Source organism: Mycobacterium sp. (assembly GCF_046330795.1).
Taxonomy (GTDB): Bacteria; Actinomycetota; Actinomycetes; order Mycobacteriales; family Mycobacteriaceae; genus Mycobacterium.
Genome location: NZ_JAXLSA010000003.1, coordinates 57,672 through 114,298 on the forward strand (window position 1 = coordinate 57,672; position 56,627 = coordinate 114,298).

Consider the following 56,627-nt stretch of genomic DNA (forward strand, 5'->3'; position numbering starts at 1 on the left):
GCAAGGATCTGCCCTTTTTCATCGACGGCGGCAAAGAAAAGAATGGTATCCGAGCCGGATCTGAGGGCGTCCATGTCGAGTGCGCATTCCACGCCATGTTTGCGGTAGCTGCGAACGGCCCCGTCCAGGTAGTCGGACCACAGCGCGGGCTCGTCGACGGGCCGGGCGACCACGACGGTGCATTCGGCGTCGTCGTCCCACCAACTCGCGCTGGTGCGCGTGTCGAGGACGTGGTCGGTCGAATCGACTAGTTGAAGGTTCACGGCAATCCATTCAGTAGATCGGCACGTCCGGGGTACCCACTCGTACCCCGGAAATGTTTGCGCACCCGGCAGCGAGCTGATGTGGCTGTTCAATTATCCCCTGTAGCTCAGCCGATCCAGAGACATTCATGCTGTTCAGGGCGCGTGGCAAAGGTCCGCGCTGCTAGACGGCTGCGGTGGTGCGCGCCGACTATCGAACTCTGATCTGCGGGGACTGTCGCAGGCAGGGGTTATCGGCGTCGACGAAAATACTCGCATGTCTTACCTGTGTTTGCGGAATTCGCAGGTGGAGGGGGGTATGGCTAACTCGCCCCGGCGGACGCGCCGCTGCGGGGCCAGCGGCGGGCGAACGACCGGTGGGCGGGCGATTGCGCCGGTACCAACCGAGCTCGTCGACATGTGGCAGATCGTGACGACGATTGCGCGGGTTCCATCTCCCGCGAATGTGAGTATTCCTGACAAATATTTGCTGTAGCTGTCGTAACTGGGTTATTCACAGGCTTTTCAGGAATTCCACAACCCGTCGGCCTTGTGCAATTCTGGCGAACTCGTCCGGCTTCTGCCGCGGGTATGACCGCAGGGCCGCGGGCGCGGCCGGACTACAGTGCATCGAGGCTCGACCCCGCTGCCTCGTCGACGCCGGGAGCTGAAGTGCGCACCGTTACCCACCATGGCCGCCGGGCCCTCGCGCTCGGCGTTGCTGTGGTCGCCGCGTGGGTGTCCGTCGCGTGCGGGAAGCCCGCAGCACCCGCCGCGCCCTATGGGGCCGCAGCGGCCGATGTCGGTGACGCCGTTGACATCCTGGGCTGGCACGTCTCGGTGACCGGCCTGCGATTCGAGGCGGAGCATCTCCTCGTCGATGTCGATGCAACACCCGCGGACCAGCCCGGACCGCGCGCCGCGCCCGCCGATCTGCGGTTCGGTCTCTACGGTTCACTGGCCCATCCGATCGAGGCGTACGGCATGGACAGTTGCGCGCAACCGGCCGGTCCGGTCCCGACTCCGCTGGCCGTGCAGTCCGCGGACGGCGGTCCGGCCCGGATCGCCGGAACCGTCTGTCTGGGGCCGATTTCCGATCAGGCGCAGGTGCGCGGCGTCTACCTGTATTCGCCGCGGGACCGGATCCGCAACAGTACGGTCGCCTACCCGGCGGCCTTCCCGGTCGGGCTGCCGCCGACCAGTCCCGCTGATACCGGCCTGACCGTCAGCACCCAGAGTGTGGAGGCCTGGCGCGCCGACGGGACCGAGCTGACGCCGGCCGCCCTGGGCGACCCGCGAGCCTTCACCGGTAAGGGCTTCATGTTGCTCGGCCTGCGCGCCGGTGCGGTCGCCGACGAGTACCGCGATCGGTCCGCCGCCCGCGGGGGACCGATGATGCTGTTGGCCGCGCCCACCCTGCCACCGCCGGGGCTCAGCCCGGCGTGTTCGGCCTACGGCGGCTCCGTTCTCGTCCTGCCCGACGCTTCCCTGCAGGCCGTGCAGGTCGATGCCTCGTTGTGCACGCAGGGCGAGATCAACGCCGCCCTGCTGTATGCGACCGTCTCCGTGGCCGGCACCCACGCGGCGGTCTGGACCAGGACCGACCGGCCGTGACAGGGCCGGATCCCGACCGGCCGGGCCCGACGGAATGGACCGGTGGTGACGCCCTCAACGGCGTCGGACCCTGGCGCGACGAGCACCCCGGGGTAGTGCCGGCCGATCCTCGTTTCGATCCGGGCCTGATCGCCGACGGTGACCGCCGCAACGTGGTGGACGCCTACCGGTACTGGAGCCGGGAAGCGATCGTCGCCGACATCGACGCCCGGCGGCACCGGCTGCACATCGCGATCGAGAATTTCGGCAACGACGCGAACATCGGCGGGGTGGTGCGCACCGCGAACGCGTTCGCGGTCGACACCGTGCACATCGTCGGGCGCCGGCGCTGGAATCGCCGCGGCGCCATGGTGACCGACAGGTATCAGCGGCTGCGCCATCACGACACCAGCGCCGAGCTCATGGAGTTTGCCGCGGCGGCCGGGCTCACCGTCGTCGCCGTCGACAACGTGCCCGGTTCGGTGCGGTTGGAGCAGACCGCGCTGCCGCGGGACTGCCTGCTGGTGTTCGGCCAGGAGGGCCCGGGGATCAGCGCCGAGGCGCGCCAGGGTGCGGCCCTGACGGTGTCCATCGCGCAGTTCGGATCGACCCGGAGCATCAACGCCTCGGTTGCCGCCGGGATCGCCATGCATGCGTGGATCAGGCAATGGGGTGACCTCACCCGCGCCTGGTAAGGCAGGATGCCTAGGCATGGATCAGGTATGGGCCAATCGTGCGGAGTCGGCCGAGGCCGCGATCGCGGCACGGCATCTCAAGAAGCTGTGGGGGCTGCCGGGAACGCAACTCGGGGTGGTCGCGTGGCCGGCCACATCCCACGACCGGCGCTTCAAGACATGGCACTACTGGTGGCAGGCACACCTGCTCGACTGCCTGGTGGACGCGCAGGTCCGTGATCCGAAACCGGAACGGGTGGAATCGATCACCCGGCAGATCCGCGCACACTGGTTGCGCAACAACATGACCTGGACCAACAACTACTACGACGACATGGCGTGGCTGGCACTGGCGATCGAACGGGCCGGCCGGCTGGTCGGCGTCGAGAAGCCGTCGCCGCTGCGCAAGCTGTCGGAGCAATTCATCAACGCCTGGGTTCCGGAGGACGGCGGCGGAATCCCTTGGCGCAAGACCGATCAGTTCTTCAACGCGCCGGCCAACGGGCCGGCCGGCATCTTCCTGGCCCGCTACGGCGACCGGATCCGGCGGGCGCAGCAGATGGGCGACTGGATCGACGCGACCCTGCTCGACCCCGATACGCACCTGATCTTCGACGGCATCAAGGCCGGGTCACTCGTCCGCGCTCAGTACACGTACTGCCAGGGGGTGGTCGTCGGCCTCGAGACCGAGTTGGCGGTGCGGACCGGCGAGGAGAGGCACGGGGAACGGGTCCGCCGGCTGATCGCCGCGATCGATCGGGAGATGGCGCCGGCGGGCGTCCTGGCCGGCGCCGGTGGCGGCGACGGGGGACTATTCGCCGGGATCACCGCGCGTTATCTGGCGCTGGCCGCAACGTCACTGCCCGGCGACGACGACGAATCCGCGCAGGCCCGCCGGACCGCGACCGACATCGTCGTGGCGTCGGCTCGGGCGGCGTGGGACAACCGGCAGACCGTGGACGGGCTGCCGCTGTTCGGTGCGTTCTGGGACGTCGCCGCCGAACTGCCCGACGGTGCGGGTGCGGCCCGGCCTCCGGCCGCCGACGTCGAGGCCCTCGGCGCCGTCGGACCCGAATCGGAGTCCGATCAGGCGCCCGAGCCTGCGGAGCAGCCGCAACTCGTGCCCGCGGGCGGGATCAGTGAGCGCGATCTATCGGTTCAGCTCGCCGGCTGGATGCTCATGGAAGCAGCGCACTCGGTCACGGCGGGATCAGTCCAGGTCGACGGTGACCGCGGCGCCGGTAGCGGCGACGACGTCGTCGACTGAGACGCCGGGCGCCAGTTCGCGCAGGATCAGCGAGCCGGCTGAGCCCTTGTGGGGCACGTCGATGACGCACAGGTCGGTGATGATGCGGTCGACGACGCCCTGACCGGTCAGCGGCAGGGTGCAGGTCTGGACGATCTTCGGATTGCCGGCCCGGTCGGTGTGTTCCATCAGGACGATCACCCGCGCCGCGCCGTGCACCAGGTCCATCGCGCCGCCCATGCCCTTGACCATCTTGCCGGGCACCATCCAGTTGGCCAGGTCGCCGTGACTGGAGACCTCCATCCCGCCGAGCACCGCGGTGTCGATGTGGCCGCCGCGGATCATCCCGAACGACAACGACGAATCGAAGTACGCCGCACCGGGATTCACGGTCACGGTCTCCTTGCCCGCGTTGATCAGGTCGGGGTCGACCGCGTCGTCGGTGGGGTAGGGGCCGGTGCCCAGGATGCCGTTCTCGGAGTGCAGGGTGACGTGCACGTCGTCGCCGAGATACCCGGGAATCAGGGTTGGCAGCCCGATACCCAGGTTGACGTACTGGCCGTCGGTCATCTCCTGGGCCGCCCGGGCGGCCATCTCGTTGCGGGACCAACTCATTTGTTCGCCTCGTTCCCGTCGCTGATGGTCCGTTTCTCGATCTTCTTGTCCTGCGGTCCGGTGTGCACGATGCGTTGCACGAACACACCGGCGAGATGCACTGCGGCCGGGTCGATTTCGCCGGGTTCCACGAGTTCCTCGACCTGCACGATGGTGATCCGGCCGGCCATTGCGGCCAACGGGTTGAAATTCATCGCGGTCTTGTTGAACACCAGGTTGCCCGCGGTGTCGCCCCGTTTGGCGTGAACCAGGGCGAAGTCGGCGTTGATGCCCTCTTCGAGGACGTAGCGCTTTCCGTTGAAGACGCGAATCTCCTTGGGCGGTGAGGCAATTGCCACCGATCCGTCGGGTGCGTACCGCCACGGCAGGCCGCCGTCGGACACCGGGGTGCCCACGCCGGCGGGTGTGTAGAACGCCGGGATGCCCGCGCCGCCGGCGCGCAGGCGCTCGGCCAGGGTGCCCTGCGGGGTCAGTTCGACCTCGAGTTCCCCGGCCAGATACTGGCGGGCGAACTCCTTGTTCTCGCCGACGTACGACGCGGTCACCCGGCGGATGCGGCCCTGCCCGAGCAGCACTCCCAGGCCGATCCCGTCGACCCCGCAGTTGTTGGAGAACACCTCGAGGTCGGTGGCACTCGTGGCGGCGATGGCGTCGATCAACTGGTCGGGGATGCCGCACAGGCCGAAGCCGCCGACGGCGACGGTGGCTCCGTCGGCGATGTCGGCGACCGCCGCGGCGGCGGATTCGTAGACCTTCGATGTCATGGTTGTCCCTTGTTCCGCTTTCTCGCGTCCATTCCGCAAACGCTCGGATCAAATCAACAATGAATGCTCCACGCTGGCAAGTATTCGGTGGACGGCTCGACGAAACTGTTCGTCTGATGACCGTGCTTTCAGATTGTGTTCACTGAGTGAACGACTAGGATCGGAGTTCATGCCAACCGATGCTCCACCGGTGAATGTGGTCGGCAGGGTGGGCGCGGTGTTGCGGGCGGTCGCCGCGGTGGAACCCGCGGGGGCGTCGACCACCGAGCTCGGCCTGCGGGCCGGGCTGGCGCGCCCGACGGCACATCGTCTGCTGGTGTCACTGGCCGACGAGGGACTCGTCAGCCGTGACACCCGGACCGGCCGGTGGTCGTTGGGGCCCGAACTGTACCTGCTCGGCGTGGGCGCCGCGGAACGGTATGACGTCACCGACCGCGCGCGTGAGGTGGTCGCGCGGTTGGCCCGCGAGACGGGGGAGAGCGCGTTCCTGTCCGTGCGCCGCGGTGACGAAACCGTCTGCGTCCTCAGCGAAGAAGGCAGCTTTCCGGTGCGCTCGCACGTTCTGCACGTGGGGATCCGGTTCCCCCTCGGAGTTGCGAGCGCGGGGCTGGCCATTCTGAGTCACCTGCCGGCGGCGGACGTCGACGAATACTTCGGCCGCGTCCGGCCGGATTCGGAGTGGGGGCCCGCGCACAGCGAGGACGCGATCCGGACGCGGATCGCGCTCACCCGAAAGGCCGGGTACGCGGTGAACCCCGCATTGATCGTCGAGGGCAGCTGGGGCATGGGGGCTGCGGTGTTCGATCATGACGGGCGGCCCGGCTGGGCGTTGAGCCTGACGGGGGTCGAGACCCGATTCAAGGCCGAGCGCCGCCACGAACTGGGCAGGATGCTGCTGGAGCAGGCGCATGTGCTGTCCGGCAGGTTGCAGGCCTGATATCCGCCCGTCGAGTCGACGGATGCTGCTGCGGAACGCGGCGGAGGAGGAGCGAGACAATCGGGACATAGTCTTGTCACGTGCGAGACGTGCTGAGCGACCTCTTAGCGGTGTGGCGGGCCGGGGGTATCGCCGGCGTGGGCACCGTGGTCCGCACCTCCGCCTCGGCCCCGCGACTGGCGGGTGCGGTGATGGTGGTCGCGCCCGACGGCACGGTCAGCGGCTCGGTGTCGGGCGGCTGTGTCGAGGGCGCGCTCTACGAATTGGCCGTCGAGGTGGCCGCCACCGGCAGACCGGTGCTGCAGCGCTACGGGATCAGCGACGACGACGCCTTCGAGGTCGGCCTGACCTGCGGCGGCGTCCTGGACATCTTTGTCGAGCCGGTTTCCCCGGCCACCTTCGGTGAGTTGGCGGCCGTCGCCGCCGACATCGAGGAGCACCGGCCGGTGGCCGTCGCCACCGTCATCGCGCACCCCGAGCCGGCCTGGATCGGGCGACGCCTCGTCGTACGCCCGCACGGGGCCGCCGGAACGCTGGGCTCGGCCCGGGCCGACGCCGCCGTCGCCGACGATGCGCGCGGGCTGCTGGCGGCGGGTCGCAGCGCGGTCCTGACCTACGGCCCGGACGGTCAGCGTCGCGGCGAGGGTATGGAGGTGTTCGTCGCCGCGCACGCACCACGCCCGCGGATGCTGGTATTCGGCGCCATCGACTTCGCCGCCGCCGTCGCGCGGCAGGGCGCCTTCCTGGGCTACCGGGTGACGGTCTGCGACGCCCGTCCGGTGTTCGCGACCGCCGCCCGCTTCCCCGGCGTCGACGAGGTGGTGGTCGACTGGCCGCACCGGTACCTGGCCGGGCAGGTGGCTGCCGGCACGATCGATGCGCAGACCGTCATCTGCGTGTTGACCCATGACCCCAAGTTCGACATCCCCGTGCTCGAAATCGCTTTGCGTTTACCGGAACTCGCCTACGTGGGGGCCATGGGTTCGCGGCGCACCCACGCCGACCGGCTCGACCGGTTGCGGGCGGCCGGACTGACCGAGGCCGAAGTGGACCGGCTGCACAGCCCGATCGGCCTGGATCTCGGTGGCCGCACTCCCGAGGAGACGGCGGTGTCGGTGGCCGCCGAGATCATCGCGGCGCGCTGGGGTGGGGGTGGGCGCCCGCTGGCGCAGACAGATGGCCCGATTCACGCGGAGTAATCGTCGGTCCGATGGCGGTCACTGCCGGGAATGCTGGAGGTAGTGCACGATCGCGTTGGTCAGACCGCGCCGCGCCTTGTCCAGGTCGTAGTAGCCGCCGAGTTGGCGTTCCGAGGTGATGCCCCGCATGGCGCCGGGGATGAAGGCGGCCACCTCGCTGATGCGTTCGGGGTCCACGTCGACGTCGGCAAATGCCTTCTGGCAGATCTCGATCCAGCTGGCACCCCACGACGAGAGCTCGGCGGCGGTCTTGGGATAGAGCCGGTCCAGTTCGGCCATGTCGCGGGGCAGCGACATTCTCAGGGTCTCGATCGCGCGCGAGTCCGGCGCGGTCAGCCCGTCGTAGAGGATGTCGATGATGGTGGCCACCCGCTCGTGCAGGGGCGCGGTCGGGTCGGCCAGCGCGGGCAGGTCGGACCGACGTTCGGCGGTGCGTCGCAGGACCGCCGCCCACAGACCGTCGATGTCGCCGAACTGGTACTTGACGGCGCCCCAGGTGACGCCGATGTCCTTGGCAATCCGGTTGGCGGAGGCGGCATTTGGCCCACCCTCGGCCAGTGAGCGCAGCGCGGCATCCAGCATGGCCTCGCGCGTGGCGTGACCGCGCTTGTTGGGGCGGCGTCCGGCCTTCGTCGCTTCGGTCACCCCGTGATGGTAGCCGCCGGCTGTTGACTTTCATAGAACCATCTGTGATTCTTGGCGGCATGGCCAAGCCGCCACTGTCGATGAAGCCCACGGGGTGGTTCCAGATCGCCTGGTCCGACGAGATCGGCGTCGGCGACGTCCACACCATGAAGTACTTCGGTCAGGAGATGATCGCCTGGCGCGCCGAATCCGGGCAGCTGACGGTGATGAACGCCTACTGCGAACACCTCGGCGCGCACCTGGGCTTCGGTGGCACCGTCATGGGCGAGGTGTTGCAGTGCCCGTTCCACGGTTGGCAGTGGAGCCAGGAGGGACGCAACGTGTGCATCCCGTACGAGGATCGGCCCAACCGTGGACGCCGCATCAAGACCTACCCCGTCGCCGAACGCAATGCGTCCGTCTACATCTGGCACGACGAACTCGGCCGCGAACCGTATTTCGAGGCGCCCGACGTCTTCGCCGGCTTCGATGACGGCAGCAGCGCCGATGACTACTACCCACAGCAACGGCTCTACCAGCCCGGCCTGGAGATGCACCCGCAGTACGTGCTCGAGAACGGCGTCGACGTCGAGCACTTCAAGTACGTCCACGGCGTCCCGATCAACCCGATCTTCACCCGGCACGACTTCGACGCGCCGGTGTCCTACGTGGATTTCACCATCACCTTCGAGGGCGATGACGGCCAGCGGATCGAGGACGTCAACAGCGGGGTGGAAGCCATCAACGGCGGGCTGGGCATCGCGGTGACCAAGAGCTGGGGCATGGTCGACAACCGCACCATCTCCTGCATCACCCCGGTCGACGAGTTCACCTCCGACGTTCGCTTCAACGTCTACATCGGCCGCAATCCCGCCAAGGATTCGGAGCGGGCCCGGATCAGGGCCGAGGAATTCGGCACCGAGGTGATCCGCCAGTTCAGCCAGGACATCCACATCTGGTCGCACCAGCGTTACTCCGACCCGCCGGCCCTGTCGAACTCGGAGTACCAGGGCTTCACCGCAATTCGCAACTGGGCCAAGCAGTTCTATCCCGACGGTATCGGTGGCAGCGCCGCCGATGTGTATGCAGCACAGAAAGGCTGAAACCTGATGACCGCACCGATTCGCGTCTTCCAGGTCGCCACCGGCAATGTCGGCTCCGAGATGGTCAGGCGTTATCAGGAGCGCGACGACCTGGAACTCATTGGGGTGCATTGCTATTCGCCGGAGAAGGTCGGCCGCGACGTCGGTGAGCTGGTGGGCATCGGCCCGATCGGCGTGACCGCCACCGGCAGCATCGACGAAGTCATCGCGGCCGCACCCGATGTGCTGACCTTTCACGGCGTCTTTCCCGACGAGGATCTCTACGTGCCGATCCTCGAGGCCGGCATCAACATCGTCACCACCGCCGACTGGATCACCGGCTGGCACCGCGACACCAACCACCCTCACCCGTCGGGCAAGCCGGTGACCCAGTTGCTCGCCGAGGCCTGCGAGAAGGGCGGCTCGACGTTCTACGGCACCGGGATGAACCCGGGCCTGAATCAGATACTGGGCGTGGTGTGCTCGGCCGATGTCGCCGAGATCGAGAACGTCACCACGATCGAGTCCGTCGATGTGTCGTGCCATCACTCCAAGGACACCTGGATCGAGGTCGGATACGGCCTGCCCGTGGACGATCCGTCGATCCCGGCCAAACTCAAGAAGTACACCGAGGTGTTCGCCGACAGCGTCCGGATGATGGCCGACTGCTTCGGGCTGGAACTGGACGAGGTCAGGTTCAGTTACGAGCTCGGTGCGTGCACCAAGGACGTCGACCTCGGGTGGTACACCCTGCCCAAGGGTTCCCTGGGCGGGAACTACATCAAGTACCAGGGCATGGTCGACGGGGTCTCGCGGGTCGAGACCCACCTGGAATGGCAGATGACCCCGCACACCGAGCCGAACTGGGACATCAAGGGCTGCTACATCACCCAGATCAAGGGCGATCCGTGTGTCTACAACAAACACATGATCTTCCCGAAACCCGGTGTGGACCTGTCGGAGCCGGACAACTTCGCATCGATCGGCATGACGGTGACGGGTCTGCCGGCGCTCAACGCGATCAAGGCGGTGGTGGCGGCAGCGCCCGGGCTGATCACCAGTGCGGACCTTCCGCTGCGTGGCTTCGCCGGACGGTTCAAGCTCGACTGACCGTCGGCGAGCGTGCGCGAAATCCCGCGCCGCGCGGCGTGTCGGCGGACCGACACGCACGCTCGCGAGCAAGGTTGAGCCGTGGCGCGCCGGCACGGCTGGGGCGGGTCCCCGCCCGCAACCGATGAGGACGCGGTCGCGCGCATCGTCGACGCGGCCGTCGCGCTGATCGACGAGACCCAGGCCGAGATCAGCATCGCCGACGTCGCCCGGTCGCTCGGCGTCATCCGCCAGACCGTCTACCGGTACTTCCCGAACACCGAAGCGCTGATGGAGGCCGCGGCCGTCGCGTCCGTCGGTGCGTTCCTGGACCGCATCGAAACGCACCTCGCGGGGATCACCGATCCTGCCGCGGCCGTCACCGAGGGGCTGGCCCATGTCCTTGAGACGTTGCCGCCGCACATCGGTCTGTTGCTCTCCCCGTTGCGGCCCAACAGGTTTTCCGTAGCCGTCACCTCCGGGCAGGCCCGGACAATCGGCCGCTCGATGCTGGACAGGTTCGACGTCGACTGGGGTGCAGCCGGGTACGGCGACGCCGAACTCGACGATCTGACCGAGTACGTCCTACGCACGCTCCAGTCGTTCATCGTCGACCCGGGCGATCCGCCGTCCCGCGGCGCCGAACTCAGGCGTTACCTGAGCCGTTGGGTGGGGGCTGCCGTCAGCGGTAGTCGACCTCGAACGTCTTGAGCCCGTTGAGCCACGGCGAGCGGACCCGGGTCGGATCCGAGATCTTGGCGATATCGGGAATCACGTCGGCGATGGCGTCGAACATCAACGCGATCTCCATCCGCGCCAGATTCGCCCCGATGCAATGATGCGTGCCGTTTCCACCGAACCCCAAGTGCGGGTTCGGATTTCGTAGAATGTTGAACTTGTTCGGTTCATCGAACACGTCCTCGTCGTAGTTGCCGGAGGCGTAGAACAGGCCGGCGCGCTGGCCCTTGCGGATCGTCGCGCCGCCGATCTCGACGTCGTTGCGGGCGGTGCGCTGGAAGCAGGTCACCGGCGTCGCCCAGCGCACCATCTCGTCGGCCGCGTTCTTGGGCCGTTCGCGCTTGAACAGGTCCCACTGCCCGGGATGGTCCAGGAAGGCGTTCATGCCGTGGGCGATCGCATTGCGGGTGGTCTCGTTACCAGCGACCCCGAGCAGCATGACGAAGAATCCGAACTCCTCCTCGGTCATCCAGTCACCATCGAAGTCGGCCTGCACCAGCATGGTGACGATGTCGTCCTTGGGGTTCTTCCGCCGGTCTTCGGCCATGCTGTAGGCGTAGCCGAGCAGTTGCACGCTGGCCAGCGCCGGATCCATGGTCTGGGCCTCGGGATCGGTGTAGTTGATACACGAGTTGGCCCAGTCGAAGAAGTCCTGCCGGTCGGGTTCGGGCACGCCGATCAGATCGGCGATCGCGAGCACCGGCAGCTTGGCCGCGACGTCGTCGATGAAGTTGCCGCTGCCCTTCGTGCGCGCTTCCTCGACGATCGAATACGCCGCGCCGCGCAGCTTGTCCTCGAGTCCGGCGACCCCGCGCGGGGTGAACAGCTTGGAGACGATGCGCCGCAGGCGGGTGTGCTCCGGCGGATCATGGTTGATCAGAAGGGGTTTGGTGGATTCGACGACCGCCGGTTCCATCCCGTCGAAGAAGCTGACCACGACGCCGTTCTCGTTGGCCGACCAGTTGTCGTTGTCGCGGGAAATGGTCTTGATGTCGGCATGCCGGCTGATCACCCAGAAGCCGCCGTCGGTGAAGCCGCCGGTGCCGGGCTCCTGGGCGTTCCACCAGACCGGTGCGGTGCGGCGCAGCTCCGCGAACTCGGCCAGCGGTAGGCCGCGCTGCATCATGTCGGGGTCGACGAAGTCGAACGGGCGGTCGAGCGTACTGGTCATCGCGGCCATCTCCGGCGGTGTGATCGGGGTCTCGTTTCAGACCATACACTATACCGCTTTGGCGTATGTTCAGGATGCTTGACCGTCGTCCGCTCATGCGATGAGCTGTGCCCATGGCCGAACTCGCAGACGTCCCGCCCCCCGACGTCCGGAAGAAATATCGATGGTTGATCGCGGCGGGCTTCACCACCGCCGCGGCCGTGTTCACCGCGGGCCGGTTCATCCTGGGCAGCAAGGTCGACCGGGACCGCGGCTGAGTCGACGATCTCGCCGCGGGCGCGGCGGTGGAGGACCGAAGCGAATCGGCGTCGCTCGCTACCATCGCGTTCGTGACCGAACGCGCGCGCATCGACTTCCCGTCCCGTATCGGCGTCTGGTGGGCGGGTGACACCTGGGCCATGCCCGACGCGCAGCAGGTTGCCCGCGATGTCGAGGCGATGGGCTACGGCTCGCTCTTCCTGCCCGAGGTGGTCGGCAAGGAGGCGCTGACGCAGTCGGGGGCATATCTGTCGGCCACCGAACGCTTGGTGATCGGCACCGGGATCGCCAACATCCACGTGCGGATCCCGTCGGCCGCCGAGGCCGGCGCGCGCACGCTGACGGCGTTGTACCCGGGCCGGTTCGTGCTCGGCCTCGGTGTCAGCCACGCGCCGCTGGTCCAGTACGGCATGGGCGGCGTTTACGAGAAGCCGCTGGCGACCATGCGGTCGTATCTGGAAAAGATGGCCGCGGTGCCGCCGCAGATCGAGCCGGGCGTCGGGCGGCCGCCGCGACTGCTCGCGGCGTTGGGGCCCAAGATGATCCAGCTGTCCGGCGAGCTGACCGACGGCGCGCACCCCTACCTCGTCACGCCCGAGCACACGAAGGTGACCCGCGAACTGCTCGGCCCGGACAAGTGGGTGGTCTCCGAGGTGCCCGTGGCCATCGGTGGCGACGACTCCGATCAACTGCGCCGCGTGCACGCCCACCTCGAGGTGTACAGCGGGTTGCCGAACTACCGGAACTCGTGGCTGCGCCAGGGCTTCGACGATTCCGATCTGGTGCGCGGCGGATCCGACCGGCTGGCCCGCGCGCTGGCCGGAATGGGCACCGTCGAGTCGGCGGCCGCCGCGGTGCAGGCCCATCTGGATGCCGGTGCCGACCACGTCGTCATCCAGGCGTTGGGGGACACCCCGACCGACGATCCGCGGCCGGCGCTGCGGGAGCTGGCGACCGAACTCGGGCTGTCCGGATAGGCCGAACCCGAACCGCTCGCCGAACCCGACGTGTCGATCGTCGTCGGGCCTCTTGCTCGCGGCAGTACATCGCCCGCCGAACCTGACGAAATGGCGGGAGTTACTCGGTGTTCTCCTGCGAAACGTCCGTTTCGGCGTTCTCGGCGCGGCGGCGTTTGCGCCACTCCAAGAACATCGGCAGCACCGAGAGCACGGCGATGAGGATGAAGATCGGCTCGATGAGCTTCTGGATGATGGCGAACTGCCCCAGGAAATATCCCAGCAGGACCAGCAGCGTGCTCCACACCACGGCGCCGATCACATTGAACAACGTGAACACGCCGTAGGTCATCTTCGCCGCACCGGCGGTGATGGGCGCCAGGGTGCGCACGATCGGGACGAACCGCGCCAGCACGATCGCGAACGGGCCGCGCTGCTCGAAGAATGCGTGCGCCTCGTCGAGGTATTTCTGCTTGAGGAATCGGGCGTCGGGCTTGAACATCTCCACGCCGATGAACCGGCCGATGAAGTAGCCGACCTGGCCACCGAGGATGGCGGCGATCGGGATGAACACCAGCAATTGCCAGAGCTGGAAGTTGGCGTTGTCGTGCGCGGCCGCCGCGGTGCCGGCCGCCAGCATGCCGGCCACGAACAGCAGTGTGTCGCCGGGCAGCACCGGGAACAGCACGCCGGATTCGATGAATACGACCACCAGCAGGCCGACCAGGGCCCAGGGGCCGAAGTATCCGATGAGTTTCACCGGGTCCAGGAAGTCCGGCATGAGCGCGAGGGTGTTCACAAGCCTCGAGGGTACCGGCGGTGGGGGCGCGCCCGGGTTGGCGCCGTTTATCCCTGCTGGGAGCGGGTGTACCTGCTAGCGTGCCGCGTATCAGACCGAGGGAGTTCCTGGATGGCGCGCGTTCGAAACTTCAGCACGATGACGGCGGCCGCGGTGGCCCTGGTGACGGTCGGGATCGTCGCCTCGGGATGTTCACCGACCAAGGAAGCGGCCAGCACCGCGACGGCCACCACCGAGGCGTCGGCGGAGAAGGCGCCCGCGACCACCACGCACGCGGCGGCGTCCACCGATCTGAAGTCGCTGGTGCCCACGCCCGCGAACACCGCCGTCACCAACGGGCCCGACGCCATTCCGAATGACGGTGTGCACCTTCACTTTCAGGTCAACGGCGCACCGGCCGCGGTGATGGACGCGTTCAAGGCCGACCTGAAGAGCAAGGGGTGGGACGTGACCACCATCGTCACCTCCGGCGGCGGCGCCGGCGGTGGTGGTGGAGCGACGTACACCGGTACCAACGGCGACGCCTACGGTGTCTTCGACGGCGGTGGCTACGACACCAAGACGTTCGTGGACGTGTGCACCTGGCCCACGAAGCCGGCCGACCCGAACTGCACCCGCGGCGACCGGTAGTTCGCGCACCGGCGCCATGTCGGATCTGAATCGCCGGACGGTGCTCATGGGCGCCGGCGTCCTGGCCGGTATCGCCGGATCCGCGCTGCGCTCACCCCCGTCGGCCCACAGTGACCCCGTGCCCGGACCGGACGTCGACCTGGCCCTGCTGCGGCGGACCTTCGTGCTGGCCGACGACGCCCGCCGGGCCGGCGGCGCGCCCTACGGTGCCCTGGTGGCCGACGCGGCCGGGAACGTGGTGGCCGAACACGGCAACACCGGCGGTGATCCCACGCAGCACGCCGAGCTGGTGGCGTCGGCCGCCGCCTGGCGGACCCTGGACTACGCGGGCATGAACCAGGCCACCCTCTACGCCAGCACCGAGCCGTGCTCGATGTGCGCCGGCGCGGCGTACTGGACCGGCATCGGCCGGGTGGTCTACGGGATGTCGAATCATCGGCTGTTCGAGTTCACCGGGGACCAGCCGGGACGCACGTCGTTCGCGCTGCTGTGCCGCGACATCCTGACGCACGGCAGCCGTCCGGTCTCCGTGGTGGGGCCGCTGCTCGAGGACGAGGCCGCCCGGAGCCACGCCGGATTCTGGCACTGAGGCCCAATCGCGCCCTACCGGTGTCGCCGTCAGACGGTTCCTGAGATACTGCCCGGGAAGCAGTCTGCCTCGTTGGAACGCCGAAGGAGAAAGTCACATGCCCATCGCAACGCCCGAGGTCTACGCCGAGATGCTGGGCCGGGCAAAGGAGCACTCCTTCGCATTCCCCGCCATCAACTGCGTGGGCTCGGAATCCGTCAACGCCGCCATCAAGGGCTTTGCCGACGCCGGCAGCGACGGCATCATCCAGTTCTCCACCGGCGGTGCGGAATTCGCGTCCGGACTCGGCGTCAAGGACATGGTGACGGGCGCGGTGGCATTGGCCGAGTTCGCGCACGTGGTCGCCGCCAAGTACCCGATCACCGTCGCGCTGCACACCGACCACTGCCCCAAGGACAAGCTGGACACCTATGTGCGCCCGCTGCTGGCCATCTCCGCCGAGCGCGTCGCCAAGGGTCTGCCGCCCCTGTTCCAATCGCACATGTGGGACGGCTCGGCGGTCCCGATCGACGAGAACCTGTCCATCGCGCAGGAACTGCTGAAGGCCGCGTCCGCCGCCAAGATCATCCTCGAGGTCGAGATCGGCGTCGTGGGCGGCGAGGAGGACGGCGTCGAGGCCGAGATCAACGACAAGCTGTACACCAGCGCCGAGGACTTCGAGAAGACCATCGAGGCGCTCGGTGCCGGCGAGCACGGCAAGTATCTGCTGGCCGCCACGTTCGGCAACGTGCACGGCGTGTACAAGCCGGGCAATGTGAAGCTCAAGCCCGAGGTGCTGGCCGAGGGCCAGCGGGTGGCCGCCGCCAAGCTGGGTCTGGCCGCCGACGCGAAGCCGTTCGACTTCGTCTTCCACGGCGGGTCGGGCTCGTTGAAGTCCGAGATCGAGGACTCCCTGAAGTACGGCGTGGTGAAGATGAACGTCGACACCGACACCCAGTACGCGTTCACCCGCCCGCTGGCCGCGCACATGTTCACCAACTACGACGGGGTGCTCAAGATCGACGGCGAGGTCGGCAACAAGAAGGTCTACGACCCGCGCAGCTATCTGAAGAAGGCCGAGGCCTCGATGAGCGAGCGCGTCGTGGAGGCGTGCAACGACCTGCACAGCACCGGCCGGAGTGTGTCGGCGGGCTAGTGGGGCCGTCCCGCGTGGGGAATAACGGCGCGCCGGATCCGGCTTGGAGTGTCAGACTGCACGGAACATACAGATGGGACTGGTAATGGCTGAAAATCTCTGGCGTAAGCGGATCGTCGTCACGGTCGGCGGTGCGGCGCTGATCGGTATGGGCGTCATCACCGCGGGCTGCGGTGAGACCAACAAAGAGGCTCCGACCACCACGACGACCACCACGACCACCACCACGACGACCACCGCCCCGGCGACGACGTCGGCGCCGGCCCCGGCTCCGACGGAGAAGGGCGGTCCGGTCCAGGACGATCCGTTCTCACCGACGCCACCGACCCACACGCAGAACAGGCATCACGGCGACCACTGACGAAACTCGGCCCTAGCGGGTCGATCGCGATGAGGGCGCACCGGTGGTCGGCCATGGTGACCGGGGTCGTGGTGCTGGTTTCGTCGTGCGGCTGGTCGCCTCGGCCGGAGCCGGACCGCGCGGTGATCACCGGTGCGTACGCATCGTTGCTCGCCGATTCGGAGGATCTCGGCTCGTCCGACGCCGCCGATACCAGCGTGACGGTCGGACTGCGCGATGCGGCGCGGCCCGCGGTGTTGTTCGACTGGGCGACCGCTCGCCGGCTGTCCGTTCGCTGGCGCCCGGGCGAGAGCTGGGCGATCGTCGAAGGCCGGGCCGACGACGTCGCGCGTGCATTTGACGTACCGATCCACGATTACCGCGGCCGCAAGGGCCAGGTGTTCTACGCCTCGGGCCGCCAACCCGCGGTGCCGCAGGCGTTGTCCGGCGGGGTCGTCGACGTCGGGCGGATCCTCGGTTACACCCCGCACCACATGGCGCGGCCGAGCATCTTCCCGCTGGACGTACCGATGCAGGGCCTGGCCCCCGACCAACTGCTGACCGTCTACAACGCGAAACCCCTTGTCGAACAGGGATATACGGGCAAGGGTGCAACCATCGTGTTCTTCGAGTTCGACGGCTTCGCGCAGAGTGATCTCGATGATTTCGCCGACTCCTCGGACCTCCCGCCGTTCACCCCGGTCCTGGTCGGCGGCGATCCGGGGCCGCCGCACGGCGAAACGGTGATGGATCTCGAGGTGGCCCACGCGATTGCGCCCGATGCCCGCCTGGTGGTGGTCAACGCGCGGCCGACGGTCGAGGGCAGCGGCGCGTACGAGAAGGTCGGCGAGATGTTCCGGGCGGCCGACCGCGACCATCCGGGGGCGGTGTGGAGTCTGTCGATCGGGTGGTCCTGCGACGCATTCCCGACGGCGACGGACCTCGCGCCGATCCGCAGTGCCCTGACGCTCGCACAGTCCCATGGGACAACGGCGTTCGACGCCTCCGGCGACAACGGTGGTCTGGAATGCAAGGGCGGGGACAACTGGTCGGCACCGCCGGGCCCCGGCGACATCGGCCTGGACGCGGTGGCCTCGATCCCCGAGATGACGTCGGTCGGCGGCACCACGCTGTCCACCGACGCCGACGGCCGGTGGTTGGCCGAACAGGCCTGGAGCGACGGACCGCTGTCACAGGGCAGCAGCGGCGGGGTCTCGCGGCTGTACGACCGGCCGGATCATCAGCGCAACGTGTCGACGGACCGCGACGGCACGCACCGCCTGGCGCCCGACGTCGCCGCGGTCGCCGATCCGTTCACCGGGGTGCGGATCGTGTACAACGGCCGCCCGCACATCGGGGCGGGAACCTCGCAGGCGGCCCCGATCTGGGCGGCGCTGACCGTTCTGATGAACCAATATCTGGCCGCTCACGGCGGGCGTCCGCTGGGCGACCTCAACCCGTTGCTCTACCGCGTTGCCGCGGGATCGGCGCTGCCCGGATTCCGCGACATGAGCGTCGGCGGCAACGCCGTCGACCACGCCGCACCCGGCTATGACACGGTGACCGGACTGGGCAGCCCCAACGCCGACAACCTCGCCCGCGTGCTGCTGGACGCGCAGCGGGAGGCGATTCCCCGATGACCGGGAACGGCGACCCGGTTCCCGAGCCGACGTGCACGGCCTGCGGAACGAGCGGCCCGCCCGGCTCCTACTGCACCTCGTGCGGTTCCCGGTTCGGGTACCGGGGCCGGCGCGGCCACCCGGTCGCTCCCGGCGAGCGCGTGTTCCTGCCGTCGGTGGTCACCTCGCTGTTCCCGCGACTGACACCCCATGCGCGCGGCCCCTTCCGGATCGCACTGGTTGCGGTACTCGGCGCGCTCGTGGCGTTCGCCGTGCTGCGGTGGCAGGCCCCGGTGGTGGTGGTCGCGACGTTCGGGTTCGCTCTGCTGTTCACCATGTACCTCGCGGAATCCGATGTGTTCCATGACTTTCCGCGGCAGATACTCGCGAGCACCGCGATCCTGGGCGTTGTGATCGGCGCGGTGTGGGGTGCGTTCAGCGGCAAGATGGTGGCGCGCGGTTACGACGTGCCACTGGGATCCGGACCGGACAGCGCCAACATCTTCGCGCAGGGCATGGCACTGACCGCCGCCGGCGCGCTGGTGATGCTGCTGCCCACGGTCGTCGTCGCTGCGGTCTGGGCCAGGGGCGCCGGGCAACGGGAGTCGTTGGACGGCTATGTGATCGGCGCATCGGGTGCCACCTTCTTCACGGTGGCCTCGACCGTCGTGCGGTTGACACCGCAGCTGGCGGCGGGCCCGACAACCGTGCGGCGTTCCACCATGGACCTGCTGGTGGGGGCGGGCATCCACGGTTTCGCCGTGCCGTTGACGGCGGCCGCGCTCGGCGGACTGTTCGGCCTGGCGCTGTGGTTCCGCCGCGCATCGGGCGGCGGCGTGGAGGTGCGGGCCGTCGCGGCCGCAGTGCTGGTGATCGTCGTACTGTCCGGGGTGCAGCGGGTACTGGAGATCCTGCCGGTCCGCGAATGGATCCACCTGGTCATGCACCTCGGGATCGCGGTGATCACGTTGTCGGTCAACCGATTCGGGGTCCGTTGGGCCCTGCTGAAGGAAGCGCTGGATCCCACCGAGCACGCGGCCTGCCCGGACTGCGGGCCCGCCGAACCGGGCGCCCGGTTCTGTGCCGATTGCGGTGTGGCGCTGCACGCGTTCTCGCGGACGGCGCGCAGCGCCGGCGGGACCGGTCGCAGCGTGCCGGCAACCCGCCGCCGGCTGGCACTGGCCGTCGGCGCGGGCGTGGGTGTGCTTGCCGTCGTGGCGTTCGCTGTCTCGACGATGATGACGGCCCGGCCGGCCCGCTACGTCTGCCCGCCCGACTGCGGCGCACCGCCGATCGGGACGCCGGTCGAGACCAACCCCCAATTCACCTCCACCGACGGCGATTTCACGGTCTCCTACCCCGGCCGGGGCACGGCGTACCGCTCCACCTTCACCGGCAGCGGAGTGGTGCTCGACTTCACCGGGGGTGACACCGGCACGCTGGAACTGCACGGCGAACCGGCCGGGGGGCGGAGCCCCCAGCAGGTGATCACCGACCTACTCCGGCGCAGATACCCCGACGCCGCGGTCGCCTACGAGATCCCGAACGCCTCCGTCGGTTATCAACCGGGCTACGGCGTGGCGGCCGACGACTATCCGCAGGACGGCAGCGGCACCTACATGCGGTTGCGGATCCTGGTGCTGGCCGCGGTGAAGAACGACTACGCGCTGGTGGCCTCGGCCGTTGGCCCCTATCACGAATTCAGCCCCAGCTTCGGCAACGGTCACCCGTCGGGTGCGAATCTGCAGCTCGCCCTGGACATGGCGAAGTACGTGAACAGCTTTGTGTGGCGCGGTGATTCGCCGCGCTAGCCGGGTGCCTGGCAGATCTTCCACTGGTCGTCGCGGAACTCGAGGTCGAAGCTGCGGGTGGACCGGGTCTGCGGATCGAACGCCATGTACGACGTCACGTTCGCCTCGGCGTGGTCGCCGTTGACGACGACATCGTCGATGCCGGCGACCACGGGGTACTGCCGGGCGGCGATCACCCGGGCGTGGGTGTCGGCCCACTGCCGGTCGTCGTAGGTGTTGTAGCCGTCGGCGGTCGAGCCGCAGGTGATACCCCGCAGCGCGGCCAGATCCCCGTTCTGGATGGCGGCGTCGAACGCGTTGATGGTGGCGCGGACGCGATCCTCGTGGGACGCCTTGGGGTCGTGCGCGCGACCGAGCAGCAGAGTGCCCAGGATGGCCACGGCCGCCAGCGCGGCGATCACGAGCAGAACGGCCAGCACCCAGCCCCACTTGCCGGACCGGATCGGCATCTTCGGCCTGCGGCGCGGCGGAATCTCCCGGGGGACGGCGGTACGGGGATGGGCTCCGGTGCCGGCGGCAACGCCGGCCGCGCCCATGTCGATGATCTCGGTGGCCGGATCTGGGGCTCGCCCGATCACCTGCGTGGAGCCCGCGTCCATGCCCGACGGCGCGGTGAACCGGCGTTCGCCCGGCGTGATCACCGGCTGCGCGGACTCGGAGTCGGTGGCGGGGGTGCTGATGACCTCGGTCTCGAAGTCGGCGGCGTACTGCTCGGCGGCCAGGGTGTCGGGTTCGGCACCGAGGGGTTGGGGATCCGGGCCGGGCCCATCAGGGTTCGACATCGGTGTTGGCTTCCTCCCGTTTGCGCCGTTCCGCTCTCTCGCTGGCATCCACCGTCGAGCGTAGAGGCACAATGGTCGTCATGACACGGATGGGTGATCTGCTGGGACCGGATCCGGTGCGGCTGCCGGCCGACGAACAGGCCGAGGCGCAGTTGCTGGCGGGGGAGAAGGCCGCGGTCGTCGCCGCCGCGCATCCGACGGCCTCGGTGGCCTGGGCGACGCTCGCCGAGCATGCCCTCGAGGACGACAAGGTCATCACGGCCTACGCCTACGCGCGGACCGGCTATCACCGCGGCCTGGACCAGTTGCGGCGCAACGGGTGGAAGGGATTCGGGCCCGTGCCGTTCGCGCACGAACCCAACCAGGGCTTCCTGCGGTGTGTCGCAGCGCTGGCGCGGGCCGCCGACGCGATCGGCGAGACCGACGAGTACCAGCGGTGCCTCGACCTGCTCGACGACTGCGATCCGAGCGCTCGTCGCGAACTCGCCCTGGGATAGTTACCAGTCGGTGCGCTGCTCGCAGTCCCCGGCCTCGGGCGGCTCGACCTGCACGGTCGCGTGCTCGAGCCCGCGGGCGGCCAGCACGGCCCGCGCCTCGTCGAGCACGCGGGCCGAGTCGGCGCAGCTCGTCAGGTGTGCGGTGGCCATGTCCTTGCCCGGCACCAGGGTCCACACGTGCAGATCGTGGACGCCCGTCACGCCCTCGACCTGTTCGAGCGCGGTCCGGAGTTCCTCGACGTCGATATGGCTCGGCGACGACTCGGACAGGATCCGCAGCGCCTGCCGCGCCAGTGAGATGGCCCGTGGCAGCACCCACAGCGCCACCAGCACCGCCACCACTACGTCGGCGTACGGCCATCGCGTGGTGACCGTGACGATGCCGGCGATCAGAACGCCGATGCTGCCGACGGTGTCGGCGACGACCTCCATGTAGGCGCCCTTGACCGCCAGGCTCTTCTCGGAGTCGGCGCGCAGCAGCAGCACGACCGCCAGGTTGGCCAGCAGACCGGTCAGTGCGACGACGATCATCGGGACACCCGGGATCTCCGGTGCGTCACCGAGCCGTTCGTACGCCTCGAAGAGGATGAACGCCGCAACGCCCATCAGCAGCGCGGCGTTGGCCACCGCGGTGAACACCTCGGCGCGGTGCCACCCGTAGGTGCGTGCGGCCGACGCCGGACCGTGCCGGGCCAGCAGCACCGCGGACAGCCCCATGAACATGGCCACCAGGTCGGTCAGCATGTGTCCCGCGTCGGCCAGCAGCGCGATGGAGTTGATCCACAGTGCGGTGCCCAGTTCGGCGGCGAAGAATGCGGTCAGGATCGCCGCGGCGATCAACATGCGACTGACGCGGGTCTCGCCGCCGTGGTGGTGATCGTGTCCCGCGCCCATGGATCGAGAATCTATGCGTATCTCTGCATACGGGGCAAGGGGTCCGCGGTCCCCGGGATCTGTTCAGCGGCTGCTGCGACATCCACTCGCACAACGTGTCCGTGGTTGCTGAACAGATCGAAAGGGGCGCCGTCAGCGGTGCCAGAACAGGGTCAGCCCGTACCCGATCGCGGCCAGCTGGTCGATGCCGCCCAGCAACGCGTAGACCTTGAACACGAACGTGAAGAACCACTGGTTCAGCGGCGGCGCGATCAGGATGAACAGCAGGATGAAGAAGCCGTACTGCTTGACCGGCGCCAGTGAGCGCTGCAGGCCGGGGCTCAGGTGCGGTTCCAGCGCGTTGTAGCCGTCCAGCGGCGGGATCGGCAGGATGTTCAGGACCACGGCCATGACCTGCAGCAGCGCCAGGAACGCCACGCCGGACCAGAACACCGAATGGTCGTGCCGGTAGAACAGCTGGACCGCGCCGAGCAGCACGACGGCCAGCACCAGGTTGACCAGCGGCCCCGCCAGGCTGACCAGGGTGCGCTGCGACTTGGTCATCGCGCCGGTGCGTACCCACACCGCCCCGCCGGGCAGGCCGATTCCGCCCATCGCGATGAACAGCAGCGGCAACACGATGGAGAACACCGGGCTGGTGTACTCGAGCGGGTTCAGCGACAGGTATCCGCGCGTCGCCGCGTCGTGGTCGCCGAATCGCCACGCGGTGAACGCGTGCCCGAACTCGTGCAGACACAGCGAGACCACCCAGCCCGCGATCACCAGGATGAACACCCCGGCATAGGCGATCGGCCCGTTGTCCATCCTGGCTTCGCCGGCCAGCCAGGCCAGGACCCCGCCGGCTGCGGTCACCGCCAGCAACAGCAGGAAGACCGGACTGGGCCGGACCGCCGACCGGCTTCCGAGCGGGCGAACGTTCACGTCCCAGAAGCTACCCGGTGACCGCCAGCCAGCCCTCGGTGTTGCGGTAGAACGTCGAGCGCCGTACCTCGCGGGGCGCCTCGATGCCGTCGCGGATCACCCGTGCTCCCACGGTGCCCAGCTGCACGGCCCGGCCGTTGACCCACCGGCCGCGGCGCAGCCGGCCGGCCGGCACCCTGGCGCGCAGACCGGGCAGGTCCCGGGTCGGTTCGATCCGGACCTCGGCCACGTCGCCATCGAACAGGACGGCGTCGTCCACCACGGCCTCGCCGTGCAGGGTGAGCGCCCCGGCCGCGGGCAACCAGTGCGCCGAACCGACGATCACCTGGCCCGTTTCATCGCGGATCAACGGCAGCCGCCGCGTGGCTCCGGTGCGGGCACGCCGCGCCCCGACCATGTGCAGTGCAGCGACCTCGACGTCGAGCCGGCCGGCGCGCAGCAGCGCCGTCAGCACCGCGGCCAGATCGGCGTCCGCGGTCGGCGAGCCGCCCACGACGATGACCCGGCGCAGCGCCGGCGCGTCCTGGAGCAACTCCGAAAGCTCGACGAGAGGCAGGTCGGCGAGCACCGCGGGGATCGCGTGACCGCCGAACCGCACCACCCGGATGTCGCTCTGCGCATGCGGCGTGTTCAGGAATGGTCCTCGATTCGGATAGGGTGTCTCACCGGCGTGAACACAATTTAGGCGGGAGATTCTGCCATGCCGGCAATCGTCCTGATCGGCGCCCAGTGGGGTGACGAGGGCAAGGGAAAGGCCACCGACCTCCTCGGGGGCCGCGTGCAGTGGGTCGTGCGCTATCAAGGCGGCAACAACGCCGGGCACACGGTCGTCCTGCCGACGGGGGAGAACTTCGCGTTGCACCTCATCCCGTCGGGCATCCTCACCCCGGGCGTCACCAACGTGATCGGCAACGGCGTCGTCGTCGACCCCGGCGTGCTGCTGACCGAGCTCTCGGGCCTCGAAGACCGCGACGTGGACACAACGCGCCTGCTGATCTCCGCCGACGCGCACCTGCTGATGCCGTACCACGTGGCGATCGACAAGGTCACCGAGCGCTATATGGGCAACAAGAAGATCGGCACCACCGGCCGCGGTATCGGTCCGTGCTACCAGGACAAGATCGCGCGCATCGGCATCCGGGTGGCCGATGTGCTCGACGAGCATCTGTTGGCCGAAAAGGTCGGCGCCGCACTGGAATTCAAGAACCAGGTGCTGGTCAAGATCTACAACCGCAAGGCCCTGGACGCCGACGAGGTGGTGGCCGACCTGCTCGACCAGGCCGCCGGGTTCAAGCACCGGATCGCCGACACGCGGCTGCTGCTCAACAACGCGCTCGAGGCCGGTCAGACCGTGCTGCTGGAGGGTTCGCAGGGCACCCTGCTCGACGTCGACCACGGCACGTATCCCTTTGTCACGTCGTCGAATCCGACGGCCGGCGGCGCGGCGGTCGGATCGGGTATCGGCCCCACCCGGATCACCACCGTCCTGGGCATCCTGAAGGCCTACACCACCCGGGTCGGCTCCGGACCGTTCCCCACCGAACTGTTCGACGAGCACGGCGCCTACCTGTCCAAGACCGGCGGCGAGGTCGGGGTGACCACGGGCCGCGCCCGCCGGTGCGGCTGGTTCGACGCCGTCATCGCCCGCTACGCGACCCGGGTCAACGGCATCACCGACTACTTCCTGACCAAGCTGGACGTGCTGTCGTCGCTGGAGACGGTGCCGATCTGCGTGGGCTACACCGTCGCCGGCAAGCGCACCGACGAGATGCCGATGACCCAGAGCGACATCGCCAAGGCCGTGCCGGTCTACGAGGAGATGCCCGGCTGGTGGGAGGACATCTCCGCCGCGCGCGAGTTCGACGAACTGCCGGTGCGCGCGCGGGATTACGTGCTCCGGCTCGAAGAGCTTGCCGGAGCCCATGTTTCGTGCATCGGCGTCGGTCCCGGGCGTGAGCAGACGATCGTGCGGCGCGACATCCTGGCCGCCCGCTGATGTCGGACTACGGGCTGGACCCCCGCCGGGTCGATCCCGACTATGACCGCCACGGCGGATTCCCGGTGTTCGAGGCCGCCGACCCCGGCCCCGGCTTCGGCCGATTCCTGGCGGCCATGCGGCGCCTGCAGGACCTGGCCGTGTCGGTCGATCCCGACCCGGCCACCTGGATCGACGCGGCCGACCGGGTCGAGGCCCTGGTGGACCTGCTGGACCCGTACCAGGCGCCCGAGGGTGTCGGACCCGCGCAACGGGTGCCGACCCTGCCGGGAGCCGGAAGCCTGTTGATGCCACCGTGGTTCGTCGACAAATTCGAACCCGACGGTGTCGAACTGCGCGTGCGGTTCAGCCGATTTCACGTCGGCGGTAACAGCGCGGTGCACGGTGGTGTGCTGCCGCTGCTGTTCGACTCGGTGTTCGGGATGGTCATCCACGCGGCGGGCCGGCCGATCAGCAGGACGGCCTTCCTGCACGTCGACTACCGCCGCGTCACCCCGATCGACACCGATCTGGTCGCCCGTGGTCGGATCCGGGATGCTGAGGGCCGCAAGGCATTCGTCGAGTCCGAGCTGTACGACCCGGCCGGCAATCTGCTGGCCGAGGCCAACGGCCTGATGATCCGGTTGCTGCCGGGGCAACCCTGAGGCCGCGGACACCCGATGGACCAGGGGTTGCGACAGTATGTCCGTAGCTGGTGGCAACAGCCTTTTGATTTCGATTGGACCGCAAGGCATTTTCGCGCCAACGGTGTATTGCGACTCCATCAGGTGGCTATCGGGTTCTTCGCGGGGATCTACGGTCTGACCGCACTTCTCGCGGTGGTCTGCGGCTACACCGACGACGGGGTCGTCGGTGCGCAGGTCGTGGTGGCGGCGGTGTGCGTCAGTTCGATCGTGCTGAGCTTGTTGTGGACCTTCGGTCCCTGGCCGACCGAGGGCCAGTCCATCGCTTTCGCGGTCTATGCCGACGTGGCGGTGGCCGTGGTGATCGCGTGCTTCCATAGTTCGTTCACCGCCATGCCGGGGCTCGCACTGCTGGCGGCGAACGGGATCTATGTGGTTCTGCTGCACGGCCCCCGGGCGTTGTTGTTGCATCTGTTGCTCACCATCGTGGCGTTCGGCTGGGTGACGGTGATGACCCTGCACCAGGCCGAGGCCCCGCTGACGCTCATCGTCATTCGGGTGCTGGTGCTGTTCCCCACCGTGGTAGCCCTGCCGGTACTGGTGCAGTCCTATCTGCTGACGCTGCGGGTGGCCGCCGCCGACGCGTTGGTGGACCCCCTGACGCGGCTGCACAACCGGCGCGGACTCGACGCCGAACTCGTCGAACTCGCCCTGGAGGCGTCGTCGCCGGTCGGTGTGCTCGCGATCGACATCGACAAGTTCAAGGCGATCAACGACGGCCACGGCCACGACACCGGTGACCGCGTCATCGTCGCGGTGGCCAATGCCACGCGCGACACGGTGGCGGCGCTGGACGTGGCGGCGGTGATCGCCCGCACCGGGGGCGAGGAGTTCGTCGTCATCGTCTGCGCCGAGCCGTTCACCGCCAGTCGGTTGGCCGACCTGCTGCACGACGCGGTGGCCCGCATCGACACGGCCGTGGTGCCGACGGTCAGCATCGGGCTGGCGATCTCGGGATGGGCCGACGACGGTATCCGCGGTCTCATCGAGCGCGCCGACGCGGCGATGTACGCGGCGAAGAATTCCGGCGGCGGTCAGACGGTCCTCGCCGCCGGTGTGCCCTGATTCAATATCGGAATGTCCTCACCGCATCGTCTTTCCACCCCGCGGGCTGCCGGCGTGGCCGGTGTGCTGTTCGCGGTGCTGTTCGGCACCAGCCTCATCCTGATCCACGGCGCGCTCCCGGAAGGCGCCGCGCCCGGATCGCAGTGGCTGGATGCGGGCAGTCTGCGGTTGAAGACGGCCTCGATCCTGATGCCGTTCGCCGGGATCTGCTTCCTGTGGTTCATCGGCGTGGTGCGCGACGGGCTGGGCCACTACGAGGACAGATTCTTCGCCACCGTCTTCTTCGGCAGTGGCCTGCTGTTCCTGGCGATGATCTTCAATGCGTCGGCGATCGGGGCGGGTCTGGCCGCCAGCGGCCACCTGATCGACGTGACCGGTGCCACCAACGACGTCGCCGCCTTCGGTCAGATGGCACTGCTGGCGCTGACCAAGACCTATGCGATCCGGATGGCGGCGGTGTTCATGATCTCGCTGGCCACCATCTGGCTCAAGACCGGCCTGATGCAGCGCTGGCTGGTATTCACCACATACGGCTCGGCGATCGGACTGCTGCTGAGCAGTGACCTGTCGATGTGGATCGCGCTGGTGTTCCCGGCGTGGGTGCTGCTCGTCAGCGTGCTGGCACTGGTCCGGTCCGGTGTGATCGACCTGCGCCACGACGATCCGCCGCGCTAACGGCGAGCGTGCCGGCCGTACGTCGCCGCCGCGGGCGCTCGAGGGTCGATGCTGCCGGGCCACCACACCGTCGGCCCGATGATGGTGAACAGCGCCGGGATCACCACGGTGCGCACCAGGAAGGTGTCCAGCAGGATGCCGAGTCCGACGATGATGCCCAGTTGGGTCAACACGATCAACGGCAGCACACCGAGCACGCAGAACACCGCGGCCAGGACGACGCCCGCGCTGGTGATGACGGCGCCGGTCGCCGACACCGCCCGCACGATGCCGGCGCGGGTGCCGTGGACACGGGTCTCCTCCCGGGCGCGCGTCACCAGGAAGATGGTGTAGTCGACGCCGAGCGCGACCAGGAACAGGAACGCGAACAGCGGTGTGCTGTTGTCCAGCGCCGGGAACCCGACCACATGCACGCTGACCCAGCCGCCCAGGCCGAGCGCTGCCAGCGCCGAGAGCACCGTGACGGCCACCAGGATCAGCGGCGCGACGACGGCGCGCAGCAGCACGAACAGCACCGCCAGGACCACCGCGAGGATGGCGGGAATCAGCACCAGGCGATCGCGGACCGCGGCGTCGCGGATGTCCAGGGCCTGCGCGTCGCTGCCCCCGACGACGGCGGTCGGGTCGGCGGCGTGCGCTGAATCACGCAGGGCGGCAACGGTTTCGAAAGCTTCATCGGTGGCCGGTGCGGCGTCGGTGACGACGGTGAGCTGCACCAGGCCGGCGTCGGTGCGACCGGCCTCGGTCACGGACACCACTCCCGGGGTGCCGGCGATCGCCTGCTGCAGGGCCGCGGCCCGCTCGGTGCCGCCGATCACCCGGGTGGGATCGGTCAGGCCACCGGGAAAGTGCGCGGCCACCGCGTCGTAGCCGCTGACGGACTCGGCCCGCACCCGGAACTGCTCGGTCTGCGACAGGCCGGTCGGGGTGGCCAGCAGGCCCGTGGCCAGCACCGCCAGCAGCCCGATGGAGGTGCTGGCCACCCACACCGGCCGGGCGGCCACGGCCGTCGCGATGCGGTGCCATACGCCGGTGGCGACCGGATCCCCGGTAGGGCCGTCGGCCGGTTTCGGGATGAACGGCCAGAACAGCCGGACCCCGCACAACGCGAGCAGCGGCGGCAACACCACCAGGGCGAACACCGCCGCGACGACCAGGCCGGTGGCGGCCTGCAGGCCCAGGCTGCGGGTGCTCGGGGCGGACGCGAAGAGCAGCGTCAGCAGGGCCAGCACGACGGTGGCGTTGCTGGCCAGGATCGCCGGGCCGGCGGTGCGGACGGCCGTGCGGAGGGCGCCCCGATGCCCGTCGGCGCTGACGTCGGGCTCGGCGGCAGGTCGGGCAAGCTCCTCCCGGTATCGCGAGATCAGCAGCAGTGCGTAATTGGTGCCCGCGCCGAACACCAGGACGCTGGTGATGCCGGCGGTCGAACCATCGGCGATCAGGCCGGCGGCCGAGGTCACCCGCTCGCCGGCGACGGCGCCCACCCGGTCGGCGAAGGCGATCACCAGCAGCGGCACCAGCCACAGCACCGGGGAGCGGTAGGTCAGGATCAGCAGGATCGCCACCACCGACGCGGTGACGGCCAGCAGGGTGACGTTGGCCCCGGAGAACGCGTTCGCGATGTCGGCCCCGAACGCGGGGCCGCCGGTGATCTGCGCGGTCAGCCCGGCGGGCAGTCCGTCGGTCGCCCTGGCCCGCAGCGACTGCACGGCATCGTTGAGCGCGAAGCCGGACAACCCGGAATCCAGCGGCGCCGCGGCCAGGGCGGCCTTGCCGTCCTCGGACACCACCAGTGGGGCGGCTCCCACCCGGCCCCGGGCCGCCTCACCGGCCGCCTGATCCTCGGGGGTCAGCACGCCGCCGTCGGCGCGGGTGACGACGAGGATCACCGGGGCCCGGTCGCCACCCGGGAACCCGGCCGCCAACTGCGCTGCCCGCGCCGATTCGGCGGAAGCGGGCAGCGACACCGGCGACTGCGAGGCCGTGTCACTTGCCCCGGCCAGGCCCATCAACGCGCCGGCGGCGGCCACCACCAGCAGCAGCCACACCCAGGAGCGGCGGGAGGTCACGGCGGCGGCGAATCGGTCCCACGTCACGCGAACAAGGTACCCACCACGGGCGCAATCACCCGCGGTTGAAGGCCGCTTCCTCCAGGTCCAACTCGTGGAGCAGGTCCCTGAGCACCTCGTCGTCGATCCGGCCGGCGTCGCGCTCGTCGATCATCGCCCTGCGTTCGGCCGACAACATCGCCAGCCGCAACTTGCGGAACGCGTCGCTGGGGCTGGCGCCCAGTTCGTCGGCCCCGCGGCCCAGTTCCTGCTCCCATGCGCTGTTGCGGCGGCGGTCGTTGGTGTGCCGCAGCACGGCGGCGGCGCGTTCGTAGACGGCGATCGGCAGTCCGGATTCCGTTTGCGCCGTGTGCTTCTTGGACATCACCTCGTCGAGCTTGGTCTCCGCCGCATCCGCCGCGCGGGTGCGGGCGCCCACGATGGCCAGCGCGTCGGCCTGGGTGTCGCTGCCGCCGACCCCGAGCCGGCGGATCAACCACGGCAGGGTCAGGCCGTGCAGCAGCAGCGTGCCCACCACCACGACGAAGGTCAGGAACACCACGTACGGCCGGCCTGGGAACGGCGCACCGGACATCGTGGTCAGGGGCACGCCGAATGCCGCGGCCAACGAGACCACCCCGCGCATGCCCGCCCACGAGACGACGAATGTCTGGGTGGCGGGCGGTCTTCGGGGCGGTGCGTCGCCACGGCCCGGGATACGCAGCAGTGCCGACGACGCGAACATCCAGACGACCCGCACCGCCAGCACCGTGACGAACACCGCGGCCGACGACAGCAGCACCACCCGCGGCGGTACCCCGCTGAGTTCGCGCAGGACCTGCGGCAGCTGCAGTCCGATGAGCAGGAAGGCGAACGACTCCAGCAACAGCTGGACGCTGCGCCACACCGCGTAGTCCTGCAGCCGGGTCGCGTAGCCCGCCTCGGTGGATCGCCGGCCCGAGATCAACGCCGCCACCACCACGGCCAGCACCCCCGACCCGTGCACCTCCTCGGCCAGCAGGTAGATGACGAACGGGGCCACCAGCCCGATGGCGCTCTCGGACAGGTCGTCGTCGAGCCAGGCACGGACGGCGACGATGGCCCACCCGATCGCCGCGCCCACCGCGACGCCGCCGACGACGGCCAGCGCGAACACGCCGGCCGCATGCCCCCAGCTCTGCGCCGCCCCGATCGCCGCGGCCAGCGCCACCTTGTAGGCGGTGAGCGCCGTCGCGTCGTTGAGCAGACTCTCGCCGCCGAGCAGCGTCATCATCCGCCGCGGCAGCCCGAGTCGGCGCCCGATGGCCGTCGCGGACACCGCATCGGGGGGAGCGACGATCGCACCGAGGACCAGTGCCGCGGGCAGGGTCAGGTCCGGCACCACGTGGTAGGCGACCAGGCCGACGGCCAACGTGGTCGCCAGCGGTAACCCGACGGCGAGCAGCCCGATCGGCTTGATGTTCTGGCGCAGTGCGACATAGGAACTCTCCAGACCCGCCGACCACAGCAGGGGCGGCAGGATGACGAACAGCACCAGGTCGGGGTCGAGCGTGAAATGCGGCAGGCCGGGGATGAGCCCGAACGCCAGTCCGGTGAGCACCAGCACCAGCGGCGACGACAGGTTGTAGTGCCGGGCGACGGCGGACACCAGCACCGCGACCACCAGCACCGCCAGCAATTCGGCAGACACGTCGACGTACCTCCTATCCTTGGACACCATGCTGCATCACGGGTCCGCACGGTGAGACGCTCGAGCCGCCGGCGTCGGGACGATCCGATCACGCCCGCCGCGTCCGTGGGTTGTGAACATTTGTCCGCGGCGGCCGATGCTCCCGAGCCGTCGCCGCAGAGCGCCGAGTGTCAGGACTGCGCCGAACAGGGTGAGAACAACTGGGCGCACCTGCGAATGTGCCTGAGCTGCGGCCGCGTCGGCTGCTGTGACTCGAGTCCGCGCCGGCACGCCACCGGGCACTTCGAGGCCACCGGGCATCCGGTGATGCGGTCGGTCGAGCCGGGTGAGCGGTGGCGCTGGTGCTACGTCGACACCGAACTGCAGCCGTGACCGCTGACGACGACGGCGCCACCCCGTGGCCGTTCATCGGCGCGCTGGCGCTGGTCCTCGTGGCGTTGCTGGGCGTGGGTGCGTTGACGCTGGCGCACCGCGACCGGGACACCGAGACCGACCGGGTGGTGCGCGCCGTGCTGGGCCAGAACGACGCCCTGCAACGCCTCGACTATGCCGACTTCCGCGCCAACACCTGCGCGCGGGACGCGGGCAGGGAAGCCGATGTGCTCGACCGGCAACGCAATTCGGTGGCGGCCAAGGGCGCGCGCTACGTCGGCAACGTGACCGACGTGTCGATCAGTGGCGAGACGGCCAGCGCCGTCGTCACGTACTACTTCGAACACAACCGGGATGACAAGACCGACGTTCGGACCGCCATCGTCCGGGAGGACGGCGCATGGCGGGTCTGCACGGCCGGACCCGGCTGATCCCGGCTGGTCCCGGCCGGTGTGGAAAACTCGAAGCCGTGAGCTATGCCGGTGACATCACGCCCGAGCAGGCGTGGACGATGCTCGAGGAGCACTCCGACGCGGTCCTCGTCGACTGCCGCACCGACGCCGAATGGCGTTTTGTCGGCACCGCGGACATCTCCGCACTCGGGCGCGACGTCGTGTACGTCGAATGGAACCGCGGCGACGGTACCCACAACGACGGTTTCGTCGACGATCTCATTGCCGGCGGCGTGACCCCCGGGGATCGCCCGGTCATCTTCCTGTGCCGGTCCGGCAATCGCTCCATCGGGGCCGCCGAGGCGGCGACGGCCGCCGGCATCGCACCGTCCTACAACGTGCTGGACGGGTTCGAGGGCAACCTCGACGACCGCAGGCACCGCGGCGGCACCGGCTGGAAGGCCGTCGGACTCCCGTGGGTGCAGTCATGAGCGAGCCGTCCTCGTCGGTACCGTCCGTTCGTATTCCGGCGCCGCTGCCCGACGGCGTGAGCCCGGCCACCATCGGTGTTCGCGGCGGCCTGCTGCGCTCGGGTTTCGAGGAGACCGCCGAGGCGATGTACCTGACGTCCGGCTACGTCTACGAGTCGGCGGCAGCGGCCGAACAGGCGTTCACCGGCGAGATCGACCGCTACGTCTACTCCCGCTACGGCAATCCGACCATCTCGATGTTCGAGGAACGGTTGCGGCTGATCGAGGGCGCGCCGGCGTGCTTCGCCACCGCCACCGGGATGGCCGCGGTGTTCACCTCACTGGGCGCGCTGCTCGGGGCCGGCGACCGGTTGGTCGCCGCGCGCAGCCTGTTCGGGTCGTGCTTCGTGGTGTGCAACGAGATCCTGCCCCGCTGGGGCGTCGAGACCGTGTTCGTCGACGGCGACGACCTGCAGCAGTGGGAGGAGGCACTGTCGGTCCCGACCCAGGCGGTGTTCTTCGAGACGCCGTCCAACCCGATGCAGACGCTCGTGGACGTCGCGGCGGTCAGCGGACTCGCGCACGCCGCCGGGGCAAAGGTCGTCCTGGACAACGTGTTTGCCACACCGCTGATGCAGCGGGGCATGGAGCTGGGCGCCGACGTCGTGGTGTACTCCGGCACCAAGCACATCGACGGCCAGGGCCGGGTGCTCGGCGGCGCCATCCTGGGAGACCGGGAGTACATCGACGGCCCGGTGCAGACGCTGATGCGACACACCGGTCCGGCCATCAGCGCGTTCAATGCCTGGGTGATGCTCAAAGGCCTAGAGACACTTGCGATTCGGGTTGACTACAGCTCTCGGTCGGCCCTGCGGGTCGCGGAGTTCCTGGAGGCCCATCCGGCGGTGCGGTGGGTGCGTTACCCGTACCTGCCCTCCCATCCGCAGTACGAGCTGGCCCGTCGCCAGATGTCCGGCGGTGGCACCGTCGTCACACTGGAACTGGACGCGCCGGAGGGGCAGGGCAAGCAGCGGGCGTTCGAGTTGCTGGACAAGCTGCGGATCATCGACATCTCCAACAACCTCGGCGACGCCAAGAGCCTGATCACCCACCCGGCGACCACGACGCACCGCGCGATGGGCCCCGAGGGCCGGGCCGCGATCGGTCTGGGCGACGGCGTCGTCCGCATCTCGGTCGGGCTCGAGGGCACCGACGACCTGATCGCCGATCTGGACCAGGCCCTGGTGAATTAACCGCCGGGTTCGGCGAGCGGTGTAGTACCGCGAGCAAGAGACCCGGCGACGGATTAACCGTTGGATCGACGGGTCTTCGCGTTATAGTCGCGGCGTGACCAGCGGTGACGCGCTGAGGGGGCGGGACGACGAACTGGCTGCGCTGCGGCGTGCGCTGGGTGGTGCGGGCAACTATGCCGGGGTGGTGATCGCGGGCCCGGCGGGCGTGGGCAAGACGCGCCTCGCGCGGGAGCTGGTGGGCACGGCCGCGGGCAACGGTACGCGTACCAACTGGATCAGTGGGACCGCATCGGCGCGGCCAATTCCGTTGGGCGCGTTCTCGATAACCCTCGGCGATGCCGCCGCCGAGCCAGCCCCCAGTGTCCGGCGCGTCATCAATGTGCTTGTGGCGCAACAACGTCAGGGCCGGATCGTGATCGGCGTGGACGACGCGCATCTGCTCGACGGCTTCTCGGCGCACGTCGTGCACCAACTGGCCCAGACCCGGGAGGCCCGACTGGTGGTGACGGTTCGCACCGGAGCCGGCGAACCCGACGCCGTCACCGCGTTGTGGAAGGACAAGCTGCTCTATCGGCTGGACCTCGAGCCGTTGTCGGCGGCGGCCACCCGCGAGGTTGTCGAGCAGATCCTGGAGGGCCCGGTCGATGCCCAGAGCGCCCAGCGGTTCTGGCGGTTGACCCGCGGCAACGCTCTGTTCATCCAGCAGCTCGTCAAGGATCAGGTGGCCGCCGGCCGGATCCGCCGCGTCGCCGGGGTGTGGCTGTGGGACGGTGACGTCGCGGTGTCGCAGAGCATGAGCGACCTGGTGGGCAACCGGCTCGACCAGCTGCCGCCCGAACAGGCGTTGATGCTGGACGCCCTGACCCTGTGCGAGCCGCTGGACCTCGACGTGCTGCTCGAACTCGTGTCGCGCGAGGACCTCGAGGCCGCCGAGCGGTTGAACCTGGTGCGCGTCGAGCGCACCGGGCGCCGGCTGCTGGCGCGGTTCGCCCACCCGCTCTTCGGTGAACTGCGCCGCTCGGCGGCCGGGGAGATGTACCGCTCGAAGCTGCGCGGGCAGTTGTCCGGGCTGCTGGCCAAGCACGCCCCGCCCGGTGACGCCGACCCCCAGCGGACCGTGGTGCGGGCGCAGTTGGCGCTCGATTCGGACCTGCCGCCGGACCCCCAGCTGTTCCTCGACGCCGGTGAGCACGCGATGCGGATGCTCGACGTGGATCTGGCCGAACGCTTCGCCGAGGCCGCCGCCTCTGCCGACCCGGCCGCGGCCGCCCAGCTGCAGGCGCACTGCATCCTGGCCACGCGCGGTGGCGAGGAGGCCGACCAGTTCCTGGCCAACCTGCGGCCCGCCGACGACGCCGAGCGCCGGGTCTGGGCGCTGATGCGGGCGGTCAACATGATCTGGGTGCTCGCCCGCCCGGCCGAGGCGGCGGCGATCCTCGCGCAGCTGGCCGATCAGGGCGGGGCGGACGACGAGACCGACGCCGAGCGCGCGGCTCGGCTGGCCGTCGAGGCATGTGTGGACGCCGTCAACGCGCGCTGCGCCATTGCGGAGGAAAAGTCAAGGGCGGCAATAGATTCCGGTGAACTCTCGGATCTCAACGCGTTCATGGCGGCGTTGGCGCTGGTGATGTCCGCGGGCGCGCTCGGGCATGCCGCCGACGTGGTTCCGGTGGCCTACGAGGCGATCGAGCGGGCCGCCGGGTCCTATGAGACCGCCCCGATGCGGTTCTGGTTCGGCGGGGTCTATCTGCGGGCGTGCCGGCTCAACGGCCTGCTCGACGAGTGTCAGCGGGCCACCGAGGTGCTCTCGGAGTTGGCCCGGGACGCGCCCGGCCGTCCGTACGCGAACCTGATCTTCCTGCGGGGGCATGCCGCGCTGCTGCGCGGTGAGCTGCGGCAGGCCGCGCGACTGCTGCGCGAGGCACTGGCCGCGGCCGAACGGCACGGCGCCGCGACCCTGCGACCGGCCTGTTACTTCGCCCTGACGGAGGTGCACGCCAAACTCGGCGAGGCCGATGCCGCGGCCGAGATGCTGGCGAACGCGCGCGCCGTGGTGCCGGCCGAGTACCTGTTCATGCAGACGGCCTTCGCGCTGGCCACCGGTTGGGCGCAGGCCGCCGCGGGACAGCTGACCGATGCCGTGGACACGGTGCTGGCCGAAGCGGCGGTGGCCCGTGAGCGCGGCCAGCCCACCCATGAGCTGGCGTGCCTGCAGGCCGCCACGCAGTGGGACTGCGGTGAACGGATCGCCGAGGTGGCCACGCGGGCCCGCGAGCTCGCCGGGGAGGTCGACATCCCGCTGGCCGCAACGGTTGCCGCGTATGCGGATGCGCTGAGTCGCGGCGACGGCGAAGCGCTCCTCGAGGTCGTCGAGGCCTATCGACACAGTGGTGACCGCTGCACGGCGGCCGACGCCGCGGCGCAGGCGGCGGTGGCGCTGACCGCCGCGCAGTCGCGCAGCCGCGGTCTGTACGCCGCGTCGATCGCGGCGCAGTTGGCCGCCGAGTGCGGTGGGCTGTGCACACCGGCCACCCGCAGTCCGGTGTCGCCGACGCCGCTGACCGGGCGGCAGCGGGAGGTGGCCGAGCTGGTGGCCGCCGGGCTGTCCAACAAGCAGATCGCGGACCGGCTGGTCACCTCGGTGCGCACCGTCGAGGGCCACCTGTACCGGGCCTGTCAGCGGGTGGGCGCGTCGTCGCGGGAGGACCTGGCGGCGATCATGCGGGCCGGCGCCGCCGGGGCCGGCTGACCGGGCAGGATCCGGAGCCAACCCTCGTTCTGCTCAGCGGCGGCTGCGAGTTTCACTCGCACTTTCTCGCAGGGTTTGCCAAACAGATCCAGAGGGGGTGCCGGACACAGCGGGCTAATCGTCCTGGACGCCGGTGGAGGACTGGGCGCGCTTCTCGTAGGCCGCCCGCGCCGAGGTGTCGACGCTGAGGAACACGGTGTCGTTGCCCAGTTTGTGCGAGAGCCAGCGGCGGCCGCGCGGGGGTAGCAACTGCGAGAGGATGCTGATGGGGCGCAGCGGGCCCGGCACCGACACCGCAGTGGTTGGCTTGTCCAGCATCTTGACGACGGCCGCGGCGATCTCGTTGGGCTGCAGAGGCTTTCGCGCTCCGGTGGCGTCGGTTCCGGAGATCAGCTCGGTGTTGGTGAACGTCGGCATCACCACGCTGACGTCGACGCCGTGTGGTGCGAATTCGTCCGACAGTGCGGTGGAGAGGCCGACGACGGCGAATTTCGTTCCCGCATAGAGGGCTTGGCCCGGGACCGCCAGCACCCCGGCCACCGATGCGATGTTCACGATGTGGCCCGAGCGTCGTTTCGTCATCTCCGGCAGTATCAGTCGACAGCCGTTGAGCACACCGTAGAAGTTGACCTCGATCGCGGAGCGGATGGCCTGCTCGGAGTGGTCCAGGAACGGCCCGACCGGCATCACCCCGGCGTTGTTGATCAGGACGTCGATGCGGCCACCCCCGTCGCCGCGGGCATTGTCGAGGAACACCGCGAACGATTCGGCATCGGTCACGTCCAGCGGGTAGCCGCTGATCTGGCCGGCCCGGTTCAGTTCGGTGACGCAGGCGTCGAGTGCATGGACGTCACGGTCGCCGATGACCACCCGCGCGCCGCGGGCCAGCAGTGCTTCGGCGGTGGCCCGGCCGATTCCGCGGGCCGCCCCGGTGATGACGACGACCTTGCCCGTGATCCTGTCCATGCCGGCGGACTTTACACCTGTCAAATCAGCGTGCGTGCGCGGCGATCGCCTGATCGGTCAGCTCGCGGATCGGACCTCGCCACACGTCGCCGTGACCGGGCACCAGGACCGTCGTCTCGAGCATCGCCAGCGCGCCCAGGCTGCGCACGCAACGCTCCTCGTCGTGGTTGAACACCCGGTGCAACAGCTGCGGTCCGCGCCGCGGCGACGTGGGATGGCCGGTGACCAGGGCGTCGCCGCTGATCAGCACGCCGTCCACGAGATATGAGCAGTGCCCGCCGGTGTGCCCGGGAGTGGGGATGGCGATCGGGTTGCCCGGCAGCGTCGCGGCGACGTCGGCGGTCAGCGGCTGCGCGGTGGGAATGCCGGCCTTCACGAAGGCACCCTTGCGCGCTATCTCGGCCGACCACCGCACCCAGCGTGGCTGCCAGGCGTGTGCGGCCACGGCCAGTGGGGAGGCCTGTTCGAGATAGGTGCGTTGGGCATGTCCGACCTCATCGGCGTGGCAGTACACCGGCGTGTGGTGTTCGGCGGCGAACCAGATGGCGGCGCCGAAATGGTCGATGTGGGCGTGCGTCAACAGAATTGAGTGCACGTCGCCGGCCCCGACACCGAGTTGCGCGAGCGTGGCCAGCACCTCGGCGCGCTGGCCGGGAAAGCCGGCGTCGATCAACAGGACCCCGTCCCCGTCGATCACCACGGTCCAGTTCACCAGGTCGGTCCTGGCGATGTGCACCACGTCGGTGACCTGGACCAGCTCACCCCCGGCAGCCGCCATCCCGTGAGTCTAGGTCGGGAGAGTACAAAAGGAAGCGTGGCTGAACTCAAACCTGGACTGAAACTGGGATACAAGGCGTCGGCGGAGCAGTTCGCCCCGCGGGAACTGGTCGAACTGGCTGTCGCGGCCGAGGCGCACGGCATGGACAGTGCGACCGTCAGCGACCACTTCCAGCCGTGGCGGCACGAGGGCGGGCATGCGCCGTTCTCGCTGGCGTGGATGACCGCGGTCGGCGAACGCACCGAGCGCCTGATCCTGGGCACCTCGGTGCTGACCCCGACCTTCCGGTACAACCCCGCGGTGGTGGCGCAGGCGTTCGCGACCATGGCCTGCCTGTATCCCGACCGGGTGTTCCTCGGTGTGGGCACCGGCGAGGCCCTCAACGAGATCGCCACGGGCTACACCGGCGAATGGCCGGAGTTCAAGGAGCGCTTCGCGCGACTGCGGGAGTCGGTGCGGCTGATGCGGGAACTGTGGCGCGGCGATCGGGTCGACTTCGACGGCGACTACTACCGGCTGAAGGGTGCCTCGATCTACGACGTCCCCGAGGGCGGGGTGCCGATCTACATCGCCGCCGGCGGTCCGGCGGTGGCCAAGTACGCCGGCCGGGCCGGCGACGGGTTCATCTGCACCTCGGGCAAGGGTGAGGAGCTGTACAAGGACAAGCTCATGCCGGCCGTTCGCGAGGGCGCCGCGGCCGCCGAGCGCAGTGTCGACGACATCGACAAGATGATCGAGATCAAGATCTCCTATGACACCGATCCCGAACGGGCACTGGAGAATACGCGGTTCTGGGCGCCGCTGTCGCTGACCGCCGAGCAGAAGCATTCCATCGACGACCCGATCGAGATGGAGAAGGCCGCCGACGCGCTGCCCATCGAGCAGGTGGCCAAACGCTGGATCGTGGCCTCGGACCCCGACGAGGCCGTCGAGAAGGTCGGCGAATACGTCGGATATGGCTTGAACCACTTGGTGTTCCACGCTCCCGGCCACGACCAGCGCCGGTTCCTGGAGCTCTTCCAGCGGGATCTGGAGCCGCGGTTGCGGAAGTTGGGCTGAGCCCGACTCAGAGGTCCAGCACCAGCCTGCCGCCCACGGATCTGGCCCGGGAGACGCACACCAGCATCTGGCCGAGCGCGCGTTGGTCCTCGGTCAGGGTGTGGTCGCGGTGCTCCACGTCGCCGTCGATCACCTGCTGCACGCACGTGCCGCAGAAGCCCTGCTGGCAGGAATAGCCCACGTCGGGCCGGACGGCGCGCAGGGCGGCGAGCGCACTCTGATCGGCGGCGACGGGCACGACCGTTGCGGTGCTGGCCAGTTCCAGCTCGAACGGCAGTCCGCCTGCGACCGGGGGCGGCGAGAACCGTTCGGCATGGAACTCGGTTGCTGGGCCGACATGCCGGCGGATGGTCTCGATCATGGGTGGTGGGCCGCACACGTATACCGCGGTGTGCTCGTCGACGCCGCGCAGCAGGTCGGGTCCCGACGGTAGGCCGTGCTCGTCGTCGGTGCGTACGGTCACCCGGTCGCCGAGTTCGAGCAACTCGTCCACGAACGGCAGGCTCTGCCGGTGCCGGCCGGTGTAGCACAGCGACCACGGGACACCCAGCCGGTCGGCGAGGTGAACCATCGGCAGGATCGCGGTGATACCGATGCCGCCCGCGACGAAGTGCACTGCCCGTGCCCTCGACCCGGATCCGGGCACCGGCATCATGAAGCCGTTACGCGGGGCGCTGATCAGGATCTGGTCGCCCGCGGCCAGCTCATGTACCTCGGCCGACGCCCCGTCGCCCGGGATCAACCGGACCGCGATCCGGTACTCCCGGTCGCCTCGCGGGTCCCCGCACAGCGAGTACTGCCGGGTTCGTCCGGATCGGAGCTCGACGTCGATGTGCGCGCCCGGATGCCACCGGGGCAGCGGCGCACCGTCGGCCGCGGCGAGCGTGAGCGCAACGACGTCGTTGTCGACCGCCACCAACCGTCGCTGCGTGACGGTCACCGCCGTGCGGTTGGCGATGTGCGGGCGGGCGGGCGGCTCGGCGTCGCCGCCCAGCCGGGTCACCACCGAGACGAAGTGCGACACCGCCGTTCCGGCGAGCCGGATCAACAGGTCGGGCCGGCCGGACCGGTACAGCCCGGGGGGCGGTTCACCGGTGTAGGGCCTGAGTAACTCCCGTGCGCGGCGTCGCGGGTCAGGCATGGGCCGCGCGCGCCGCGGGCGAGGTGGCCAGGTATGCCACCGCCTGCGCGGTGTCTCCCTCGGTGGCCGGGTTGTAATCGCGCCGGAACATGCGCGCCGCGGCGCGCAGGATCATGCCGCCGGTCGGGATGGACCCGCGCTCGCCCGAGGTGTGCAGCTTCCACAGCAGCCGGAGGTACCCCGTCTTCGGCAGCGTCGGGTCCGCGTTGACCAGGAACTTCGTCCCGCGCAGCACGATGCCCACCAGCGCGACGCTCACCGCGACGGTCGCGAAGACCTGCGCCAGGTAGTCCATGTCGAAGTACTTGGCGACGTTGTACGAGACGTGGCGGTGCTCCACCTCCTCGGCCCCGTGCCAGCGGTAGAGATCGGCCAGCGTGGGATCCACGGACATCTCGTCCCAGGAATTGTTGAGCACCCAGTTTCCGAGCACACCCGTGAAATGCTCCGCGGCGCACAGCGCATGGGTGCCCGAGGCCAGCGCCTTGCGCCGGTTGCGCGGCTCGACCTTCGCGATCCGCTGGTCGTACTGACCGGCGACCCAGTCGAGCTGCCGCTGGAACGGCTCCGAGTCGATCCCGTGCTGGCGCAGGTAATCCACCAGGACCCGGTCGTGGGTCCGGGCGTGCACGGATTCCTGGCCGATGAATCCGATCATCTCCTCGCGGAGGTGGTCGTCGCGCACGTATTCCAGCGCGTCGGACAGCAGCTTGCTGAACCACCGCTCGGCGGCCGGCAGGAACAGGTTCAACGCGGTCACCGCATGCGATCCGTACGGGTCGCCGGGGATCCAGTGCAGGGGCGCACCGTCCAGATCGAACTGCACATTGCGCGGATGCAATGCCAGTTCGTCGGGGGCGAACCAGTTGTCTTTGCCGATGTCGGCCGGAGTTTGTTCCATCACCACGCTCGATCTCGTTCCTGGAGTGTCGCATACCTGTACCCGTTCTGGGCGGCGTGCAACGCCTCTTGTCGGTACGAGTTGGCGGTGCCACCGGTTCGGTCGCTCAGCACGGGCCCGGATCGGCTCCCGCCGCCATAAGCTGTAGCGGTGCCGGACGACGACGGACATCTCGCCACGACCATCTACATCGCCTCCCCCGAGGGAGACACCGGGAAATCGACCATCGCCCTCGGCATCCTGCACCGGCTCACCGCCATGGTGGCTCGCGTCGGGGTGTTCCGGCCGATCACCCGGCTCGGCGAACGCCGCGACTACATTCTCGAGCTGTTGCTGGCGCATTCGACCGCCGGGTTGGCCTACGAGGAGTGCGTGGGCGTCGACTACCAGCGGCTGCACGAGGACCCCGACGGGGCCATCGCCGATATCGTCGCGCGGTTCCACCGGATGGCTGCGCAATGCGATGCGGTGCTCGTCGTCGGCAGCGACTACACCGACGTCGCCACCCCCAGCGAGCTGTCGGTCAATGCCCGCATCGCCGCCAACCTCGGGGCACCCGTCGTGCTGGCGGTGCGGGCCGGCGGCCGCACGCACGCGGAGGTAGCCCAGGTGGCCGAGCTGTGCCTGGCCGAGATCAGCGCCCAGCATGCCTACACCGCCGCGATCGTCGCCAACCGCTGCGCCCCGGAGCAGATGTCGGCGGTGGCCGCCGAGCTGTCCCGGCTGACCCCGAAATCCTATGTGCTGCCCGAAGAACCGTTCCTCGTCGCGCCGTCGGTCGGTGATCTGCAGCGGGCCGTCGCGGGAACGCTGATCAAGGGTGACGAAGCGCTGCTCGGCCGCGAAGCGATCGGTGTGCTGGTCGCCGGGATGACGGCCGAGCACGTGCTCGAGCGGCTGCGGGAGGGCATGGCGGTGATCACCCCGGGCGACCGTTCCGATGTGGTGCTCGCTGTGATGAGCGCCCATGCGGCGGAGAACTTCCCGTCGTTGTCCACGGTGATCCTCAACGGTGGGCTGCCGCTGCATCCGTCCATCGCGGCCCTGGTCGACGGCCTGGGTCTGCGGCTGCCGATCATCGCCACCGACCTGGGGACCTTCGACACGGCCAGTGCGGCGGCCACCGCCCGCGGGCGGGTGACCGTGACTTCCCGGCGCAAGATCGACACCGCGCTGGCGCTGATGGACCGGCACGTCGACACTGCGGATCTCCTTGCCCAGCTTGCCATTCCGATCCCGACCGTCACCACCCCGCAGATGTTCGAGTTCCAGCTGTTGGAGCGGGCCCGGGCCGACCGCAAACGGATCGTGTTGCCCGAGGGAGACGACGACCGCATTCTCGAGGCGGCCGGGCGGCTCCTGCGCCGCGAGGTGGCGGACCTGACCATCCTGGGCGACGAGGCCGCCATCCGGGCCCGTGCCGCCGAACTGGGCGTCGACCTGGCCGCGGCCACCGTGCTCAACCCGCGCACCTCCGATCTGTGCGACCGGTTCGCCGAGCAGTACGCCGAGATGCGCAAGAAGAAGGGCGTCACTCACGAGCAGGCCCGCGAGATCATCCATGACGTCTCGTATTTCGGCACGATGCTGGTGCACAACGACATCGTCGACGGCATGGTGTCGGGTGCGGCGCACACCACCGCGCACACGGTGCGCCCGGCGTTCGAGATCATTCGCACCCGGCCCGACGTGTCGACGGTGTCCAGCATCTTCCTGATGTGCCTGGCCGATCGCGTACTGGCCTACGGCGACTGCGCGATCGTCCCGGATCCCACCTCCGAGCAGTTGGCCGACATCGCGATCAGTTCGGCACGTACGGCCGCGCAGTTCGGCATCGAACCGCGGGTGGCGATGCTGTCTTATTCGACGGGCAGTTCGGGTACCGGCGCCGACGTCGACAAGGTCCGTGCCGCAACCGATCTGGTCCGCCAGCGGGCCCCCGAGCTGTTGGTGGAGGGCCCGATCCAGTACGACGCCGCGGTCGAGCCGTCCGTCGCGATCACCAAGATGCCCGACTCGCCGGTGGCCGGCCGTGCCACCGTGCTGATCTTCCCCGACCTCAACACCGGCAACAACACCTACAAGGCGGTGCAGCGCAGCGCCGGGGCGGTCGCGATCGGTCCGGTGCTCCAGGGCCTGAACAAACCGGTGAACGACCTGTCCCGGGGAGCGCTGGTGGCCGATATCGTCAATACGGTGGCCATCACGGCGATCCAGGCCCAGGAGGACTGAGCAGTGCAACGTACCGTCCTGGTGCTCAACTCGGGTTCGTCGTCACTGAAATACAGTATGGTGCAACCGGATCCGGGGATCTCGGTGGCGCATGGGATCGTCGAGAAGATCGGCAGCGATCATGCGCTGGCAACGCTGGAGTTCGGCGGGCTGAAGATCGGCCGGGAGCGGCGGATCGCCGACCACGACGATGCGCTGCGACTGACCTTCGAGATGTTCGCCGAGGCGGGCGGCCACCTCGAGACGCTGGGGCTGGTGGCGGTCGGGCACCGCGTGGTGCACGGCGGCCGTGAGTTCTACCGTCCGACGGTCATCGATGATGCCCTGATCGCGCGGCTGAATGAACTGGCTCCCCTTGCGCCCCTGCATAATCCGCCCGGTGTACTCGGGATCGAGGTGGCCCGCCGAATCCTGCCGGATCTGCCGCACATCGCGGTGTTCGACACGGCGTTCTTCCATGATCTGCCGGCAGCGGCGGCCACCTATGCGATCGACCGCGAAACCGCCGAAGCGTGGGGCGTGCGCCGGTACGGCTTCCACGGCACGTCACATCAGTACGTCAGCGAGCGGGCCGCCGAATTCCTGGGCGCCGATCCCGCCGGCATCAGCCAGATCGTGCTGCACCTGGGCAACGGCGCATCGGCATCGGCCATCGTCGGCGGGCGTCCTGTCGACACCTCCATGGGCATGACGCCGATGGAGGGGCTGGTGATGGGGACGCGCAGCGGGGACGTCGACCCCGGCATCATCTTCTACCTGGCGCGCACGGCCGCAATGGCCACCGAGGACATCGAGAACATGCTGAACCGGCGCTCCGGAGTGTACGGCCTGGCCGGCCACAACGACTTCCGCGAGTTGCACAAGCTCATCGAGAGCGGTGACGCGGCAGCCCGATTGGCCTATGACGTGTACATCCACCGGCTACGCAAGTACATCGGCGCGTACCTGGCGGTACTGGGCAATACCGATGTCATCTCGTTCACCGCCGGGGTGGGCGAGAACGACGCGACGGTGCGCCGGGATGCGCTCACGGGACTGGCACCGCTGGGGATCGAGCTCGACGAGCACCTCAACGAGAGCCCCGGCAAGGGGCCGCGGGTGATCTCCGCGGAGAATTCGCCGATCACCGTGCTGGTGATGCCGACGAACGAGGAGCTGGCGATCGCCCGGGCGTGCGTGGACGTGCTCGCCTGAGTGTGCGGTCGCCCTGCCCCCGCGAGCGTCCACATTTGTACATTTCCCCGCGGCGTGTTGCGTACCAACACGGGCGCTCGCGGGAAAGGGGGCGGTCAGAAGGTGCTCATCGGGCGGACCGTGTTGGCCATGTCGACCAACGCGTACCGGTGCGCCTGCGTGGGTGCGACCCGGGCGAGGGCCCGCAGTGACGCCTCGACCCCGAGTTGTAATCCGTGCTGGGTGAACGGGAATCCCAGGATGTGGTTGCCCGACGCCTCGTGATCGGCGATCCAGTCCAGCGCGGTGCCCAGCACCAGGGCGCGCAGCTGCAGTACCCGCGGCTCGTTGCTGGGCAGTGCCTCCACCCGGCGAGCCGCCTCGCGTAATTGCTGCTCGGTCACCTCGCTGATCGACCGGCCGGACAGCAGGGTCACCGCGCTGGTCAGCCGGGCGGTGGTGAAATGCCGTGAGGACGCCGGCACTTCGTCCAGGGTGCGCACCGCATCCTCCCGCTCGCCGAGCGCGGACTGCGCGCGCGCCAACCCGAACGCGGCCGAGACGACACCGTTGTCGGTGTGCCACACCGTGCGGTAGAACGGCTCCTCGGCGGTGCTGCTGGCCAGTTCGGCGGTGGCCGCCAGAGCCAGCTTGGGCGCCAGCTCGCCGGGCAGATGGTCGAGTACCTCGGTGAAATGCTTTGTGGCCGAGTCGAAATCGGCGGTCAGTAGGTCGGAGACCGCACGGAACCAGATCAGCCGCCAACGCCAGCCGACCCGTTCGGCCAGGTCGTCGAGCTTACGAGTCGCCTTGGCGACGTCGCCGAGGTCCAGCAGCGCGCGGACCTCCATCAGCGGCAGCTCGACCGACTCGCTGAGATCCTCGCCCTCGGAGTCCAGGGTCCCGTGCCGGGCGGCGCGCAACGAGTCCAGCGTCTGGATCGGCTGGGACAGTACGGTGGCGCTCAACACGTTCGCGCCCACGTCGTTGGGGTCGACCAGCGGCACCGGGAGCGCGCTGACGATCTCGGCCGCGGTCAGCTTCTCCGAGTGCGGCCGGCCGTCGAGGTAGACGTCGGTGTGCGCGACCAGCAGATCGACGCCGAATATCGAACGCGACCTGCTGAACACGGTGGACAGGCCCGGCCGCGGGGTGTCGGTGTCCTGCGACACCACCTCGCGGAGCACACCGAGCAACTGACCCGACATCTCATCGGCCGTGCGGAACCGCCGGCGCGGATCGGGGTCGATCGCGCGCCGCACCAGCCGCCCGAAACTGTCGTACTGGCGCAGCACCGGATCGTCGTCGGGCAGGCCGTCGACGTAGCGCCCCTTGTGGGTGCGCAGTTTCAGGGTCAGCGCGGCGAGCGTGCGACCGACCGTATAGATGTCGGTGGCCACGGTGGGGCCGGTGCGGACGATCTCCGGCGCCTGGTAACCCGGTGTGCCGTAGAGATATCCGAACGAGTTGATCCGGGACACCGCACCGAGGTCGATGAGCTTGAGCTGCTCCTCGGTGAGCATGATGTTGTCGGGTTTGAGGTCGTTGTAGCACAGGCCGATGGAATGCAGGTAGCCCAGCGCCGGCAGGATCTCGAGCATGTAGGCGATCGCCTGCGCCACCGGAAGACGTTGATTGCCGGCCTGTTTGAGCGATGTACCACCGACGTACTCCATCACGATGTAGCCGACCGGCTCGCCGTGGGAGTCCGGGTGCTCGACGAAGTTGAAGATCTTGACGATCGACGGGTGGGCGACCTCGGCGAGGAACTGACGCTCTGCCATCGCGATGGCCTGCGCCTCGGCGTCGCCGGAATGCACCAGACCCTTGAGCACCACCGGCCGCTCGTTGACGTTGTGGTCGACCGCCAGGTAGATCCAGCCCAGGCCGCCGTGCGCGATGCAGCCCTTGATCTCGTACTGGTCGGCCACCATGTCACCGGGGCCCAGCTGCGGCAGGAACGAGTAGGCGCTGCCGCAGTAGGGGCACCAGCCTTCCGACAGCGCGCCGCCGTCGGTGCTCGAGCGGCCCACGGGCTTCCCGCAGTTCCAGCAGAACCTCTTCGATTCGGCCACAACGGGATTGGTCATCAGGGCGGCGAGCGGGTCGATCTCGGGCACCCGGGGGATCTCGACCAGTCCGCCGCCGAGCCGTCGGGCCGGCGAGACGGCCCGGGTGACCGCGGTGGCGCGGTCCTCCGGCTCGGTGCCCAGGCTGGGCAGTGAAATCCCGTCGTCATCGTCGAACGACGGCCGGTACACCGCCTGGGTGGCCATCGGCCGCATCGTGGACGCCGTGTCGAACTCGACCTCGGCGGGCTGGGTGCCGGGATCGCCGTCCTCGACGGGGTGCTCTGGTCGCGTGGGTTCGGTCATAGCCGGTCCGAATACCGTGCGATCGGGGGCGCCGGCACCGGCCCCAGGACGGATAACCACTTGCGGTACAACCCCGCCCAGGTTCCGTCGGCGCGGATGCGGGCCAGCGTGCCGTTGACGAACCGGACCAGGCCGGTGTTGGTGAGGTTGACGCCGATCCCGTACGGCTCCTGGCTCATGGTCGGACCCACGATGTGCAGGTACGGATCCTGGGACACCAGCCCGGCCAGGATCGTGTCATCGGTGGAAACCGCGTCGACCTGACGCTGCTGGATCGCGACCAGGCAGTCGGCCCAGGTGACCACCGAGATGATGATCGGGGCCGGGTTGATCCGCAGCACCCGATCGAGCGAGGTAGTGCCCGGTACCACGCAGACCCGCCGCCCGGACAGGTCCGATGCGGAGGTGATCGGCGAATCCCGGGGCGCCAGAATACGTTGGTAGGCAGTCAGATACACCGTCGAGAAATTGACCAGCTCGCGCCGTTCGCAGGTGATGGTCATGGTCTTCGCGACGATGTCCACCTGGTTGTTCTGCAGGGCACTGATGCGGTCGGCGGAGGACAGGATGCGGTACTCCACCTGGGTGGGGTTGCCGAAGATGTCGCGGGCGACCTCGCCGGCGATGTCGACGTCGAACCCGGCGATCTGGCCGGTGATCGGATCCCGGAACGAGAACAGGTTGCTGCCGATGTCCAGACCGACGATGAGCCGTCCGCGGTTGCGGATGTTCTCCACCGCCTTGGTGGCCTGCGCGGGGTCGGGGAACGGGCGCAGGCTGGCGGTGCGGTCGCAGTCGTCGTCGGGGTCCTGCTGGGACGTCCGCTGGGGCTGCACCTCTGTCATCCCCGCCGGGGTGGGCGGCGGCAGCGTCAGTCCGGGTGGCGTCGACGGCGGCGCGGTCTGCCCGCAGCCGGCCAGCAACACCGCGACCGCAGCCAGCGCGCCGCAGAGTCGCGACGCATGAAAAATGCTGTGCCTCATCGGTACTCGCTCATCCGCGGCCACAGGCCCAGCGCGACGGCCAGCGCGGCGCTCAGGGAGAGCACCACGCCACCCACGGTGGCGCCCGACAACACCCGGCGGGCGTTGACGATGTCGGAGCGCAGTTGCTCGCGGCTGACCCGGATGCCCTCGTTCAGTGCCTGCTCGAGTTTGTCGAACGCGGGGGTGGAGTCGTCCTCGCCCGTCCCCAGCGCCACCTGGGTGGCCGCTTGGTAGTTACCCACGGAGATGTAGGCGTTGATCCGTTCATCGGCCGCGCGCCACTTCGACAGCAAGGTCTCGGCGTCGCCCAGCGCGGCACGCTCGGCGGATCGGTTGCTGTCCAGGAACGATGAAAGTTGTTGCTGCATGGTGTCGATGCGCTGGTAGTAGGACTGCTTGCGAACGGTCTCGTCGCCCCGACGGATCAGTGACAGTGTCTCGTCGGCCCGGGCCTGCTGGGCGGTGATCGCCAGGTTGGTGATGGTCTTGAGCGAGTCCGCGGAGGTGTCCTGCGCCTTGCGGCTGGTTCCGGTGGACACCGCCAGCACCGTGCCCACCCAGACCACCATCACCATGATCGCCAGGCCGCCGGCCACCAGCCCGACGTTCACGCGCCGCCGGGTCCGGCGGGCCAGCCAGCGGTGTGCGAACAACCCGAACACGACGGTGCTGGCCAGTACCAGGATGACCGGCGCCGGCATCCTGGTCGACGCCGTGGTTTCCGACTCGACGCGCGCAGAGGTCTGCTGATAGAGCAGCTGCGCGTCGGGCAGGATGGTCTCCTGCATCAGCGCCGACGCTTCGGCCAGGTACGACGAACCCACCGGGTTGCCCGCGCGGTTGTTCGTCCGGGCGGTCTCGATCAGTCCGGTGTAGACCGCCAGGTTGGCGTTGATCCGGCCGAGCAGCTCCTGCATCGGCTGGTCGGTCAGCCCGCCGGAGGCGCGGGTGAGGGCCAGTGCGGCGTCGGTGATCGACTGTTCGTAGCGCTGGCGGACCGGGCGGGGTTCGGCGCCGGCGATGAAGGCGGTGGCCGCGGCCGCGTCGGCGACCGACAACTTGGTGTACAGCTGCCCGGCCGCGAACGACAGCGGCTCGGTGTGGTCGAGCACAGTGGTCAGGGCCTGCTGGCGTTCGTTGACGGTCGTCGAGGTGGCCACGGCACTGATCACGCCGAGTGCGGCCAGGATGACCCCGATGGTGAGGATGCGGCCCGGGGTGGTCCACAGGAAAGCCCACCGGGGCTGCGTGACACCGGCCGGTGACCGGGACGCCAGCGGCTCGGTCGACGGGTGCGTCAGCTCAACCGTCACCTCTGCGGACCGCCTTCATCGGAAATGGGCTTCGAGATCAATTGATAAGTGAAGTCTAAGAGCATTCGTGTGACGCATGTGGCCAATCAGTGCGGGACTTCACCCGGTTACCACCCTGCGCCTTATCCTGAACCCGTGCATGGCGACGGAGACGGCTGGGTGATCGCCGAATCCGGTGCCCACTACTGGGGCCGGCACGGCGCCGCCGGTCTGTTACTGCGGGCGCTTCGCCCGGACGGCCGGGCCGCCGTCCTGCTGCAGCACCGCGCGCCGTGGAGTCATCAGGGCGGTACCTGGGCCTTGCCCGGCGGGGCCCGCGACAGTCATGAGACCGCCGAGCAGGCGGCGGTGCGCGAGGCGCACGAGGAGGCGGGGCTGCCCGCCGAGCACGTCCGCGTCCGCACCACCGTGGTGACCGCGGAGGTGGGTTCGGCCGACGGCGGGCCGTACTGGTCCTATACGACCGTCATCGCCGACGCCCCGGGTCTGCTGGAGACCGTCCCCAACCGGGAGAGCTCCGAATTGCGCTGGGTGGCCGAGGACGAGGTGGCCGACCTGCCGTTGCACCCCGGGTTCGCGGCCAGCTGGCAACACCTCCGCGCGGTGACGGCGACTATGCCGGTGCTGCCCGACGCAGTGCCGCCGCCAGCCGGGCAGCACTAGCCCCCGGATCCTCGGCGCCGGTGATCGCGCGGACCACCACCACGCGCGTCGCACCCGCATCGAGCACCTGCGCCAACCGGTCCTCGTCGATCCCGCCGATGGCGAACCACGGTTTGTCGGGCCGCAGCTGCGCGGTCGCGCGAACCAGGTCCAGGCCGGGCGCCGAACGGCCCGGCTTGGTGGGGGTCGGCCAGCACGGGCCGACACAGAAATAGTCGACCGCCTCGGCCGCCGCGTCGCGCATCTGGGCGGCATCGTGGGTGGACCGGCCCAGCACCGGATGCGCACCGACGATGTCACGCGCGATGTTCAGCGGCAGGTCGTCCTGTCCCAGGTGCAGGACGTCGGCGGTGACCGCGCGCGCGATGTCGGCCCGGTCGTTCACCGCGAACAACGCGCCATGGCGGCGGGCCGCGTCGGCAAGGACCTCCAGTGCGGCGATTTCCGGGCGGGCTTCCAGCGGGCCGAAGCGCTGCTCGCCGGGCGAGCCCTTGTCGCGGAGCTGGATGATGTCCACGCCGCCGGCCAGCGCGGCGTCGGCGAACTCGGCGAGGTCACCGCGCTCCCGGCGGGCGTCGGTGCACAGGTAGAGCCGGGCGGTGGCCAGCCGATCCAGTGGAAGCGTTTCCGGGCGTTGCACGAGCCGAGAGTAGCCGGTTGCGTAGGCTGGACCGGACATCACGGGAGCCCGGCGAACCGGGCTGAGAGTGGGCCTGGCGCAGGGGGCCCTGACCGTCGCACCTGATCCGGGTCATGCCGGCGAAGGGAGGCTACGAACAGTGGCACTCAGCCGCACGTTGGCCGTCATCGGCGGCGGCGTCATCGGACTCTCCGTCGCGCGCCGCGCCGCGCAGGACGGCTGGTCGGTGCGCGTGCACGACACCGGCGAGCGCGGCGCGTCCTGGGTGGCCGGCGGCATGATCGCTCCGCACAGCGAGGGCTGGCCCGGCGAGGAGGAGTTGCTGCGGATCGGGCTGGAATCGCTGGAGCTGTGGCACGGGACGTACCTGGCCGGTCTTCCGGACGGCATCGTGACCGCGCGCGAATCGCTGGTGGTCGCCGTCGACCGCGGCGACGCCCAGGACCTGCGCACGGTGGCCGACTGGCTGGCCGCGCAGGGTCACCCGGTGGCGGTGACGTCGTCCGCCCGCGATATCGAACCGCTTCTGGCGCAAGGGATTCGGCACGGCTTCCGATCGGTCACCGAGCTCGCGGTCGACAACCGGCTGCTCGTCGAGGCGCTGGGCGACGCGTGCGTCGAGCTGGGAGTGAGCTGGGCGGGTCCGGTTGCGCAGCTGACGGAGGTCGCGGCCGACGTGACGGTGATCGCCAACGGGATCGACGCGCCGGCCCTGTGGCCGGGCCTGCCGGTCCGCCCCGTCAAGGGTGAGGTGTTGCGGCTGCGCTGGCGCACCGGCTGTATGCCGGTGCCGCAGCGCGTCATTCGCGCCCGGGTCCATGGCCGGCAGGTGTACCTGGTGCCCCGCGCGGACGGCGTCGTGGTGGGCGCCACCCAGTACGAGCACGGCCGCGACACCGCTCCGGCGGTCAGTGGCGTGCGTGAACTGCTCGACGACGCCTGCGCGGTGTTGCCGTCGCTGGGGGAGTACGAGCTGGCCGAGTGCGCTGCCGGCCTGCGGCCGGGCACACCGGACAACCTGCCGATCGTGGGCCGGCTCGATGAACGGACGTTGGTGGCCACCGGCCACGGCCGGTCCGGATTCCTGTTGGCGCCGTGGACCGCGGGACGGGTCGCGGCCGAACTCGGTGTCGTGGCTGCGGGAGGAGTGCGCTGATGAAGATCCTGGTGAACGACGAAGAAATCGAGGTGGTCGATGACGTTACCGTGGCCGGCCTGGTCGCCGGACTGGGCTTCCCCGAGAAGGGCATCGCGGTGGCCGTCGATTGGGCGGTGATACCCCGATCGGAATGGGACACGTTGCTGCACGCCGGATCTCGTGTCGAGGTTGTGACGGCGGTGCAGGGTGGCTGAGTCGATGCTGACCATCGCGGGGCGCACCTTCGGTTCCCGGCTGATCCTCGGGACCGGCGGTGCGGCCAACCTGACCGTGCTCGAGGAGGCCCTGATCGCCTCCGGCACCGAACTGACCACGGTGGCCATGCGCCGGGTCGACGCCGCCGGCGGCACGGGTGTGCTCGATCTGCTGGCCCGGCTCAACATCACCCCGCTGCCCAATACGGCCGGGTGCCGCGGCGCCGCCGAGGCGGTGCTCACCGCGCAGCTGGCCCGGGAGGCGCTCGGGACGGACTGGGTCAAGCTCGAGGTGATCGCCGACGAACGCACACTGCTACCGGATGCCATCGAATTGGTCCGTGCCGCAGAGCAACTCGTCGACGATGGTTTCACGGTGCTGCCCTACACCACCGACGACCCGGTGTTGGCGCGTCGTCTCGAGGACGTCGGCTGCGCCGCGGTGATGCCGCTGGGGTCGCCCATCGGCACGGGCCTGGGCATCGCCAATCCGCACAACATCGAGATGATCGTCGCCGAGGCGGGTGTCCCGGTGATCCTCGACGCTGGTATCGGAACCGCCAGCGACGCCGCGCTGGCGATGGAATTAGGTTGCGCCGCAGTGCTTCTGGCCAGTGCCGTGACCCGGGCGGCCGATCCGCCGGCGATGGCCGCCGCGATGGCCTCGGCCGTGACCGCGGGCTGGCTGGCCCGCAACGCCGGCCGGATCCCGAAACGGTTCTGGGCGCAGGCGTCCAGCCCCGCACTGTGACACGTTATGTGGCGCTGGGCAGCTCGATGGCTGCCGGGCCGGGCATCACGCCGCGGGTGTCCGGATCACCGCGGCGCGCGGGCCGTTCGGCGCGCAACTACCCCGCCCTGGTGGCCGACGCGCTGGGGCTCGACCTGACCGACGTCACGTACTCCGGGGCCACCACCGACCACATCCTCAGCGAGTCCCAGAACGGGGCGCCGCCGCAGCTCGCGGCACTGTCGGGCGCGCCCGTGGAGCTGGTCACGATCACCATCGGGGGCAACGACGTCGGCTACGTCCCGATGCTGATGGCGGCGGGCCTGCCCGGGCCGCTGCGGCGCCTCGGGCCGATCCGGGACCTGCTGGACCCGGGTGCCCGGGACCAGGCCCTGGCCACGATCGGCGCCCGGCTGCGCGCCGTCGGCCGTGCGGTACGGGATCGGGCGCCGCAGGCGACGGTGTGCTTCGTCGACTATCTGACGCTGCTGCCGCCCCCGGGTGTGTCCGCGCGGCCGCTGTCCGATCGGCACGCCGACCTGGGTCGGCATATCGCGGACCGGCTGGCCGCCGAGACGGCGGCGGCAGCCGAGGAGACCGGCTGTGTGCTGGTGCCCGCCGCGGCGCTCAGCCGGGAGCATCACGCCTGGTCGGCCGTGCCCTGGACCGTCGGACCCGGGCTGCCCTGGCCGCGCCGGCCCGCGCCGCTGCACCCGAATGCCGCCGGGATGGCCGCGGTGGCCGATCTCGTCGTCGCCACCGTCGGGTGAACCACCCAAAACTCCATCTGCTCAGCGGCCACTGCGACAGAACGCGAGTGGAGTGCGCAGAGGGCGCTGAGCAGATCAGGTATGGGCCAGGCCGATGAGCTTGCGCACCGTGTTCAGGTTCCGCCCGGTGCCCTGCACCCCGAGGGCCTTCGCGATGGACTTGGCGTCCAGGTCGGACTTCCCGGCGCCGGCGTGGTAGCGGACATGCAGATCCGCGCCGATGACCTTGACCTCATCGCCGGAGTCGGCGGCTGCGACCTTGTCCTCGAAAGCCTTGACCGCCTTGGCCGTTGGCTTGCCCGTCAGGAAGTAGACGTAGGAGAACCGATCCTCGGCCACCTCGAACGGATGCGCGTCCAGGGCGGCCTGCAGCTGTGCCGGGGTGCGGCTGATCACTTCCCGGCGGTAGCCGTACTTGTCCTGGATCGCCTTCTCGAGCGCCCGGTCGAACGCGGTCGGGGCGCCCTTCGGGGTGCAGAGCAGATTGCCCGACGCGATGTAGGTCGACACGTCCGTGGCGCCGAGGTTCTCGGCCAGGGTGCGCAGCTCGCCCATCGGCAGCTTTGCGCCGCCGACGTTGACGGCCCGGATGAACACCACGCGGTTGGCTGCCATGGGCACAGTGTGCCCGCGCTCGGGTTTGCCCAACCGCGCAGGGGACCTACTACGGTGTTCGTGTGTCACTGATCCAGCGCCGGGCCGCCCAGCGCGTCGGCGCGGCGCTGCTCGCGGTGGTTCTGGTCGCCGGCGGTTGCACGCGCCATGTCGAATCGGCACAGGCCGTCGCGCCGGAGGCGCACGCCTTCGGCACCCACCTGCGGCAGCAGCTCACCGTCGACGCCATGATGGCGCACCTGCAGAAGCTCCAGGACATCGCCAACGCCAACAACAACACCCGCGCGATCGGCACCCCCGGGTACCAGGCCAGTGTCGACTATGTGTCGAAGTCCTTGCGGGACAAGGGCTTCGATGTGCAGACCCCGGAGTTCAAGGTTCGGATCTTCGATGCGAAACCCGGGACCGTCACCGTCGGCGCCGACACCTTCAAGGCCAACGGACTGATGTACAGCATCGGCACGCCGGCCGACGGGGTGACCGGGCCACTGGTGGCCGCTCCGGCCCGGGACGACTCACCGGGCTGCACGGCGTCGGACTACGACGGGCTGCCGGTGCGGGGTGCGGTGGTGCTCGTCGACCGGGGCGAATGCGAATTCGCCGAGAAGTTGAAGGTGGCCTCGGGGTTGGGCGTTGCGGCGCTCGTCGTCGCCGACAACGTCGAGCAACAGGAGATCCACGGGAATCTGGGGGAGACCACCGAGGTCAAGATTCCGGTCGTCGGTGTCACCAAGGCCGACGGCGCCACCCTGCGGGGCCGCACCGGCCCGGTGACGGTGCGGCTGCAGGTCGACGACCACGAGGTCCCCGTCCGCAGCGTGATCGCGCAGACGAAGACGGGCTCCACCGGCGATGTGGTGATGGCCGGGGCCCATCTGGACAGCGTGGAGGAGGGCCCGGGCATCAACGACAACGGGTCGGGGACGGCCGCACTGCTGGAAACCGCACTGCAGCTGGGGCCTTCGCCGCAGGTGCACAACGCCGTGCGATTCGCATTCTGGGGCGCCGAGGAACGCGGCCTGGTCGGCTCCGAGAAATACATCGAATCGCTGAACATCGACCAACTGCGCGACATCGCGCTGTACCTCAACTTCGACATGCTCGCCTCGCCCAACCCCGGATACTTCACGTACGACGGCGATCAGTCGACCAAGGTTCCCCGCGACGAGCGGGTGCCGCGGGTGCCCGAGGGGTCGCCCGCAATCGAGCGGCTGCTGGTGGCCTATCTCGACTCGGCCGGCAAGACCGCGCAGGACACCTCGTTCGACGGCCGCTCCGACTACGACGGGTTCACGCTGGCCGGCATCCCCGCCGGTGGGCTGTTCGCCGGCGCCGAGGAGAACATGAACCAGGAGCAGGCCAAGCTGTGGAACGGCCGGGCCGACCAGCCGTTCGACCCGAACTACCACAAGGCCACCGACACCATCGAGCACATCGACCGCACCGCGCTGGACATCCAGGGTGGCGGGGTCGGCTACGCCATCGGCTTCTACGCCACCGACGTCACCGGCCGCACGGGTGTGCCGCCGCGTGATGAACGGACCCGGCACGTGGTGGAACCCAAGTGAGGAGCAGCATGGATTCGTACCGCCGCGGAGATCTGACGTTCGACGTGCTCGACCGGGCCCCCACGGGCGACCCGGCCGCCCACCCGGTGGTTCTGCTGCACGGCTTCCCGCAGTTCAACACGCTGTGGGAGCCGGTGATGGATCGGCTCACCGAGGACGGTTACCGCTGCCTGGCGCCCAATCAGCGGGGCTATTCGCCGGGGGCCCGCCCGCCGCGCCGCCGGGACTACTCGTTCGACATCCTCGCCGAGGACGCCGTCGCGCTGATCGACGAAATCGGCGGTGGCCCAGTGCATCTCGTCGGACACGATCTGGGCGCGGCGGTCGCCTGGTACGTCGCGGCACGGGCGCCGGAAAAGGTGAAGTCGCTGTCGGTGCTGTCCGTGCCGCATCCGGCGTCGTTCAAGAAGGCACTGCTGAGCAGCCGGCAGGCGCTGTCGTCGTACTACATCTATCTCTTCCAGTTCGCGCGGCTGCCGGAATGGTGGATGACGCGTCGCGGCGGTCGGGGATTCGCACGTGCGCTCAGCGGCCACACCCGCGAACGGGCCATGCGCGATGTCCGCGCGATGATCGACACGGGAACACTGACCCCCGCCCTCAACTGGTACCGGGCCATGCCGGCCACCTTCGTCGGCCCGGAGCTGGGCCCGGTCGCCGCCCCGACCCTGATGATCTGGAGCGATGGTGACGTCATCGTCAAGGAGGACGGCATCCGCACCACGGGCCGTCACGTGACCGGGGACTACCGGCTCGAGATCATGCG

General features: G+C 69.3%; 57 protein-coding genes (2 of these 57 cut by a window edge). 36 read left to right on the top strand and 21 right to left on the bottom strand.

Going from position 1 to position 56,627, the window contains the following annotated elements; all coding sequences use genetic code 11:
- Positions 1–263, bottom strand: the 5' portion of a protein-coding gene (locus U0R18_RS11610; protein ID WP_526368407.1) for a hypothetical protein. 484 nt of this gene lie to the left of the window's left edge; only the first 263 of its 747 coding nucleotides appear in the window; it begins with the start codon at positions 261–263; the stop codon falls past the left edge of the window.
- A 651-nt stretch (positions 264–914) separates the two neighbouring features.
- Between U0R18_RS11610 and U0R18_RS11615 the strand changes: the two genes are divergently transcribed.
- Genes U0R18_RS11615 through U0R18_RS11625 form a run of 3 tightly spaced genes read left to right on the top strand, consistent with a single transcriptional unit; the run spans position 915 to position 3,776 of the window.
- A complete protein-coding gene (locus U0R18_RS11615; protein WP_526368409.1) occupies positions 915–1,856 on the top strand; it encodes a hypothetical protein in 942 nt (313 codons plus the stop codon).
- Positions 1,853–2,530 carry a TrmH family RNA methyltransferase gene (locus U0R18_RS11620; protein ID WP_526368411.1) on the top strand — a complete coding sequence of 226 codons (678 nt, stop codon included), beginning with the start codon at positions 1,853–1,855 and terminating at the stop codon, positions 2,528–2,530. The genes U0R18_RS11615 and U0R18_RS11620 overlap by 4 nt, the downstream gene beginning before the upstream one ends.
- A 16-nt stretch (positions 2,531–2,546) precedes the next feature.
- Positions 2,547–3,776 (top strand): glycoside hydrolase family 76 protein, encoded by a 1,230-nt coding sequence (locus tag U0R18_RS11625; protein WP_526368413.1) that lies wholly within the window; start codon positions 2,547–2,549, stop codon positions 3,774–3,776.
- Here the strand turns inward: U0R18_RS11625 and U0R18_RS11630 are convergent.
- Positions 3,720–4,370, bottom strand: coding sequence for a 3-oxoacid CoA-transferase subunit B (locus U0R18_RS11630; RefSeq protein ID WP_526368415.1), 651 nt, complete (start codon positions 4,368–4,370; stop codon positions 3,720–3,722). The two genes, U0R18_RS11625 and U0R18_RS11630, sit on opposite strands and share 57 nt — an antisense overlap.
- Entirely contained in the window at positions 4,367–5,134 is a 768-nt protein-coding gene (locus U0R18_RS11635; protein ID WP_526368417.1) for a CoA transferase subunit A, read from the bottom strand. Before U0R18_RS11635 ends, U0R18_RS11630 begins: the two co-directional genes overlap by 4 nt.
- Positions 5,135–5,303: 169 nt before the next feature.
- Here U0R18_RS11635 and U0R18_RS11640 point away from each other — a divergent pair, with 169 nt between their 5' ends.
- Entirely contained in the window at positions 5,304–6,071 is a 768-nt protein-coding gene (locus tag U0R18_RS11640) for an IclR family transcriptional regulator (protein ID WP_526368419.1), read from the top strand.
- A gap of 80 nt (positions 6,072–6,151) precedes the next feature.
- Positions 6,152–7,270 (top strand): XdhC family protein, encoded by a 1,119-nt coding sequence (locus tag U0R18_RS11645; protein ID WP_526368421.1) that lies wholly within the window; start codon positions 6,152–6,154, stop codon positions 7,268–7,270.
- A gap of 18 nt (positions 7,271–7,288) precedes the next feature.
- Here the strand turns inward: U0R18_RS11645 and U0R18_RS11650 are convergent, their stop codons facing one another.
- Positions 7,289–7,852, bottom strand: coding sequence for a TetR/AcrR family transcriptional regulator (locus U0R18_RS11650; RefSeq protein WP_526369473.1), 564 nt, complete (start codon positions 7,850–7,852; stop codon positions 7,289–7,291).
- Positions 7,853–7,974: 122 nt separating this feature from the next.
- Between U0R18_RS11650 and U0R18_RS11655 the strand changes: the two genes are divergently transcribed.
- From U0R18_RS11655 to U0R18_RS11665, 3 genes are all read left to right on the top strand, one after another.
- Positions 7,975–8,997, top strand: coding sequence for a Rieske 2Fe-2S domain-containing protein (locus U0R18_RS11655; protein WP_526368423.1), 1,023 nt, complete (start codon positions 7,975–7,977; stop codon positions 8,995–8,997).
- 6 nt (positions 8,998–9,003) lie between these two features.
- Positions 9,004–10,086 carry an NAD(P)H-dependent amine dehydrogenase family protein gene (locus tag U0R18_RS11660; RefSeq protein WP_526368425.1) on the top strand — a complete coding sequence of 361 codons (1,083 nt, stop codon included), beginning with the start codon at positions 9,004–9,006 and terminating at the stop codon, positions 10,084–10,086.
- Positions 10,087–10,167: 81 nt separating this feature from the next.
- Positions 10,168–10,776, top strand: a complete 609-nt coding sequence (locus U0R18_RS11665; RefSeq protein ID WP_526368427.1) for a TetR/AcrR family transcriptional regulator — start codon at positions 10,168–10,170, stop codon at positions 10,774–10,776.
- Here U0R18_RS11665 and U0R18_RS11670 read toward each other — a convergent pair.
- Complete coding sequence (locus U0R18_RS11670) at positions 10,748–11,983, bottom strand: cytochrome P450 (RefSeq protein ID WP_526368429.1); 1,236 nt, start codon at positions 11,981–11,983, stop codon at positions 10,748–10,750. The two genes, U0R18_RS11665 and U0R18_RS11670, sit on opposite strands and share 29 nt — an antisense overlap.
- A gap of 104 nt (positions 11,984–12,087) precedes the next feature.
- On the opposite strand from U0R18_RS11670, the gene U0R18_RS11675 reads away from it, so the two are divergent.
- Both U0R18_RS11675 and U0R18_RS11680 read left to right on the top strand, forming a co-directional pair.
- Positions 12,088–12,231: a hypothetical protein gene (locus U0R18_RS11675; protein ID WP_526368431.1), complete on the top strand. Its 144-nt coding sequence runs from the start codon at positions 12,088–12,090 to the stop codon at positions 12,229–12,231.
- Between the two features lie 72 nt (positions 12,232–12,303).
- Positions 12,304–13,209, top strand: coding sequence for an LLM class F420-dependent oxidoreductase (locus U0R18_RS11680; protein ID WP_526368433.1), 906 nt, complete (start codon positions 12,304–12,306; stop codon positions 13,207–13,209).
- Between the two features lie 100 nt (positions 13,210–13,309).
- Here U0R18_RS11680 and U0R18_RS11685 read toward each other — a convergent pair whose 3' ends face one another.
- A complete protein-coding gene (locus U0R18_RS11685) occupies positions 13,310–13,969 on the bottom strand; it encodes a VTT domain-containing protein (protein ID WP_526369475.1) in 660 nt (219 codons plus the stop codon).
- A 129-nt stretch (positions 13,970–14,098) separates the two neighbouring features.
- Here U0R18_RS11685 and U0R18_RS11690 point away from each other — a divergent pair, with 129 nt between their 5' ends.
- From U0R18_RS11690 to U0R18_RS11715, 6 genes are all read left to right on the top strand, one after another.
- Positions 14,099–14,617 carry a hypothetical protein gene (locus U0R18_RS11690; protein ID WP_526368435.1) on the top strand — a complete coding sequence of 173 codons (519 nt, stop codon included), beginning with the start codon at positions 14,099–14,101 and terminating at the stop codon, positions 14,615–14,617.
- Positions 14,618–14,633: 16 nt separating this feature from the next.
- Positions 14,634–15,206 (top strand): nucleoside deaminase, encoded by a 573-nt coding sequence (locus U0R18_RS11695; protein ID WP_526368437.1) that lies wholly within the window; start codon positions 14,634–14,636, stop codon positions 15,204–15,206.
- Positions 15,207–15,303: 97 nt separating this feature from the next.
- A complete protein-coding gene (gene fbaA / locus U0R18_RS11700; RefSeq protein ID WP_526368439.1) occupies positions 15,304–16,341 on the top strand; it encodes a class II fructose-bisphosphate aldolase in 1,038 nt (345 codons plus the stop codon).
- Positions 16,342–16,426: 85 nt separating this feature from the next.
- Entirely contained in the window at positions 16,427–16,702 is a 276-nt protein-coding gene (locus U0R18_RS11705; RefSeq protein ID WP_526368441.1) for a hypothetical protein, read from the top strand.
- Between the two features lie 29 nt (positions 16,703–16,731).
- Complete coding sequence (locus tag U0R18_RS11710; protein ID WP_526368443.1) at positions 16,732–18,321, top strand: S53 family peptidase; 1,590 nt, start codon at positions 16,732–16,734, stop codon at positions 18,319–18,321.
- Positions 18,318–20,111 carry a zinc ribbon domain-containing protein gene (locus tag U0R18_RS11715; protein WP_526368445.1) on the top strand — a complete coding sequence of 598 codons (1,794 nt, stop codon included), beginning with the start codon at positions 18,318–18,320 and terminating at the stop codon, positions 20,109–20,111. Before U0R18_RS11710 ends, U0R18_RS11715 begins: the two co-directional genes overlap by 4 nt.
- Here the strand turns inward: U0R18_RS11715 and U0R18_RS11720 are convergent.
- The gene (locus tag U0R18_RS11720; RefSeq protein ID WP_526368447.1) at positions 20,108–20,893 is read right to left on the bottom strand and encodes an Rv0361 family membrane protein; all 786 of its coding nucleotides are present in this window, start codon (positions 20,891–20,893) and stop codon (positions 20,108–20,110) included. The two genes, U0R18_RS11715 and U0R18_RS11720, sit on opposite strands and share 4 nt — an antisense overlap.
- 80 nt (positions 20,894–20,973) lie before the next feature.
- Between U0R18_RS11720 and U0R18_RS11725 the strand changes: the two genes are divergently transcribed.
- Positions 20,974–21,390, top strand: coding sequence for a DUF3151 family protein (locus U0R18_RS11725; RefSeq protein WP_526368449.1), 417 nt, complete (start codon positions 20,974–20,976; stop codon positions 21,388–21,390).
- Here U0R18_RS11725 and U0R18_RS11730 read toward each other — a convergent pair whose 3' ends face one another.
- From U0R18_RS11730 to U0R18_RS11740, 3 genes are all read right to left on the bottom strand, one after another.
- Positions 21,391–22,284, bottom strand: a complete 894-nt coding sequence (locus U0R18_RS11730) for a cation diffusion facilitator family transporter (RefSeq protein ID WP_526368451.1) — start codon at positions 22,282–22,284, stop codon at positions 21,391–21,393.
- A 132-nt stretch (positions 22,285–22,416) separates the two neighbouring features.
- Positions 22,417–23,205: a site-2 protease family protein gene (locus tag U0R18_RS11735; protein ID WP_526368453.1), complete on the bottom strand. Its 789-nt coding sequence runs from the start codon at positions 23,203–23,205 to the stop codon at positions 22,417–22,419.
- Between the two features lie 10 nt (positions 23,206–23,215).
- Complete coding sequence (locus U0R18_RS11740) at positions 23,216–23,806, bottom strand: peptidase M50 (RefSeq protein ID WP_526368455.1); 591 nt, start codon at positions 23,804–23,806, stop codon at positions 23,216–23,218.
- Between the two features lie 99 nt (positions 23,807–23,905).
- On the opposite strand from U0R18_RS11740, the gene U0R18_RS11745 reads away from it, so the two are divergent.
- The 4 genes from U0R18_RS11745 (at position 23,906) to U0R18_RS11760 (ending at position 27,624) form a co-directional block, all read left to right on the top strand.
- A complete protein-coding gene (locus tag U0R18_RS11745; protein ID WP_526368457.1) occupies positions 23,906–25,201 on the top strand; it encodes an adenylosuccinate synthase in 1,296 nt (431 codons plus the stop codon).
- Entirely contained in the window at positions 25,201–25,845 is a 645-nt protein-coding gene (locus U0R18_RS11750) for a PaaI family thioesterase (RefSeq protein WP_526368459.1), read from the top strand. Before U0R18_RS11745 ends, U0R18_RS11750 begins: the two co-directional genes overlap by 1 nt.
- A 123-nt stretch (positions 25,846–25,968) precedes the next feature.
- Complete coding sequence (locus U0R18_RS11755; RefSeq protein WP_526368461.1) at positions 25,969–26,949, top strand: GGDEF domain-containing protein; 981 nt, start codon at positions 25,969–25,971, stop codon at positions 26,947–26,949.
- A gap of 12 nt (positions 26,950–26,961) precedes the next feature.
- On the top strand, positions 26,962–27,624 hold the full coding sequence (locus U0R18_RS11760) for a hypothetical protein (protein WP_526368463.1): 663 nt from the start codon (positions 26,962–26,964) through the stop codon (positions 27,622–27,624).
- On the opposite strand, the gene U0R18_RS11765 is transcribed toward U0R18_RS11760, so the two are convergent.
- Together U0R18_RS11765 and U0R18_RS11770 are read right to left on the bottom strand one after the other, a co-directional pair.
- Complete coding sequence (locus U0R18_RS11765) at positions 27,621–29,693, bottom strand: MMPL family transporter (protein WP_526369477.1); 2,073 nt, start codon at positions 29,691–29,693, stop codon at positions 27,621–27,623. The genes U0R18_RS11760 and U0R18_RS11765 overlap by 4 nt on opposite strands.
- Positions 29,694–29,748: 55 nt before the next feature.
- Positions 29,749–31,362: a Na+/H+ antiporter gene (locus U0R18_RS11770; RefSeq protein ID WP_526368465.1), complete on the bottom strand. Its 1,614-nt coding sequence runs from the start codon at positions 31,360–31,362 to the stop codon at positions 29,749–29,751.
- Between the two features lie 51 nt (positions 31,363–31,413).
- On the opposite strand from U0R18_RS11770, the gene U0R18_RS11775 reads away from it, so the two are divergent.
- The 5 genes from U0R18_RS11775 to U0R18_RS11795 all read left to right on the top strand — a co-directional run bounded on the left by U0R18_RS11775 (position 31,414) and on the right by U0R18_RS11795 (position 36,598).
- On the top strand, positions 31,414–31,734 hold the full coding sequence (locus U0R18_RS11775) for a UBP-type zinc finger domain-containing protein (protein WP_526368467.1): 321 nt from the start codon (positions 31,414–31,416) through the stop codon (positions 31,732–31,734).
- Positions 31,731–32,165 (top strand): Rv0361 family membrane protein, encoded by a 435-nt coding sequence (locus U0R18_RS11780; protein WP_526368469.1) that lies wholly within the window; start codon positions 31,731–31,733, stop codon positions 32,163–32,165. The genes U0R18_RS11775 and U0R18_RS11780 overlap by 4 nt, the downstream gene beginning before the upstream one ends.
- A gap of 38 nt (positions 32,166–32,203) precedes the next feature.
- On the top strand, positions 32,204–32,617 hold the full coding sequence (locus tag U0R18_RS11785; RefSeq protein WP_526369479.1) for a rhodanese-like domain-containing protein: 414 nt from the start codon (positions 32,204–32,206) through the stop codon (positions 32,615–32,617).
- A complete protein-coding gene (locus U0R18_RS11790; protein ID WP_526368471.1) occupies positions 32,614–33,849 on the top strand; it encodes an O-succinylhomoserine sulfhydrylase in 1,236 nt (411 codons plus the stop codon). Before U0R18_RS11785 ends, U0R18_RS11790 begins: the two co-directional genes overlap by 4 nt.
- Positions 33,850–33,943: 94 nt before the next feature.
- Entirely contained in the window at positions 33,944–36,598 is a 2,655-nt protein-coding gene (locus U0R18_RS11795) for a LuxR C-terminal-related transcriptional regulator (protein WP_526368473.1), read from the top strand.
- A 114-nt stretch (positions 36,599–36,712) separates the two neighbouring features.
- Here U0R18_RS11795 and U0R18_RS11800 read toward each other — a convergent pair whose 3' ends face one another.
- On the bottom strand, positions 36,713–37,564 hold the full coding sequence (locus tag U0R18_RS11800; RefSeq protein WP_526368475.1) for an SDR family NAD(P)-dependent oxidoreductase: 852 nt from the start codon (positions 37,562–37,564) through the stop codon (positions 36,713–36,715).
- A 25-nt stretch (positions 37,565–37,589) separates the two neighbouring features.
- The gene (locus U0R18_RS11805; RefSeq protein ID WP_526368477.1) at positions 37,590–38,342 is read right to left on the bottom strand and encodes an MBL fold metallo-hydrolase; all 753 of its coding nucleotides are present in this window, start codon (positions 38,340–38,342) and stop codon (positions 37,590–37,592) included.
- A gap of 57 nt (positions 38,343–38,399) precedes the next feature.
- Between U0R18_RS11805 and fgd the strand changes: the two genes are divergently transcribed.
- The gene (gene fgd / locus U0R18_RS11810; RefSeq protein WP_526369481.1) at positions 38,400–39,401 is read left to right on the top strand and encodes a glucose-6-phosphate dehydrogenase (coenzyme-F420); all 1,002 of its coding nucleotides are present in this window, start codon (positions 38,400–38,402) and stop codon (positions 39,399–39,401) included.
- A gap of 7 nt (positions 39,402–39,408) precedes the next feature.
- Here the strand turns inward: fgd and U0R18_RS11815 are convergent, their stop codons facing one another.
- Both U0R18_RS11815 and U0R18_RS11820 read right to left on the bottom strand, forming a co-directional pair.
- Positions 39,409–40,542, bottom strand: coding sequence for a PDR/VanB family oxidoreductase (locus tag U0R18_RS11815; RefSeq protein ID WP_526368479.1), 1,134 nt, complete (start codon positions 40,540–40,542; stop codon positions 39,409–39,411).
- On the bottom strand, positions 40,535–41,443 hold the full coding sequence (locus U0R18_RS11820; RefSeq protein WP_526368481.1) for a metal-dependent hydrolase: 909 nt from the start codon (positions 41,441–41,443) through the stop codon (positions 40,535–40,537). The genes U0R18_RS11815 and U0R18_RS11820 overlap by 8 nt, the downstream gene beginning before the upstream one ends.
- 150 nt (positions 41,444–41,593) lie before the next feature.
- Between U0R18_RS11820 and pta the strand changes: the two genes are divergently transcribed.
- Both pta and U0R18_RS11830 read left to right on the top strand, forming a co-directional pair.
- Complete coding sequence (pta, locus tag U0R18_RS11825) at positions 41,594–43,675, top strand: phosphate acetyltransferase (RefSeq protein WP_526368483.1); 2,082 nt, start codon at positions 41,594–41,596, stop codon at positions 43,673–43,675.
- Between the two features lie 3 nt (positions 43,676–43,678).
- Positions 43,679–44,869, top strand: coding sequence for an acetate/propionate family kinase (locus U0R18_RS11830; protein WP_526368485.1), 1,191 nt, complete (start codon positions 43,679–43,681; stop codon positions 44,867–44,869).
- Between the two features lie 95 nt (positions 44,870–44,964).
- Here U0R18_RS11830 and U0R18_RS11835 read toward each other — a convergent pair whose 3' ends face one another.
- From U0R18_RS11835 to glnX, 3 genes are read right to left on the bottom strand one after another with little or no spacing between them, the layout of a single operon-like run.
- On the bottom strand, positions 44,965–47,223 hold the full coding sequence (locus U0R18_RS11835; protein ID WP_526368487.1) for a serine/threonine-protein kinase: 2,259 nt from the start codon (positions 47,221–47,223) through the stop codon (positions 44,965–44,967).
- Positions 47,220–48,206, bottom strand: coding sequence for a glutamate ABC transporter substrate-binding protein (locus U0R18_RS11840; protein ID WP_526368489.1), 987 nt, complete (start codon positions 48,204–48,206; stop codon positions 47,220–47,222). The genes U0R18_RS11835 and U0R18_RS11840 overlap by 4 nt, the downstream gene beginning before the upstream one ends.
- Complete coding sequence (gene glnX / locus U0R18_RS11845) at positions 48,203–49,522, bottom strand: protein kinase G-activating protein GlnX (protein ID WP_526368491.1); 1,320 nt, start codon at positions 49,520–49,522, stop codon at positions 48,203–48,205. Before glnX ends, U0R18_RS11840 begins: the two co-directional genes overlap by 4 nt.
- 135 nt (positions 49,523–49,657) lie before the next feature.
- On the opposite strand from glnX, the gene U0R18_RS11850 reads away from it, so the two are divergent.
- Entirely contained in the window at positions 49,658–50,185 is a 528-nt protein-coding gene (locus U0R18_RS11850; RefSeq protein ID WP_526368493.1) for an NUDIX hydrolase, read from the top strand.
- Here U0R18_RS11850 and thiE read toward each other — a convergent pair.
- Positions 50,136–50,864 carry a thiamine phosphate synthase gene (gene thiE, locus U0R18_RS11855; protein ID WP_526368496.1) on the bottom strand — a complete coding sequence of 243 codons (729 nt, stop codon included), beginning with the start codon at positions 50,862–50,864 and terminating at the stop codon, positions 50,136–50,138. The two genes, U0R18_RS11850 and thiE, sit on opposite strands and share 50 nt — an antisense overlap.
- 100 nt (positions 50,865–50,964) lie before the next feature.
- Here thiE and thiO point away from each other — a divergent pair, with 100 nt between their 5' ends.
- The 4 genes from thiO to U0R18_RS11875 are packed head-to-tail and all read left to right on the top strand — an operon-like array spanning position 50,965 to position 53,678.
- On the top strand, positions 50,965–51,981 hold the full coding sequence (gene thiO, locus U0R18_RS11860; protein ID WP_526368498.1) for a glycine oxidase ThiO: 1,017 nt from the start codon (positions 50,965–50,967) through the stop codon (positions 51,979–51,981).
- A complete protein-coding gene (thiS, locus tag U0R18_RS11865) occupies positions 51,981–52,178 on the top strand; it encodes a sulfur carrier protein ThiS (RefSeq protein WP_526368500.1) in 198 nt (65 codons plus the stop codon). Before thiO ends, thiS begins: the two co-directional genes overlap by 1 nt.
- Positions 52,171–52,929, top strand: coding sequence for a thiazole synthase (locus U0R18_RS11870; protein ID WP_526368502.1), 759 nt, complete (start codon positions 52,171–52,173; stop codon positions 52,927–52,929). The genes thiS and U0R18_RS11870 overlap by 8 nt, the downstream gene beginning before the upstream one ends.
- Complete coding sequence (locus tag U0R18_RS11875) at positions 52,926–53,678, top strand: SGNH/GDSL hydrolase family protein (protein WP_526368504.1); 753 nt, start codon at positions 52,926–52,928, stop codon at positions 53,676–53,678. Before U0R18_RS11870 ends, U0R18_RS11875 begins: the two co-directional genes overlap by 4 nt.
- 75 nt (positions 53,679–53,753) lie before the next feature.
- On the opposite strand, the gene U0R18_RS11880 is transcribed toward U0R18_RS11875, so the two are convergent.
- A complete protein-coding gene (locus U0R18_RS11880) occupies positions 53,754–54,293 on the bottom strand; it encodes a DUF1697 domain-containing protein (protein ID WP_526368506.1) in 540 nt (179 codons plus the stop codon).
- 68 nt (positions 54,294–54,361) lie between these two features.
- Between U0R18_RS11880 and U0R18_RS11885 the strand changes: the two genes are divergently transcribed.
- On the top strand, positions 54,362–55,861 hold the full coding sequence (locus U0R18_RS11885; RefSeq protein ID WP_526369483.1) for a M28 family metallopeptidase: 1,500 nt from the start codon (positions 54,362–54,364) through the stop codon (positions 55,859–55,861).
- Between the two features lie 8 nt (positions 55,862–55,869).
- A protein-coding gene (locus U0R18_RS11890; RefSeq protein ID WP_526368508.1) for an alpha/beta fold hydrolase crosses the window boundary here: on the top strand, positions 55,870–56,627 show its 5' portion. Its footprint extends 85 nt past the window's final position; only the first 758 of its 843 coding nucleotides appear in the window; it begins with the start codon at positions 55,870–55,872; its stop codon lies beyond the right edge, outside the window.

Excerpts from the sequence above, each read along its gene's own strand:
- U0R18_RS11625 (WP_526368413.1), top strand. The coding sequence starts at position 2,547 with ATGGATCAGGTATGGGCCAATCGTGCGGAGTCGGCCGAGGCCGCGATC.
- U0R18_RS11630 (WP_526368415.1), bottom strand. The coding sequence starts at position 4,370 with ATGAGTTGGTCCCGCAACGAGATGGCCGCCCGGGCGGCCCAGGAGATG.
- U0R18_RS11635 (WP_526368417.1), bottom strand. The coding sequence starts at position 5,134 with ATGACATCGAAGGTCTACGAATCCGCCGCCGCGGCGGTCGCCGACATC.
- U0R18_RS11640 (WP_526368419.1), top strand. The coding sequence starts at position 5,304 with ATGCCAACCGATGCTCCACCGGTGAATGTGGTCGGCAGGGTGGGCGCG.
- U0R18_RS11650 (WP_526369473.1), bottom strand. The coding sequence starts at position 7,852 with ATGCTGGATGCCGCGCTGCGCTCACTGGCCGAGGGTGGGCCAAATGCC.
- U0R18_RS11655 (WP_526368423.1), top strand. The coding sequence starts at position 7,975 with ATGGCCAAGCCGCCACTGTCGATGAAGCCCACGGGGTGGTTCCAGATC.
- U0R18_RS11660 (WP_526368425.1), top strand. The coding sequence starts at position 9,004 with ATGACCGCACCGATTCGCGTCTTCCAGGTCGCCACCGGCAATGTCGGC.
- U0R18_RS11670 (WP_526368429.1), bottom strand. The coding sequence starts at position 11,983 with ATGGCCGCGATGACCAGTACGCTCGACCGCCCGTTCGACTTCGTCGAC.
- U0R18_RS11675 (WP_526368431.1), top strand. The coding sequence starts at position 12,088 with ATGGCCGAACTCGCAGACGTCCCGCCCCCCGACGTCCGGAAGAAATAT.
- U0R18_RS11685 (WP_526369475.1), bottom strand. The coding sequence starts at position 13,969 with ATGCCGGACTTCCTGGACCCGGTGAAACTCATCGGATACTTCGGCCCC.
- U0R18_RS11690 (WP_526368435.1), top strand. The coding sequence starts at position 14,099 with ATGGCGCGCGTTCGAAACTTCAGCACGATGACGGCGGCCGCGGTGGCC.
- U0R18_RS11695 (WP_526368437.1), top strand. The coding sequence starts at position 14,634 with ATGTCGGATCTGAATCGCCGGACGGTGCTCATGGGCGCCGGCGTCCTG.
- fbaA (WP_526368439.1), top strand. The coding sequence starts at position 15,304 with ATGCCCATCGCAACGCCCGAGGTCTACGCCGAGATGCTGGGCCGGGCA.
- U0R18_RS11705 (WP_526368441.1), top strand. The coding sequence starts at position 16,427 with ATGGCTGAAAATCTCTGGCGTAAGCGGATCGTCGTCACGGTCGGCGGT.
- U0R18_RS11710 (WP_526368443.1), top strand. The coding sequence starts at position 16,732 with ATGAGGGCGCACCGGTGGTCGGCCATGGTGACCGGGGTCGTGGTGCTG.
- U0R18_RS11715 (WP_526368445.1), top strand. The coding sequence starts at position 18,318 with ATGACCGGGAACGGCGACCCGGTTCCCGAGCCGACGTGCACGGCCTGC.
- U0R18_RS11720 (WP_526368447.1), bottom strand. The coding sequence starts at position 20,893 with ATGTCGAACCCTGATGGGCCCGGCCCGGATCCCCAACCCCTCGGTGCC.
- U0R18_RS11725 (WP_526368449.1), top strand. The coding sequence starts at position 20,974 with ATGACACGGATGGGTGATCTGCTGGGACCGGATCCGGTGCGGCTGCCG.
- U0R18_RS11730 (WP_526368451.1), bottom strand. The coding sequence starts at position 22,284 with ATGGGCGCGGGACACGATCACCACCACGGCGGCGAGACCCGCGTCAGT.
- U0R18_RS11745 (WP_526368457.1), top strand. The coding sequence starts at position 23,906 with ATGCCGGCAATCGTCCTGATCGGCGCCCAGTGGGGTGACGAGGGCAAG.
- U0R18_RS11750 (WP_526368459.1), top strand. The coding sequence starts at position 25,201 with ATGTCGGACTACGGGCTGGACCCCCGCCGGGTCGATCCCGACTATGAC.
- U0R18_RS11760 (WP_526368463.1), top strand. The coding sequence starts at position 26,962 with ATGTCCTCACCGCATCGTCTTTCCACCCCGCGGGCTGCCGGCGTGGCC.
- U0R18_RS11790 (WP_526368471.1), top strand. The coding sequence starts at position 32,614 with ATGAGCGAGCCGTCCTCGTCGGTACCGTCCGTTCGTATTCCGGCGCCG.
- U0R18_RS11800 (WP_526368475.1), bottom strand. The coding sequence starts at position 37,564 with ATGGACAGGATCACGGGCAAGGTCGTCGTCATCACCGGGGCGGCCCGC.
- U0R18_RS11805 (WP_526368477.1), bottom strand. The coding sequence starts at position 38,342 with ATGGCGGCTGCCGGGGGTGAGCTGGTCCAGGTCACCGACGTGGTGCAC.
- U0R18_RS11815 (WP_526368479.1), bottom strand. The coding sequence starts at position 40,542 with ATGCCTGACCCGCGACGCCGCGCACGGGAGTTACTCAGGCCCTACACC.
- U0R18_RS11820 (WP_526368481.1), bottom strand. The coding sequence starts at position 41,443 with ATGGAACAAACTCCGGCCGACATCGGCAAAGACAACTGGTTCGCCCCC.
- U0R18_RS11835 (WP_526368487.1), bottom strand. The coding sequence starts at position 47,223 with ATGACCGAACCCACGCGACCAGAGCACCCCGTCGAGGACGGCGATCCC.
- U0R18_RS11840 (WP_526368489.1), bottom strand. The coding sequence starts at position 48,206 with ATGAGGCACAGCATTTTTCATGCGTCGCGACTCTGCGGCGCGCTGGCT.
- thiE (WP_526368496.1), bottom strand. The coding sequence starts at position 50,864 with ATGTCCGGTCCAGCCTACGCAACCGGCTACTCTCGGCTCGTGCAACGC.
- thiS (WP_526368500.1), top strand. The coding sequence starts at position 51,981 with ATGAAGATCCTGGTGAACGACGAAGAAATCGAGGTGGTCGATGACGTT.
- U0R18_RS11880 (WP_526368506.1), bottom strand. The coding sequence starts at position 54,293 with ATGGCAGCCAACCGCGTGGTGTTCATCCGGGCCGTCAACGTCGGCGGC.